53 protein-coding genes, 1 tRNA gene, 2 rRNA genes and 2 pseudogenes (2 of these 58 cut by a window edge) are annotated in these 56,054 nt (G+C 64.0%); 30 read left to right on the top strand and 28 right to left on the bottom strand.

What is annotated here, in order from left to right; all coding sequences use genetic code 11:
* The 3 genes from SPYCW_RS00615 to SPYCW_RS00625 form a co-directional block, all read left to right on the top strand.
* A 23S ribosomal RNA gene (locus tag SPYCW_RS00615) occupies positions 1-1,130 on the top strand; it begins 1,661 nt to the left of the window's first position.
* A 133-nt stretch (positions 1,131-1,263) separates the two neighbouring features.
* A 5S ribosomal RNA gene (gene rrf, locus SPYCW_RS00620) occupies positions 1,264-1,378 on the top strand.
* 115 nt (positions 1,379-1,493) lie between these two features.
* Positions 1,494-1,570 (top strand) — tRNA-Met (locus SPYCW_RS00625).
* A gap of 65 nt (positions 1,571-1,635) precedes the next feature.
* On the opposite strand, the gene SPYCW_RS00630 is transcribed toward SPYCW_RS00625, so the two are convergent.
* Complete coding sequence (locus SPYCW_RS00630; protein ID WP_120215156.1) at positions 1,636-2,394, bottom strand: SDR family oxidoreductase; 759 nt, start codon at positions 2,392-2,394, stop codon at positions 1,636-1,638.
* A gap of 204 nt (positions 2,395-2,598) precedes the next feature.
* Positions 2,599-2,778, bottom strand: a complete 180-nt coding sequence (locus tag SPYCW_RS00635) for a PspC domain-containing protein (protein WP_039580111.1) — start codon at positions 2,776-2,778, stop codon at positions 2,599-2,601.
* A gap of 510 nt (positions 2,779-3,288) precedes the next feature.
* Here SPYCW_RS00635 and recF point away from each other — a divergent pair.
* Both recF and SPYCW_RS00645 read left to right on the top strand, forming a co-directional pair.
* Entirely contained in the window at positions 3,289-4,398 is a 1,110-nt protein-coding gene (gene recF, locus SPYCW_RS00640) for a DNA replication/repair protein RecF (RefSeq protein WP_120215157.1), read from the top strand.
* 166 nt (positions 4,399-4,564) lie between these two features.
* Positions 4,565-4,789, top strand: a complete 225-nt coding sequence (locus SPYCW_RS00645; protein ID WP_120215159.1) for a hypothetical protein — start codon at positions 4,565-4,567, stop codon at positions 4,787-4,789.
* Positions 4,790-4,899: 110 nt separating this feature from the next.
* Here SPYCW_RS00645 and arsC read toward each other — a convergent pair whose 3' ends face one another.
* Positions 4,900-5,244, bottom strand: coding sequence for an arsenate reductase (glutaredoxin) (arsC, locus tag SPYCW_RS00650; protein ID WP_120215161.1), 345 nt, complete (start codon positions 5,242-5,244; stop codon positions 4,900-4,902).
* 169 nt (positions 5,245-5,413) lie between these two features.
* Between arsC and SPYCW_RS00655 the strand changes: the two genes are divergently transcribed.
* Positions 5,414-6,145 (top strand): murein L,D-transpeptidase catalytic domain family protein, encoded by a 732-nt coding sequence (locus SPYCW_RS00655; protein WP_120215162.1) that lies wholly within the window; start codon positions 5,414-5,416, stop codon positions 6,143-6,145.
* A 343-nt stretch (positions 6,146-6,488) separates the two neighbouring features.
* On the opposite strand, the gene SPYCW_RS00660 is transcribed toward SPYCW_RS00655, so the two are convergent.
* The 3 genes from SPYCW_RS00660 to SPYCW_RS00670 form a co-directional block, all read right to left on the bottom strand.
* Positions 6,489-8,963 (bottom strand): ABC transporter permease, encoded by a 2,475-nt coding sequence (locus SPYCW_RS00660; protein ID WP_120215165.1) that lies wholly within the window; start codon positions 8,961-8,963, stop codon positions 6,489-6,491.
* Positions 8,960-9,619, bottom strand: coding sequence for an ABC transporter ATP-binding protein (locus SPYCW_RS00665; protein WP_120215166.1), 660 nt, complete (start codon positions 9,617-9,619; stop codon positions 8,960-8,962). Before SPYCW_RS00665 ends, SPYCW_RS00660 begins: the two co-directional genes overlap by 4 nt.
* 188 nt (positions 9,620-9,807) lie before the next feature.
* The gene (locus SPYCW_RS00670; protein WP_120218020.1) at positions 9,808-10,230 is read right to left on the bottom strand and encodes a VOC family protein; all 423 of its coding nucleotides are present in this window, start codon (positions 10,228-10,230) and stop codon (positions 9,808-9,810) included.
* An 80-nt stretch (positions 10,231-10,310) separates the two neighbouring features.
* Between SPYCW_RS00670 and SPYCW_RS00675 the strand changes: the two genes are divergently transcribed.
* From SPYCW_RS00675 to SPYCW_RS00690, 4 genes are all read left to right on the top strand, one after another.
* Positions 10,311-12,182 (top strand): ABC-F family ATP-binding cassette domain-containing protein, encoded by a 1,872-nt coding sequence (locus SPYCW_RS00675; RefSeq protein WP_120215168.1) that lies wholly within the window; start codon positions 10,311-10,313, stop codon positions 12,180-12,182.
* Between the two features lie 58 nt (positions 12,183-12,240).
* Complete coding sequence (locus SPYCW_RS00680; protein ID WP_120215170.1) at positions 12,241-12,777, top strand: hypothetical protein; 537 nt, start codon at positions 12,241-12,243, stop codon at positions 12,775-12,777.
* 56 nt (positions 12,778-12,833) lie between these two features.
* On the top strand, positions 12,834-13,919 hold the full coding sequence (gene hppD, locus SPYCW_RS00685) for a 4-hydroxyphenylpyruvate dioxygenase (protein ID WP_120215171.1): 1,086 nt from the start codon (positions 12,834-12,836) through the stop codon (positions 13,917-13,919).
* Between the two features lie 113 nt (positions 13,920-14,032).
* A complete protein-coding gene (locus tag SPYCW_RS00690; RefSeq protein ID WP_120215172.1) occupies positions 14,033-14,584 on the top strand; it encodes a VOC family protein in 552 nt (183 codons plus the stop codon).
* Positions 14,585-14,729: 145 nt separating this feature from the next.
* Here the strand turns inward: SPYCW_RS00690 and SPYCW_RS00695 are convergent, their stop codons facing one another.
* From SPYCW_RS00695 to SPYCW_RS00710, 4 genes are all read right to left on the bottom strand, one after another.
* Positions 14,730-15,983 (bottom strand): NAD(P)/FAD-dependent oxidoreductase, encoded by a 1,254-nt coding sequence (locus SPYCW_RS00695; RefSeq protein WP_120215174.1) that lies wholly within the window; start codon positions 15,981-15,983, stop codon positions 14,730-14,732.
* Between the two features lie 75 nt (positions 15,984-16,058).
* On the bottom strand, positions 16,059-16,703 hold the full coding sequence (locus tag SPYCW_RS00700; RefSeq protein ID WP_120218021.1) for a YqaA family protein: 645 nt from the start codon (positions 16,701-16,703) through the stop codon (positions 16,059-16,061).
* A 60-nt stretch (positions 16,704-16,763) separates the two neighbouring features.
* Positions 16,764-18,356, bottom strand: a complete 1,593-nt coding sequence (purH, locus tag SPYCW_RS00705) for a bifunctional phosphoribosylaminoimidazolecarboxamide formyltransferase/IMP cyclohydrolase (RefSeq protein ID WP_120215175.1) — start codon at positions 18,354-18,356, stop codon at positions 16,764-16,766.
* Positions 18,357-18,614: 258 nt separating this feature from the next.
* On the bottom strand, positions 18,615-19,637 hold the full coding sequence (locus SPYCW_RS00710) for a phytase (protein WP_120215176.1): 1,023 nt from the start codon (positions 19,635-19,637) through the stop codon (positions 18,615-18,617).
* A 185-nt stretch (positions 19,638-19,822) separates the two neighbouring features.
* Between SPYCW_RS00710 and SPYCW_RS00715 the strand changes: the two genes are divergently transcribed.
* Positions 19,823-22,174 carry a TonB-dependent receptor plug domain-containing protein gene (locus tag SPYCW_RS00715; RefSeq protein ID WP_120215179.1) on the top strand — a complete coding sequence of 784 codons (2,352 nt, stop codon included), beginning with the start codon at positions 19,823-19,825 and terminating at the stop codon, positions 22,172-22,174.
* A gap of 198 nt (positions 22,175-22,372) precedes the next feature.
* On the opposite strand, the gene SPYCW_RS00720 is transcribed toward SPYCW_RS00715, so the two are convergent.
* The 6 genes from SPYCW_RS00720 to SPYCW_RS18760 form a co-directional block, all read right to left on the bottom strand.
* The gene (locus tag SPYCW_RS00720; RefSeq protein ID WP_172595391.1) at positions 22,373-24,151 is read right to left on the bottom strand and encodes a heparinase II/III family protein; all 1,779 of its coding nucleotides are present in this window, start codon (positions 24,149-24,151) and stop codon (positions 22,373-22,375) included.
* A 3-nt stretch (positions 24,152-24,154) separates the two neighbouring features.
* Positions 24,155-24,829, bottom strand: a complete 675-nt coding sequence (gene rpe, locus SPYCW_RS00725) for a ribulose-phosphate 3-epimerase (RefSeq protein ID WP_120218023.1) — start codon at positions 24,827-24,829, stop codon at positions 24,155-24,157.
* A 235-nt stretch (positions 24,830-25,064) separates the two neighbouring features.
* Positions 25,065-25,307 carry a hypothetical protein gene (locus tag SPYCW_RS00730; protein WP_120215180.1) on the bottom strand — a complete coding sequence of 81 codons (243 nt, stop codon included), beginning with the start codon at positions 25,305-25,307 and terminating at the stop codon, positions 25,065-25,067.
* Positions 25,304-25,513 carry a toxin-antitoxin system HicB family antitoxin gene (locus SPYCW_RS00735; protein ID WP_120215182.1) on the bottom strand — a complete coding sequence of 70 codons (210 nt, stop codon included), beginning with the start codon at positions 25,511-25,513 and terminating at the stop codon, positions 25,304-25,306. The genes SPYCW_RS00730 and SPYCW_RS00735 overlap by 4 nt, the downstream gene beginning before the upstream one ends.
* Before the next feature lie 20 nt (positions 25,514-25,533).
* On the bottom strand, positions 25,534-26,436 hold the full coding sequence (locus SPYCW_RS00740) for an SPFH domain-containing protein (protein ID WP_120215184.1): 903 nt from the start codon (positions 26,434-26,436) through the stop codon (positions 25,534-25,536).
* Positions 26,409-26,726: a hypothetical protein gene (locus SPYCW_RS18760; protein WP_145985921.1), complete on the bottom strand. Its 318-nt coding sequence runs from the start codon at positions 26,724-26,726 to the stop codon at positions 26,409-26,411. The genes SPYCW_RS00740 and SPYCW_RS18760 overlap by 28 nt, the downstream gene beginning before the upstream one ends.
* Here SPYCW_RS18760 and SPYCW_RS00745 point away from each other — a divergent pair.
* Genes SPYCW_RS00745 through SPYCW_RS00760 form a run of 4 tightly spaced genes read left to right on the top strand, consistent with a single transcriptional unit; the run spans position 26,725 to position 29,458 of the window.
* Positions 26,725-28,119: a serine hydrolase domain-containing protein gene (locus SPYCW_RS00745; protein WP_120218024.1), complete on the top strand. Its 1,395-nt coding sequence runs from the start codon at positions 26,725-26,727 to the stop codon at positions 28,117-28,119. The genes SPYCW_RS18760 and SPYCW_RS00745 overlap by 2 nt on opposite strands.
* A 52-nt stretch (positions 28,120-28,171) precedes the next feature.
* Positions 28,172-28,546, top strand: coding sequence for a DUF6249 domain-containing protein (locus tag SPYCW_RS00750; protein ID WP_120215186.1), 375 nt, complete (start codon positions 28,172-28,174; stop codon positions 28,544-28,546).
* Positions 28,539-29,114, top strand: a complete 576-nt coding sequence (locus tag SPYCW_RS00755; protein ID WP_120215188.1) for an RNA polymerase sigma factor — start codon at positions 28,539-28,541, stop codon at positions 29,112-29,114. Before SPYCW_RS00750 ends, SPYCW_RS00755 begins: the two co-directional genes overlap by 8 nt.
* Entirely contained in the window at positions 29,111-29,458 is a 348-nt protein-coding gene (locus SPYCW_RS00760) for a hypothetical protein (protein ID WP_120215190.1), read from the top strand. Before SPYCW_RS00755 ends, SPYCW_RS00760 begins: the two co-directional genes overlap by 4 nt.
* A 144-nt stretch (positions 29,459-29,602) precedes the next feature.
* Here SPYCW_RS00760 and SPYCW_RS00765 read toward each other — a convergent pair whose 3' ends face one another.
* Positions 29,603-31,804 carry a M3 family metallopeptidase gene (locus SPYCW_RS00765; protein WP_120215192.1) on the bottom strand — a complete coding sequence of 734 codons (2,202 nt, stop codon included), beginning with the start codon at positions 31,802-31,804 and terminating at the stop codon, positions 29,603-29,605.
* A 214-nt stretch (positions 31,805-32,018) separates the two neighbouring features.
* Positions 32,019-32,888: an SMP-30/gluconolactonase/LRE family protein gene (locus tag SPYCW_RS00770; RefSeq protein WP_120215194.1), complete on the bottom strand. Its 870-nt coding sequence runs from the start codon at positions 32,886-32,888 to the stop codon at positions 32,019-32,021.
* Positions 32,889-33,174: 286 nt separating this feature from the next.
* Between SPYCW_RS00770 and SPYCW_RS00775 the strand changes: the two genes are divergently transcribed.
* The 4 genes from SPYCW_RS00775 (at position 33,175) to SPYCW_RS00790 (ending at position 37,005) form a co-directional block, all read left to right on the top strand.
* Entirely contained in the window at positions 33,175-34,329 is a 1,155-nt protein-coding gene (locus SPYCW_RS00775) for an acyl-CoA dehydrogenase family protein (RefSeq protein WP_120215196.1), read from the top strand.
* A 157-nt stretch (positions 34,330-34,486) separates the two neighbouring features.
* Complete coding sequence (locus SPYCW_RS00780; protein WP_120215197.1) at positions 34,487-35,656, top strand: acetyl-CoA C-acetyltransferase; 1,170 nt, start codon at positions 34,487-34,489, stop codon at positions 35,654-35,656.
* A gap of 121 nt (positions 35,657-35,777) precedes the next feature.
* The gene (locus SPYCW_RS00785; protein WP_120215198.1) at positions 35,778-36,560 is read left to right on the top strand and encodes an SDR family NAD(P)-dependent oxidoreductase; all 783 of its coding nucleotides are present in this window, start codon (positions 35,778-35,780) and stop codon (positions 36,558-36,560) included.
* A gap of 1 nt (position 36,561) precedes the next feature.
* Positions 36,562-37,005 (top strand): acyl-CoA thioesterase, encoded by a 444-nt coding sequence (locus SPYCW_RS00790; RefSeq protein ID WP_120218025.1) that lies wholly within the window; start codon positions 36,562-36,564, stop codon positions 37,003-37,005.
* A gap of 91 nt (positions 37,006-37,096) precedes the next feature.
* Here the strand turns inward: SPYCW_RS00790 and gmk are convergent, their stop codons facing one another.
* The gene (gmk, locus tag SPYCW_RS00795) at positions 37,097-37,759 is read right to left on the bottom strand and encodes a guanylate kinase (RefSeq protein ID WP_120215199.1); all 663 of its coding nucleotides are present in this window, start codon (positions 37,757-37,759) and stop codon (positions 37,097-37,099) included.
* Between the two features lie 55 nt (positions 37,760-37,814).
* Here gmk and SPYCW_RS00800 point away from each other — a divergent pair, with 55 nt between their 5' ends.
* Entirely contained in the window at positions 37,815-38,375 is a 561-nt protein-coding gene (locus tag SPYCW_RS00800; protein ID WP_232014904.1) for a DUF2585 domain-containing protein, read from the top strand.
* Here SPYCW_RS00800 and SPYCW_RS00805 read toward each other — a convergent pair.
* From SPYCW_RS00805 to SPYCW_RS00825, 5 genes are all read right to left on the bottom strand, one after another.
* Positions 38,350-39,891: a serine hydrolase domain-containing protein gene (locus SPYCW_RS00805; RefSeq protein WP_172595392.1), complete on the bottom strand. Its 1,542-nt coding sequence runs from the start codon at positions 39,889-39,891 to the stop codon at positions 38,350-38,352. The genes SPYCW_RS00800 and SPYCW_RS00805 overlap by 26 nt on opposite strands.
* Positions 39,892-39,994: 103 nt before the next feature.
* Complete coding sequence (locus SPYCW_RS00810; protein ID WP_232014777.1) at positions 39,995-40,360, bottom strand: hypothetical protein; 366 nt, start codon at positions 40,358-40,360, stop codon at positions 39,995-39,997.
* A gap of 22 nt (positions 40,361-40,382) precedes the next feature.
* Positions 40,383-41,795 (bottom strand): class II fumarate hydratase, encoded by a 1,413-nt coding sequence (gene fumC / locus SPYCW_RS00815; RefSeq protein WP_120215202.1) that lies wholly within the window; start codon positions 41,793-41,795, stop codon positions 40,383-40,385.
* On the bottom strand, positions 41,792-42,103 hold the full coding sequence (locus tag SPYCW_RS00820) for a hypothetical protein (RefSeq protein WP_120215203.1): 312 nt from the start codon (positions 42,101-42,103) through the stop codon (positions 41,792-41,794). Before SPYCW_RS00820 ends, fumC begins: the two co-directional genes overlap by 4 nt.
* Before the next feature lie 268 nt (positions 42,104-42,371).
* A complete protein-coding gene (locus SPYCW_RS00825) occupies positions 42,372-42,854 on the bottom strand; it encodes an SspB family protein (RefSeq protein ID WP_120215204.1) in 483 nt (160 codons plus the stop codon).
* Positions 42,855-42,941: 87 nt separating this feature from the next.
* Here SPYCW_RS00825 and hisB point away from each other — a divergent pair, with 87 nt between their 5' ends.
* From hisB to SPYCW_RS00850, 5 genes are all read left to right on the top strand, one after another.
* The gene (gene hisB, locus SPYCW_RS00830) at positions 42,942-43,529 is read left to right on the top strand and encodes an imidazoleglycerol-phosphate dehydratase HisB (protein ID WP_120215205.1); all 588 of its coding nucleotides are present in this window, start codon (positions 42,942-42,944) and stop codon (positions 43,527-43,529) included.
* A 160-nt stretch (positions 43,530-43,689) separates the two neighbouring features.
* Positions 43,690-44,295 (top strand): imidazole glycerol phosphate synthase subunit HisH, encoded by a 606-nt coding sequence (gene hisH, locus SPYCW_RS00835; protein WP_120215206.1) that lies wholly within the window; start codon positions 43,690-43,692, stop codon positions 44,293-44,295.
* Positions 44,283-45,038: a 1-(5-phosphoribosyl)-5-[(5-phosphoribosylamino)methylideneamino]imidazole-4-carboxamide isomerase gene (gene hisA / locus SPYCW_RS00840; RefSeq protein WP_120215207.1), complete on the top strand. Its 756-nt coding sequence runs from the start codon at positions 44,283-44,285 to the stop codon at positions 45,036-45,038. Before hisH ends, hisA begins: the two co-directional genes overlap by 13 nt.
* Positions 45,039-45,114: 76 nt before the next feature.
* Positions 45,115-45,885, top strand: a complete 771-nt coding sequence (hisF, locus tag SPYCW_RS00845) for an imidazole glycerol phosphate synthase subunit HisF (protein WP_120218027.1) — start codon at positions 45,115-45,117, stop codon at positions 45,883-45,885.
* Between the two features lie 153 nt (positions 45,886-46,038).
* Positions 46,039-47,133, top strand: a complete 1,095-nt coding sequence (locus tag SPYCW_RS00850; RefSeq protein WP_120215208.1) for a calcium:proton antiporter — start codon at positions 46,039-46,041, stop codon at positions 47,131-47,133.
* Positions 47,134-47,228: 95 nt separating this feature from the next.
* Here the strand turns inward: SPYCW_RS00850 and SPYCW_RS00855 are convergent, their stop codons facing one another.
* On the bottom strand, positions 47,229-48,365 hold the full coding sequence (locus SPYCW_RS00855; RefSeq protein WP_120215209.1) for a beta-ketoacyl-ACP synthase III: 1,137 nt from the start codon (positions 48,363-48,365) through the stop codon (positions 47,229-47,231).
* A gap of 193 nt (positions 48,366-48,558) precedes the next feature.
* Between SPYCW_RS00855 and SPYCW_RS00860 the strand changes: the two genes are divergently transcribed.
* Positions 48,559-49,110: a hypothetical protein gene (locus SPYCW_RS00860; RefSeq protein WP_120215210.1), complete on the top strand. Its 552-nt coding sequence runs from the start codon at positions 48,559-48,561 to the stop codon at positions 49,108-49,110.
* Positions 49,111-49,304: 194 nt separating this feature from the next.
* Here SPYCW_RS00860 and SPYCW_RS00865 read toward each other — a convergent pair whose 3' ends face one another.
* Complete coding sequence (locus SPYCW_RS00865; protein ID WP_120215211.1) at positions 49,305-50,075, bottom strand: sulfite exporter TauE/SafE family protein; 771 nt, start codon at positions 50,073-50,075, stop codon at positions 49,305-49,307.
* Between the two features lie 124 nt (positions 50,076-50,199).
* Positions 50,200-51,126, bottom strand: a complete 927-nt coding sequence (locus tag SPYCW_RS00870) for a LysR family transcriptional regulator (protein ID WP_120215212.1) — start codon at positions 51,124-51,126, stop codon at positions 50,200-50,202.
* 83 nt (positions 51,127-51,209) lie between these two features.
* On the opposite strand from SPYCW_RS00870, the gene SPYCW_RS00875 reads away from it, so the two are divergent.
* Both SPYCW_RS00875 and SPYCW_RS00880 read left to right on the top strand, forming a co-directional pair.
* Positions 51,210-51,545, top strand: coding sequence for a hypothetical protein (locus tag SPYCW_RS00875; protein ID WP_120215213.1), 336 nt, complete (start codon positions 51,210-51,212; stop codon positions 51,543-51,545).
* Between the two features lie 301 nt (positions 51,546-51,846).
* Positions 51,847-52,167: pseudogene (locus tag SPYCW_RS00880) on the top strand (ATP-binding protein); the annotation flags it as partial.
* Between the two features lie 210 nt (positions 52,168-52,377).
* On the opposite strand, the pseudogene SPYCW_RS00885 reads toward SPYCW_RS00880, so the two are convergent.
* Positions 52,378-52,594: pseudogene (locus tag SPYCW_RS00885) on the bottom strand (ATP-binding protein); the annotation flags it as partial.
* Positions 52,595-53,035: 441 nt separating this feature from the next.
* Between SPYCW_RS00885 and SPYCW_RS00890 the strand changes: the two are divergent.
* Positions 53,036-55,276 carry a TonB-dependent receptor gene (locus SPYCW_RS00890; protein WP_145985922.1) on the top strand — a complete coding sequence of 747 codons (2,241 nt, stop codon included), beginning with the start codon at positions 53,036-53,038 and terminating at the stop codon, positions 55,274-55,276.
* A 67-nt stretch (positions 55,277-55,343) separates the two neighbouring features.
* Positions 55,344-56,054, top strand: partial view of a phosphotransferase family protein gene (locus tag SPYCW_RS00895; RefSeq protein ID WP_120215215.1) — the 5' portion only. 387 nt of this gene lie beyond the right edge of the window; 711 of the gene's 1,098 nt are visible here — the first part of the coding sequence; its start codon is at positions 55,344-55,346; its stop codon lies off the right edge, out of view.

Consider the following 56,054-nt stretch of genomic DNA (forward strand, 5'->3'; position numbering starts at 1 on the left):
GGGGGCACAGGCCAGGGGGTAGCGACTGTTTAGCAAAAACACAGGGCTCTGCTAAGTCGGCTTCAAGACGACGTATAGGGCCTGACGCCTGCCCGGTGCCTGAAGGTTAAGTGGAGTGGTGCAAGCTGCGAAATGAAGCCCAGGTAAACGGCGGCCGTAACTATAACGGTCCTAAGGTAGCGAAATTCCTTGTCGGGTAAGTTCCGACCTGCACGAATGGCGTAACGACTTCCCCACTGTCTCCAGGAGATGCTCAGCGAAATTGAATTCTCCGTGAAGATGCGGAGTACCCGCGGTTAGACGGAAAGACCCCGTGCACCTTTACTGCAGCTTCAGAGTGGCATTAGGAAAGAACTGTGTAGCATAGGTGGGAGGCTTTGAAGCACTGGCGCCAGCCGGTGTGGAGCCATAGGTGAAATACCACCCTGTTGTTTTCTGATGTCTAACCTCGATCCATGAAACTGGATCAGGGACCCTCTGTGGCGGGTAGTTTGACTGGGGCGGTCGCCTCCTAAAGAGTAACGGAGGCGCGCGATGGTAGGCTCAGGACGGTTGGAAACCGTCTGCGAGAGTGCAATGGCATAAGCCTGCCTGACTGCGAGACTGACGAGTCGAGCAGAGACGAAAGTCGGTCATAGTGATCCGGTGGTCCCGAGTGGAAGGGCCATCGCTCAACGGATAAAAGGTACGCCGGGGATAACAGGCTGATGATTCCCAAGAGCTCATATCGACGGAATCGTTTGGCACCTCGATGTCGGCTCATCACATCCTGGGGCTGGAGCAGGTCCCAAGGGTTTGGCTGTTCGCCAATTAAAGTGGTACGTGAGCTGGGTTCAGAACGTCGTGAGACAGTTTGGTCCCTATCTGCCGTGGGCGTCGAAATTTGAGAGGAGTTGACCCTAGTACGAGAGGACCGGGTTGAACATACCTCTGGTGTACCTGTCGTCACGCCAGTGGCGCAGCAGGGTAGCTATGTATGGACGGGATAACCGCTGAAAGCATCTAAGCGGGAAGCCTCCCTCAAGATAAGATTTCATAGAGCCGTGGAAGACCACCACGTTGATAGATCGGATGTAGAAGCGCGGTAACGTGTGGAGCTAACCGATACTAATTGCTCTATTCGCACTTAAGAGTCCCACCATCAACGACAGTCCTGAATGGCCGAAGGCCGCAAGATTGTCCGCGAAGTGGATGATTGTAACAAAGTCCAAATTGCACGGGCATTCGATTGAAACCCAAATTCGACCCACGCCGGCTTCATTGCTTGGTGACCATGGCGTCAGTGACCCACCCGATCCCATCTCGAACTCGGCCGTGAAACCTGACAGCGCCGATGGTACTATGGCTCAAGCCCTGGAAGAGTAGGACGTCGCCAGGCATTGCAGCCGACGTGAGGACGAATACGGAAAAACCCATTCACAAAGTTAGAGGCCGGCAGAAATGCCGGCCTTTTGCTGTTTTCGCGGATCGCTTCGGCATCGCGACATTGGTGGCGCGGGATGGAGCAGCCCGGTAGCTCGTCAGGCTCATAACCTGAAGGTCGTAGGTTCAAATCCTACTCCCGCAACCAACAAAAGCCCGCTTTCCCGATGGGATGGCGGGCTTTTTGCTGCGGCGATTGGCCATGCACCCCTGCTATATCAGGCGTGCCGAGATGCCGCCGTCGACAAGCATTGCTGAGCCGGTCACAAAGCTCGCGCGGTCCGACAAAAGGAAGAGCGCCGCCTCGGCGATCTCGCTGGCGACGGCCATTCGCTTCACCGGATGAAGGTTCGCCACGAAAGCCATTATTTCGGCATCCCCTTCGCCGCCCATCGGCGTAATCGTACCACCGGGCAGCAAGGCATTCACGCGGATAGCGCTCGCGGCATGATCCGAAGCCAGCGATTTCACCAGCCCGATGAGTCCGGCCTTGGATGCGGCATAGGCGCTCATCCCCGGCAGGCCGCCATTGCTGTAGCCGACAAAGGAGGAGGTAAAGACGATCGATCCTTTGCCGCGATGCATCATCGCCGGAATTTGGGCTTTTGCCGCCAAGAACGCGCTCGTTAGGTTGGTAGCGAGTGTCTTGTGCCAGTTTGCGAGCGACATCTCGGTGACTGGCACCATGTCACCCACCATACCGGCGTTGTTGAAGGCGCCGTCCAGCCCGCCGAACTCATTTTCGGCGAGCTTGACCAGTGCTTCCGCATAGCCCTCATCCTCGACGTCGCCGGGCAAAACGGCCGCGACACCGCCTTGCTGACAAATTTGTGACGCGATCTCTTTCAGTTGTTCGGTACGGCGGGCGCCCAAAACCAGTCTAGCGCCCGCCCTGCCCAATGATTTGGCTGTCGCGGCGCCGATCCCGCTGCTGGCGCCCGTGATGATGATTGTCCGATTTTTGAGGTCCATGATGATGCTCCGCTTCTTAAGTGCGCCTGTCGTCTATTCGCGACCGCGACCTGCCGCTTCCCGGTTGTTGCGTTCAAAGCGTTGGTCTTGGGATTGGACCAATGGAAAAGGGCCCACCGGGGTGGCCGGTGAGCCCTTGGTTGCTTGGGGATGTGCGGACCGGTGCGACTGCGCCTGTAAGGCGCCCGGCCCCTTGGCTGCCTCCTAGGGCGCGAGGATCGCGACGGCGAGGTACAGCAGCAGCGGCAGGCCGAAGCCCAGAAGCGTCAAGGCCACAAAGCCGACGCGCGTCCACAAGACGTCGATGCCGAACTGGTCAGACATGCCGGCGCAGACGCCGAAGATCATCCCGTCGCGACGATTCTTGCGAAAACCCTGTTTCATTTCATTCCTTTCCATCCCGGCCCCTTCGGCATGCTCAGGGCCGGCGTTTTACGCGCTGCGTTGATCAGGCAACCAGGTTGCTGGGACCGGCAGCGGCGAGAAGCATGATCGAGCAATACAGCGAAGCAACGGCAGCGATCGCATAGCTCTTGAACGAGTCGACATTGAAATGGGCCATGATGTTTTCCTTCCTTGAACCTTCCATCCGGGCCATCCCGGTGGATGCCAACACTTATGCAGGGAGCGTGCCAATTTCATTCATTGGCTGTTAAGCGTGGTTTTTTGGGCTGAGACAGATTGTTTCAGCGCGAAAATTGCACTGTGATGGCGAAAAATCCCGTAAGTCGGAAAAATATCCGCGAAAGTTCCTGATCGGACGATGCGCTGTTGTTTGGTGGCGTTTGGGCGCGAGGGCGGGATCCCGACTTTCGCCGGTATGATGGTAGGGGGTGCGGTGCGGGCGGGAGTGGGCTGGCGCGGCCCGATGAGCTGCGGTAGGCGGCATATAGGATGACGCTGACCCGCCTTTCGCTGACCGATTTTCGCAATCATGCCGCCGCGGAGCTCGTCGCGGGGCGGGGGCTGGTTGCGCTGTACGGCGACAATGGCGCGGGCAAGACCAATATATTGGAGGCGATTTCGCTGCTCGCGCCGGGACGCGGGCTACGCCGCGCGGCGCTGGGCGAGATGGTGCGCGACGGCGCGAGCGGCGGCTTTGCGATATTCGCTGAAGTGCTCGCCGGTGACGACCTGCCGCCGGTATCGCTGGGCACGGGGATCGAGCCCGCGCATCCGGGACGGCGGATCGTGCGGATCAACAGCAGCCCGGCCGCCGCGGCGTCGCTCGGCGAATGGTTGGGGGTGCTGTGGCTGACCCCGGCGATGGATCGGCTGTTCGTCGAGACGGCGAGCAACCGGCGGCGCTTCCTCGACCGGCTGGTGCTGGCGCTCGACCCGCGACATGCGCAGCATAGCAACCGCTATGAGGCGGCGCTGCGCGCGCGCGGCAAGCTGTTGGCTGATCCTGCCCGCGCCGACCCGCAATGGCTGGCGAGCCTGGAGGCGCAGCTGGCCGAACATGGTGCGGCGCTGGATGCGGCGCGGCAGGCAACGCTGGCGGCGCTGTCTGCCGAACTGGCCGACCAGCCCGATGCGCCCTTTGCCCGCCCGCTGCTGACGTTGGTCGATAGCGACGGGGCGGTGCGCGCCGCCCCGCATGAGGCGGCGGCGTTGCAGGCCTTGTTTGCGGGGCGGCGGCGGATCGACGCGGCGGCGGGCCGCGCCACCGCGGGGCCGCACCGCGACGATCTGGTTGCGCTCCACGCCGCGACGGGACGGGCCGCGGCGCGCTGTTCGACCGGCGAGCAAAAGGCGATGCTGTTGTCGTTGGTCCTGGCGCATAGCGACTGCGTCGCGCGGACGCGCGGGCAGCGACCCGTGCTGTTGCTGGATGAGGTGGCGGCGCACCTCGACCCGCGACGCCGCGCGGCGCTCTATGCCCGGCTGGCGGAGCAGGGGGGGCAGGCGTGGCTGACCGGGACCGAGTCGGCATTGTTTGCCGACATGCCCGGACCGGTGATGCGATTCGCCATTAGTGCCGGGCGGATCGCCGTGGACTAGTACATCGTGCAAGTGCAATTGCGCCGATCTGGCGGTAATTTCAGATCGATGTATTTGATAGCGCATTGCAATATGCATGTAACGCGCTATGGATCCTGATTGTGGAACAATAGCGTAGCGTTAAGCGAGGTCGATCCACACAAGCTTTCCATCCAGGGAGTATGAAATGAATCTGTTCAAGAAGGCGGCGGTTAGCCTCGCTGCAACGTCAATGATCGCGGCGCCGGTCGCTGCATCGGCGGCGCAGGGCGTTCGCGCTGCTTCGGCCGTTGAAGGCCAGAGCGAGCTGGAAGGCGAAACCAGCTGGATCGTCATCGCGCTCGCCGCTGTCGGCATCATCGTCGGCATCGTGCTGCTGACCGATGGTGACGACGAACCGACGAGCCCGTAATCGGGTTTGCAATTCGACTTACAGGAGGGGCTGCGGACATTGTCCGTGGCCCTTTTTGCTGTGCCGATGGGAGGCCGCCTATAGCGGCGTGCGCATCGGCACCGGCCGCGTCAGACAATTTCGCGCACGACGTCCTGCGGGCGGCAAAGTCGGACCCCCTTGTCGGTCTGGACGATCGGGCGTTCGACATAGGCCGGGTTAGCGGCCATCGCGGCGATGATCGCGTCTTCGCTCGCGTCTTTCAGACCGCGTTCCTCGGCATCGGTGCCGCGCAGGCGCAGCGCATCGCGCGCGGCCAGACCCGCGTTGGCGAACAGCTGGCGCAGCTGGTCGGCAGCGTAGGGCCGCTTCAGATATTCGACGACCGTCAGCTCGATACCCGGCGTTTCCTGCAGGATCGCCAGCGTCTTGCGCGAGGTGCCGCAGGCGGGGTTGTGCCAGATGGTTGCTTTCATGAGGCAGCGTCCTAACGAGGCCTTTCGGGACCGTAAACCCGCTATTCATAGCATATATGGCACATTTGCCCGCATGACAGGGAACCAGCTGCTTGCCTTTCGCGGCGAACGCACGACTTATGCAAAGTCGAGGATCGCCAAAGGCGGCCAATGCGGGGTTGGGTAGCACGTGAGTAAATCGATCGATCGCAGGGCGATGCTGGCCGGGCTGGCCGGAGCGGGGGCGATGGCCGCGGTGCCGGTACGCGCGCAGCTCCCCGAATGGGTTCGCCAGCCGAGCGCGCCGATCACGCCGCCGGTCGATTATCTGGCGGTCGCGCGCAAGCAACTGGCGATGCAAAGCCGCCATATTCCCCAGACCGACCGCATCGGCATCGTCGATTTCGGCCTGCCGTCGGCGCGCCCGCGCTTTGCGCTGGTCGATATGGTCGCGGGCAAGATCGAGATGTTTCCGGTCACGCACGGCCGCGGATCCGATCCGCAGCATGATGGCTGGCTCAAAAGCTTTTCAAACCGCGTCGGCAGTCTGGCGACCTCGCGCGGCGCCTATCGCACCAGCGATTATTATTGGGGTGCCAACGGATCGTCGATGCGGCTCGCGGGGCTCGAACCCGACAACAACAATGCCGATGTTCGTGCGATCGTCGTCCATGGCGCGTGGTACGCCGACCCGTCGCTGATCGCGACGCAGGGCAAGCTCGGACGCAGCGAAGGCTGTTTCGTATTCGGCGAGGACCTGCTCCCGATGATCCTCTACAAGCTCGGGCCGGGGCGGCTGTTGTTCGCCGACCGGCTGAGCGAAGTGCCGCCGATGCCGGTGCCGTTCCAGCTGCCACCGGTCGCCGACAATATCCGCCGCGCGGGGTCGGTCAACGGGACGTTCCCGACAACGGCGGACTGATCAGCGCGACATCGGCTTTTCGGTGCGCGCGATCGGTCACGCCGCGCTCGTCACCCCAGCGAAGGCCGGGATCTGTTCGGTGCGACGAAAACCCGGCCTTCGCTGGGATGATCACGTTATGGGTGGCAAAGCTCACCTCCTAGCGGCCATTCGCGTCGCGATGGATTCTATGGCAGCCAGCCACTGCGCGGAGCTGTCATCTTGGCAAACTCCGAAGCGGTTGTCGGCTATTCCGCCAAGTCGTGGCAATTCACTAGCTTGCGCACCGCCCCATTGCGGGCACGCCACAAAATGTCGCCCTGATGTGGACGACCAAGCGGTCGGGCGCTCGCCCAAGGCCGCTCTAAGTCGCCATCAGGTCCCGCGCCGACACCTTGAGGCTTTGACGGCATGCCAGATACCCCACGAAACATACGGCTCCGACCATCGCGAGGATGATCGCGGCGACCCAAAGCATGTCGGGGTTGTACGTCAGGTCGAACTGCTCCTGATAGATCAGCAATCCGGCGCTCCACGTACCCGCGATGGCCCCAACGGCGGCGATCAGGGCGGTGACGCTCCAGTCGTAGAGGTTGAGCCGCAGGCAATCGCGCTCGCGCAGTCCCATGCTCATCAGCAGGCCGTTCTTCTGGCGATCGTCAGCGCTGAAGCCGCTGACCGACGCGGCGAGCACGAAGAGCGCGAGCAGCAGCACCATCGCGGCATAGCCCCCCGTCACCTTCGTCACGATCCCCAGCGTCTGGTCGAACCGCTCGGTCAGCTCCTGCAGCGGCACCAGCGACAGCGTCGGGTGCTGCTGCCACAGGCCAGCCAGCGCCTTCCATGCCGGTTCGGGCAATTCCATGCTGCCCATATAGCGGGTGGGAGCGTCGATTTGCGGCCTCGCCGATAGCGGTACCTGAAACCAGAAGGTGATCGACCCGGCACCTGGTCGATAGGCGTGGCTGGCGACCAGCGTGAAATCATGGCGTTCGCCGCCGATCTGGTAGGAGAGCGTGTCGCCATAGGCGAGGCCCATGTCGGTCATGACTTCGGGTTCGGCAGAGATTTGCCGCCAGTTGTCGGTACCGGCGGACCACCATTTGCCGCCGACGAGGCGATTGTTTCCGGGTATCGCATCGGTCCAGCTCAGCCGGATCGGATCCATGAGCGTCGCCAACGTGTCGCTGGGTTTGTCCATGTCCGCCAATGCCTTGCCGTTCACCGATACCAGCTGCGCCGACACAAAGGGACGCAAGGCTCGGATGCTGCTGCCCGTCGCTGCGGCCCAGTGACGGATCGCGTCGATCTGGTCGGACTGGGCTTCGGCGATCATGAGATTGCCGTCATGGCTGCGGCCATGGCTTTCCATCATGGTCCCGAGGTCGCGCATCAGCATCAGCGAAAACAGCAGCAGCAGGCCGCATAGCCCCAGACCCATCACCTGCGCCGATTTAGCGAACAGGCGCTGGCGCATCATGAAAAAGGCAAAGGGCAAGAGCCCCGCGCGGCGGCGGCCCCACGCATCCCCCAGCCGGATGACCGTCCACGTCAGCACCGCCATCAAGGCGAGCGCCGCGCCGACCGCGGTCAGCGTCATTCCGGTCAGCAACCAGTTATCCGAATAGGCCGCGGCGAGCAGCCCGACCGCGGCAATGTTCCAGACCAGCCGCTGCCAGACATGGCGGCCTTCGCCGGGGTTGCGAATGAGCGAGAGCAAGGATGCGCGCGACAGCTGGACAAAACTCGGCACCTGAAGCGCGAGCAGCAGCAGGAAGAACAGGCCGATGGTCTTCAGCGCCGGTGCGACATGCCATGCGGCCCGCAGCCCGGGGAAATAGCCTTGCAGTTCGGCGACGATCAGCGCGTAGGCCGATAATGCCAACGCGCTGGCGAAGGCGATCGACAGCAGAAAGCCCGCGAGCCATTCGCCCAGCGCCATCAGCATCGCGGTCCGGGTGCGGGTACCAAAGCTGGCATAGATCGCCAGCCGGTATCGCATTTTGGCAAGCCACCGGCGATTGGTCATGTCGAGCGCGACCGCGCCCATGAAGAACAGGATCACCGACGCCAGACCGAGGAAATTTTCGGTGCGCTGCCAGAAGCTGGCGAGCGGGTGCTGGCCGCCGAATTTCCGGATCACGCTGGCGCCGGGCAGCGCCTGCCGCGCCCAGGTTGCAATCGCCTGTTGCTGCTTTTCGTTGGCCGTGGCCAGATAGCGCAGGCGCCCCTTGCTGCTGCTGATCGACGTGGCGGCCAGGCTTTCGGCGTGCACCATCGCGCGCATCGCCACGCTATGACCCTCCATGATGCGGTCGGGTTCGTGGAACAGGATCGCGCCGAGCCGCAGGTCGGCGCCGCCGATGGTGAGGATGTCGCCCACGTTCGCCCGCAGCTTTATGGCGAGCCGCGAATCGATCCAGATCTCGCCGACCTTCGGCCCGCGGTCGACAGCGCGCTGGGTCGCGACCGGCGTGTCGCCGATCTGCAGATCGCCCTGCATCGGGTAGGCATCGTCGACCAGCTTGAGCTGAACGCGCGCCCATTCATCCTTGTGCGTGAGGGTGATCTCGGTGAGCTGGGTGACCGACAGGCCCGTCGCGATCGATCGGAACGTCGCTTCGTCGCGCTCGGTCAGCGGCGAATGGGTTTCCACCACCAGGTCAGACCCGAGCATCTGATCGAGATTGTCCGACAGATAGCGCTGGATCGACGCGCTGGTCAGCGTTAGCGTCATCAGGAAAACCAGCAGCGCCGTCTGGGTCGCCATGCTGATGCGCCCGTCGCCGCTCCTGAGGTCGCGCCAGCTGTTTTCGAGCATCAGTTGGAGCCTGCTCATGCCGCGGACTTCAACTGGCCGCTGTCCAGCAGCAAAACGGTGTCGGCCCGTTTGGCCATCGCGTGGCTATGGGTCACGATGATCAGGCCGCACCGGGTTTCCCGGGCGCAATCGAACATCAGCGCGGCGACGCTTTCGGAGGTGTGGACGTCGAGATTGCCGGTGGGCTCATCGGCGAAGATGAACCGCGGCCCGGTCACGAAGGCGCGGGCCACCGCAATGCGTTGCTGCTCACCGCCGCTCAATTGATGCGGCCGGTGCCGGGCACGATCTTTCAGTCCCACTTTTTCCAGCCAGTTGGCGGCGATGTCGAACGCATGGCGGTTTCCCTTCAGGCGAAGGGGCAGCGCCAGATTGCCGATCGCATCGAGCTCCGGCATCAGATGGAACTGCTGGAAAATGAAACCGGAATTGGCACGCATCGTCAGCGCGTCCACTGCAACCCCGTCGATGGTGAAACGGACAGCGCCGCCCGCCGGAATTTCCAGACCCGCCGCGATCGCCAGCAGGCTGGACTTTCCAGCCCCCGAAGGGCCGATGATCGCCAGCGTTTCATCCGCACGGATCGTGTAGGAAAGGTCGCGGAAAAGCTCGATCCGTTCAATGGCGGTATCGAAATGATGGCTGATCCTGTCGAGTGCGATCGTGTCCGGCATAATCTGCTCCTGTCGCCGCGCAGACCTGCACCAAGGCAGGTCACGCGAAGCTAAAGGGGCGCTCGTAGCGCTGCGAATATCAAACGGACGTCAAACAGAAAGCAGGCAAGCCTTCGCCAAGGGAACAGCGCCTGCGGCGCTCCCGATTTTCAGGGTGACGAGACTGCGACCGGCCCAATCGCTCGCGCTCAGGTGGCGAAGAGTTGCCCCATATCCGCAAACGCCTTGAATTCGAGCGCGTTGCCCGCGGGGTCGAGAAAGAACATCGTCGACTGCTCGCCCGGCTGCCCGGCAAAGCGGGTGTGCGGTTCGATGACAAAGGTCACGTCATGCGCGATCAGCCGGTCGGCGAGCGCCTGCCATTTTGCGGGGGGCAGGACGACGCCGAAATGCGGCACCGGCACCGCATGGCCGTCGACCGGATTATGCCCCGCGACCGCCTCGCGCCGATCGACGCGGTGCGCGACGATCTGGTGACCATACAGGTTGAAGTCGATCCAGTCGGCGTCGCTGCGGCCTTCGGGGCAACCGAGGACGGTGCCGTAAAAATGGCGCGCGGCGTCCAGATCGTCGACGGGAAAGGCGATGTGAAAGGGGGCGAGGTCGGTCATAAACCCCATGTGCCGCAGCCGCGCGCAATTTGCCAGCGCGGGACTTGGGCCGACGCCCCGAACATGCTAGGCGCGCGGCCATGCTGACAATCAACGGAATCACTGTACGCCTTGGCGGGCGCGCCATCCTCGAACGCGCCACCGCAAGCCTGCCGGCGAAAAGCCGCGTCGGGCTGATCGGGCGCAATGGCGCCGGCAAATCGACGCTGATGAAGGTGATGATCGGTCAGCTCGAAGCCGACGAGGGTAGCATCGACATGCCGCGCAAGACGCGCGTCGGCTATATTGCGCAGGAAGCGCCGAGCGGTACCGCGACGCCGTTCGACACCGTGCTCGCCGCGGATATCGAACGCGCCGAACTGCTCGCGGCATCGGAGACCGAGCAGGATCCAGACAAGCTCGGCGACATCCATGAACGATTGATCGCGATCGATGCCTATACGGCGCCCGCGCGCGCCGCGCGCATCCTGATCGGGCTGGGGTTCGACGAGGCGATGCAGGCGCAGCCGCTCGACAGCTTCTCGGGCGGGTGGAAGATGCGCGTCGCGCTTGCCGCGCTACTCTTCTCCGAACCCGATCTGCTGCTGCTCGACGAACCGTCGAACCACCTCGATCTCGAAGCGACGCTGTGGCTTGAAAATTTCCTCCGGGCCTATCCGGGGCAGCTGGTGGTGATCAGCCACGAACGCGACCTGCTCAACAATGTCGTCGACAATATCCTGCATCTCGAGGGCGGCAAGGTCACGCTCTATGCGGGCGGTTATGACGCATTCGAGCGCCAGCGCGCCGAACGCGCCGCGCAGCTGGCGGCGGCGAAGGCGTCGCAGGATGCCCAGCGCGCGAAGCTGCAGGATTATGTCGCGCGCAACAGTGCCCGCGCCTCGACCGCCAAACAGGCGCAGTCGCGCGCGAAGCTGCTGGCCAAGATGCAGCCGATCGCTGCGCTCGCCGAGGATCAGACGCTGGCCTTCGATTTCCCGAGCCCCGACGAGCTGAAACCGCCGCTGATCACGCTCGACCTCGCCAGCGTCGGTTATGCCGACAAGCCGGTGCTTCAGCGGCTTAATCTGCGCATCGATCCCGACGACCGCATTGCCCTGCTCGGCCGCAACGGCAACGGCAAGACGACGCTCGCACGCCTGCTCGCGGCACAGCTCACCCCGATGGCGGGCGCGATGGCGGCGTCGGGCAAGATGCGCGTCGGTTACTTCACCCAATATCAGGTCGAAGAACTCGACGGCAGCGACACCCCGCTCGCGCATATGACGCGGGTGATGGAGGGCAAGACGCAGGCGGCGATCCGCGCCCAGCTCGGCCGCTTCGGTTTTTCGGGCAACAAGGCGACGACCGAGGTCAAGAAGCTGTCGGGCGGCGAACGCGCGCGGCTCGCGCTGGCGCTGATCACCCGCGACGCGCCGCACCTATTGATCCTCGACGAACCGACCAACCACCTCGACGTCGATGCGCGCGAGGCGCTGGTCCAGGCCTTGAACGGCTTTGACGGCGCGGTGGTGCTGGTCAGCCACGACCGGCATATGCTCGAACTCACCGCCGACCGGCTGGTCCTGGTCGACGACGGCACCGCGCGGGAATATTCGGGCAGCATGGACGATTATGTCGACCTGATCCTGGGCAAGGGGCCGTCCAAGGACAAGGTGTCGAAAACCGACAAGAAGGAAGACCGCAAGGCCGCCGCTGCGGCGCGCGAAGCGGCGGCGAAAATCCGCAAGCAGGTATCCGATGCCGAGGCTGATCTCGCGAAATATCAGGTCATCCTCTCCGCCATCGACCGCGCGATGTTCGACCCGGCGGGCGCCGCGAACGAATATAAAGGCCTGACGATGAGCGAGTTGTCGCAGCGCCGCGGCAAGATCGTCGCCGCGCAGGAAGCCGCCGAGGCACGCTGGATCGCGGCGGGCGAAGCGCTGGAGGCGTTTGAGGGGGCGGCCTAGGCTTGCGGCAAGTCGACGAACCCGCGAGGATGCCGCTCGAATCGCGTGAGGGAACAGAATGATGTTGCTTTCGGCCACGCTGCTGCTGCTGAACAATCCGGTCGCCACCGCGACGTCTCCGGTGGCGGCTCGGCCGCGCCCTATCCAGTGCAGCGACGATTGTATTTCGCCCGTCGAGGCGGTCACCTTTGCGTCCTATCTGGCCCCAAAGGCGGGGATCGCCGGGACGTTCCGGATGGAGGTAAAGGCGGTCGGTGAGCAGAAGGGCTTCTACTACCTCAATTCCGAAGCCGATTATCGCGACCGCAATTGCCTGACCATCGCCATGCCGGCGGCGGTAATGGCCGAATTGGCCGGTGGCCAAGGGCTGGCAGCGGCGGAAAAGCGCTTCACGGGCCAAACCGTGCTGGTCCGCGGCGTCGCGCAGCGCGTGAAGATCGGCTTCTTCGGCGACGACGGAAAGCCGACCGACAAATATTACTATCAGGTCCAGGTACGGATCGGGCAGGCCGAGCAGCTTTCAGTAACGCGGGCTGGCCTGTCGGATGACCGGTCCTTGGCGCAGCCTTCCGGAGCCGTTCGCAGCGGACCTTGACTCATCGCGTGGGGTCAGCGACATTAGTTTCAGTTGAAACTAGATGGGAATCGATCATGGCCGACCTGTTTGACAATCCACTGGGTCTCGACGGTTTTGAATTCGTCGAATTCTCCGCACCCGAAAAAGGCGTCCTCGAACCCGTTTTCCAGGCGATGGGCTTTACCCAGATCGCGCATCACCGCTCAAAGGATGTCCAGCTGTGGCGCCAGGGCGGCATCAACCTGATCGCCAATTACGAACCCAAATCGCCCGCCGCCTATTTCGCCGCCGAACATGGCCCGTCGGCGTGCGGCATGGGCTGGCGTGTCCGCGACGCCGCCAAAGCCTATGCCGAAGCGATCGAACGCGGCGCCGAGCCGGTCGAAACAACCCCGGGCCCGATGGAACTGCGCCTCCCCGCGATCCGCGGCATCGGCGGCTCGATCATCTATCTGATCGACCGTTATGGCGACGACCTCAGCATCTACGACATCGACTTCGTTTATGAGGAGGGGGTTGATCGCCACCCCGTCGGCGCGGGCATGCAGCTGATCGATCACCTGACCCACAATGTCTACGGCGGCCGCATGGCGCATTGGGCGGCATTCTATGAACGCATCGCGGGCTTCCGCGAGATCCGCTATTTCGACATCAAGGGCGAATATACCGGGCTGACGTCGAAAGCGATGACCGCCCCCGACGGCAAGATCCGCATCCCGCTGAATGAAGAAGGCGCCGGCGGCGGTGGCCAGATCGAGGAATATCTGCGCGCCTACAACGGCGAGGGCATCCAGCATATCGCGTTCAGCTGCGACGATCTTTATGCCGCGTGGGACAAGCTGAAAGCGCTCGGCAACCCTTTCGCCCCGGCGCCGCCCGCAACCTATTACGAGATGCTCGCCGATCGCCTGCCCGGCCATGGCGAGCCGGTCGAAGAACTCCAGGCGCGCGGTATCCTGCTCGATGGCTCGACCGAAGACGGCGACCCGCGCCTGCTGCTCCAGATTTTCGGTCAGACGGTGATCGGCCCGGTGTTCTTCGAATTCATCCAGCGCAAGAAGGATGAAGGGTTCGGCGAGGGCAATTTCACCGCCTTGTTCAAATCGATGGAAATGGACCAGATCCGCCGCGGCGCGCTGGAAATCAAAGAACCCGCTTGATTTATTTGCCGTAGCCCTGAGCCTGTCGAAGGGTGCCTATCGTCGATAAGCGCCCTTCGACAGGCTCAGGGCTACGGTGAAAGGCGAGCGCAGCACAAATGGAGTTGGGTAAAATGATCAGTCAGTCTCCGATCAAACTGGGCGGCGTCCACCACGCCGCCTATCGCTGCAAGGATGCGAAAGAGACGGTCGAGTGGTACGAATGCATGCTCGGCATGACCTACACCACTGCCTTTGCCGAGGATCATGTCCCGTCGACCGGCGAATATGATCCGTACATGCACGTCTTCCTCGACGCGGGGAACGGCAACATCCTCGCTTTCTTCGAGCTGCCCAACCAGCCCGACATGGGCCGCGACGAGAATACCCCGGCGTGGGTCCAGCATCTGGCGTTCAAGGTCGGCAGCTATGACGAATTGGTGGCGGCCAAGGCGCATCTGGAAAGCGAAGGCGTCGACGTGCTCGGCCCGACGCACCACGGCATCTTCAAGTCGATCTATTTCTTCGATCCCAACGGTCACCGCGTGGAACTGGCGTGCGATATCGGCACCGACGAACAATATGCCGAACTCAAGCGCGTCGCGCCGCTGATGCTCGAGGAATGGAGTCAGACCAAGAAAGCGCCGCGACACGCCGACTGGCTGCACACCGCCGCGAACGAATAAGTCGACCTCCCTCACCGTTCGTGTCGAGCGAAGTCGAGATACGTGAAGGCGCACACAAACGCGGCGTGTCTCGACTTCGCTCGACACGAACGGAGTATTTGAGCGCCGCGCTAGCTGCGCTAGCCGTGGCTCGTTCACCCCGCGCTCAAAACGTCCGCGAAAAGCTGACCAGATCGGCGTCGGGGTCGCCGTCGCCGCAGATCAGCCCGCGTAGCATCTGTGCGGCCATCATCGAAAAGGTGATGCCGTTGCCGCCATAGCCCATCGCGGCATAGCAGTTCGGCATCCGCGGGATGCGACCAATTGTCGGCGTCCCGGTCTCGCTGTCGCCAAAACTGCCCGCCCAGGCATGCACCGGCGTCGGATCGATCATCGGCAGCAGCGCGCCAAGTTTACGCGACAAGGTCGCGGTCTTCGCGGCAATCTTGGCGTCGCGTTCGTCCGCATCGCTGATCTCCTCGTCCTCACCGCCGCAGATGACTTCGCCTGCCGGGGTGGTGCGGATATAGAGATAGGGGTCGGCCGCCTCCCAGATCATCGCCGCGGTCGGCCAGATCGCGCGCGGCTGCGCTTTGGTCGCGATCGACCAGCTCGAGATGATCTTGTTCCCCTTGCGCGGGATGCCCTTCATCATCTCATAGCCCGTCGCGACGATCATCGTGTCGGCGCGGATTTTGCGACCGTCGACGCTATGGAGCGTCACACCGCTCTCGCTTGGCGCAATCTCGCTTATGTCCACCGGGCTATAGATCCGCGCGCCGCGACCGATCGCCACATTCAGATAGCCTGCTGCCAGCCGGCGCGGATCCGCCGAATAATTGCCGAAGCCGATGATCGCATGACGCCCCTTGATGCCGTACCGATCGAACACCGCGGCGGCTTTCAGCAGCTCGATTTCGAACCCCGCGCGCCGCCGCGCCTCGGCTTCGCGCGCTAGACCATCGGCGTCGAGGACATTGCCGTGCAGATAGATCGACCCGCGCGTCGCGGCATCGACCTTCAGCCCCAGCCGCTCGGTCCGCTCGCGCAGCGCGTCGACCGACTGGCGCGATCGGCGCCAAAGCCGCTCGGCGCGATCGCGCCCGATCTGCTGGGACAGCAGCGACAGCGGGGTATCGATTTCATATTGCAGCATCGCGGTGGAAGCTGCGGTCGATCCGTCCAGCGGCGCGCGACGATCGACGACGACAACCTGCAAGCCCGCCTCCGACAGCGTTTCGGCGATCAGCGCGCCCGAAATCCCGGCGCCGATGATCACGGCGTCGCAGCCGATGTCGCGGGTGAGGGGCTGGATCGGAACGGTCGGGCGCCGCCGCGCCGACCAGATCGACTGGCCGGTGCGCAGATCGCGATGGTGGGTGACCGAGGCCTGTTTCGCGCGCGGGGGAGGCTTTGTCATGGAATGCTCCGTGCCGCGACCGAGGCGACACGCCCCTAATTCCCGACGCGCGGTTGAGTTGCACGGCGCGTTGCCTTAACGGCGCTGGATGCTTTCCCACGTCGCGCCGCTGCACGCGTCAGCGCTCTTGTCGCCGTCGCCCGAAAGCAACCCGACCACGACAAAGCCGCCGATGACCAGCGCGACGAATGCGGTCGTCACCATGCCGAGATATTTCTCGATGAATGCCTTGATCGGCGCGCCGAAGATGCGGAACAGGATGCCGACGGCCATGAAGATCATGCCGCGCCCGACGATGCTCGCCCCGATGAAGGTCGCGAGGTCCATGGCAGTAAAGCCCGCGGTCAGCGTCATCAGCTTGAACGGGATCGGCGTGGCGCCCGCGATGATGATCGCCTCCGCGTCATATTGGTTGAGGAAGCACAACGCGACGGGGAATTTCTCGGTCAGTCCCAGCGCGCCGAGCAACCACAAGCCGATGCTTTCATAGAGGAAATAGCCGATGGCGTAGCCGAACAGCCCGCCGAGTACCGATCCGATGGTGCAGATTGCGGCATAGCGCACCGCGCGCTTGGGATCGGCGAGGCACATCAGCCCCAGCACCGGATGCGGCGGGATGGGGAAGAAGCTCGATTCGACGAAGGCGATGGCGAACAGCCACCATTGGGCATGGCTGTGCGACGCCTTGGCGATCGTCCAGTTGTAGAGATGGGCGAGCAGGCTGCGCGCAGTGGGGCGCGCCGTCGGGTCGATCTGAATAGCCATTTATGCGCCTCTCGATCAGTGCCGGAAGTGGCGCATGCCGGTGAAAACCATCGCGAGCCCCGCTGCGTTCGCCGCGGCGATCACCTCATCATCGCGGATCGACCCGCCCGGCTGGATCACGCATGTCGCGCCGGCCTCGACCGCTGCCAGCAAGCCGTCGGCAAAGGGGAAAAAGGCGTCGCTTGCGACCGCGCTGCCGACGGTACGCGGCTCGGCCCAGCCATGGCTTTCCGCCGCCTCGCGCGCCTTCACTGCGGCGATGCGCGCGCTGTCGCGGCGGTTCATCTGTCCCGCACCGATGCCCGCGGTCGACCCGCCCTTGGCATAGACGATCGCGTTCGATTTCACATGCTTGGCGATCGTCCAAGCGAACAGCGCGTCGGTGAGTTCCTCGTCGGTCGGCGCGCGGTCGGTGACGACCTTCAATTCGTCGCGACTGATCCGGCCATTGTCGCGGCTCTGCGCCAGCCAGCCGCCGGTGATCCCCTTCAGCATCAGCCCGCCGCGCGATGGATCGGGCAACTCGCCGGTGAGCAGCAGGCGGAGGTTCTTCTTCTTTGCGAACACCGCGCGCGCGTCGGCATCGGCGTCGGGCGCGCAGACTACTTCGGTGAAAATGCCGCTGATCAGTTCGGCCGTCGCACCGTCAAGCGGCCGGTTGACCGCGATGATCCCGCCGAACGCCGACACATCGTCGCATTTCAGCGCCGCATCATAGGCTTCGGCGATCGTCGCTGCGCTCGCGACCCCGCACGGGTTGGCGTGCTTGACGATGACGCAGGTCGGATCGGCGTCGCGGAATTCGGCGACGAGTTCGAGCGCCGCGTCGGCGTCGTTGATATTATTGTACGAAAGCTCCTTGCCCTGCACCTGTTCGGCGCCGGCAATCCCGCGCGGCCCGGGCACCGCCGGAATATAGAGCGCCGCCTTCTGGTGCGGATTTTCGCCGTAGCGCAATTCGCTGGCGAGCTTCGCGGTCAGCGGCAGCGTGTCGGGGAAAGTCTTGCCCTGATCGACGATCGCGAACCAGCGCGCGATGGCGCTGTCGTAGCTTGCGGTGTGGGCAAAGGCGGTCGCGGCAAGGCGCTTGCGCAGCGCGAGCGTGGTCGCACCGCCATTGGCGTCCAACTCTTTGATCACCGCGGCATAATCTTCAGGCTCGGTGACGATGCCGACGAATGCGTGGTTCTTCGCCGATGAGCGCACCATCGCGGGGCCGCCGATGTCGATATTCTCGATGACGGTGTCGCGATCGGCGCCCGACGCGACCGTCTGAAGGAAGGGGTAAAGGTTGACGACCACCAGATCGATCGCACCGATGCCATGTTCCTCCATCGACGCGACATGCGCGGCGTCGTCGCGCACCGCGAGGATGCCGCCGTGCACGGTCGGGTGCAGCGTCTTGACCCGGCCGTCCATCATCTCGGGGAAACCGGTGAGCTCCGCCACGTCGAGCACATTATGCCCGGCCTCGCGCAGCGCCTTCGCGGTGCCGCCGGTCGATACCAGCTCGACGCCATGCTTGACGAGCGCGGCGGCAAGCTCGGCGAGCCCCGCCTTGTCGCTGACGGACAAGAGGGCGCGGCGGACGGGAATCAGGTCGGTCATGGAAAGGGCGGCCTTTGCAGGAAGGGAAAGACGCGGCTCCCCTAGGCGCGAAGGGCGGTCAGGGCAAGTGCGACCACCGGTTAACGGGCCGTGTGCTCCCGCGAAGGCGGGAGCACATCATCTGTGCGTGCGACCTTGAACCGGCCGGAGATGGGTCAGTATCGGGTTGAACATGCCCCGCATGTTCAAGGATCGTCCGGGGGACGACCCGACCCGATGCTCCTTCGCGGGGACACTGAATTTTTCAAGCAGCGAAGGCTACAGCCCCAGCGCCGCCGCGATCTGGTCCCAGCGTACCAGCTTGAAATTCTGGGCACGCGGCTCGTTGTGCCCGTCCTGTGCGAGGAAAAGCCCGTCCGGGAAAGCGGCGCCAAAATTGCCCGCGGCTGCCTCGATCCCGTCGGTCTCGCTCACGGCGCCGAAGGGGCCTGCGGCGACCGCGAAACGCCCGGCATAGTCCATCGACGGCAGCTTGAAGACCGCAAAGGCGTTGTCGCCCTGGCTCGACACGAGCAGGTAGCGCTGCCCCTTGTGGTCGATCGTCGCCAGTCCCTCGACATCGGCGACGAGGCGCTGGTTGTCGACCGGCGCGACCATCGTCGCAGTCGCCGCCTTGCCGTTCGGCTCGAGCCGCCACACACCGGCATCTTCCTCCCCGACATAGAGCGTGTCGCCGTCGAAAACACAGCCTTCGGACTGGGTCGGGATCTTGTGCTCCCACTCGACCGTGAAGGTCGGCGTGCCGTTCACCGCCAGCGTGCCGACGCGCACCGTGCCATCCTTGACGATCAGCGCGGCGGTGATCGGCGCGCCCGGCGCGGTCCGTTTCAGGCAGAGGCCATAGGCTTCGCCGCTGCCCGCCGCGGCGCGGCCCAGCGGGGTGATCGCGGGCTTGTCGGCGTCGAGGCGGAATAGCGCGAGATGCGCGCTCACCCCGTCGTTGCGGTCGCTCGCGACGATGATGTCGCCGACGACATCGACATTGTTGACGAGACCCGCCTGCGTGAAGGCGATGTCCTTGCCGCTGAGGTCATAGATGTGCAGCCCCGCCTTCTTGTCGGTCGCGACGATCAGCGCGCGGTTCGGGTTGGCGGGGTCGACCCACACCGCCGGGTCGTCGGCGGCGTCGGCGCGGCCGGTTCCGACCGGCGCGGTCTCGGCGCTCGCGGCCACCTGCACTGGCGGCAGACCCATGATCGCGGGCTGGTTCGCCGCGCATCCGGCGAGCGCGATCGCAAAAGCGAACGAAGACAAAAGCTTCGCATGATGGATGGCCGACATCGTCTTTCCCCTGATTGCGGACGCGCCGTAGCGCGGTTGGCCGCGCCCCGTTCCAGCAAAGTCACGCTGCGTCAATCCCACAATATTTCCGTCACTTAACGGTCATGCAAACGTCATGATGCTCGTCGCAAACTGTCACAGGACCACCCTAGAGGCCCGGCAACCACAAAGGGGGCTCGACCAACATGATTCGTATTTTCAGCCTGCATTCCGCCGCAGCGCTTGCGCTCGCAACCGCCATGATCGCTGCGCCCGCCGCCGCGCAGGACGCGCAGGATATGGCGCCGATCCAGAATGCCGACGGCACGATCACCACGTCGCAGGACATCGTCGTGCTGGGCAGCATCGGGTACCGCAACCGCAGCGAGGATCAGGCCGAACCCGTGCTGTCCTATGACAGCGAATTTTTCCAGCGGTTCGAACCGCTGACCGCGGGCGACGCGCTGAAGCGCGTGCCGTCGGTGACCTTCCTGTCCGACGTGATCGAAAGCGACGGGGCGCGGCTGCGCGGCCTGCCACCCGGCTACACCCAGATATTGATCAACGGCGAAAAAGTGCCGGGATCGAACGCCGACCGCAGCTTTTTCCTCGATCGCATCCCCGCCGAGCTGATCGACCGTGTCGAAATCGTCCGCTCGTCGTCGGCGCGCCGCACCGGCGACGCGGTTGCGGGGACGCTCAACATCAAGCTGCGCGACGGCTATGAACTCGACGGCGGGTACCTGCGCGCCGGCGGGCTCTATTATGACGACAAGGAACTCGAACCCAGCATCGGCGGCGTGTTTGGCGGTGCGCTCGGGCCGGGACGCTTCCTGATCGGCGCCAATTTCCAGGGGCGGCACAACCCCAAGAAGAAATTCTCGCTGCGCTACGACGACTCGCCCGAGAATAATCCGAACTTCGCGGTCGACGACTTCAACAACCGCGAAGACCAGGTCGATACGCGCGACGGCAAGGATTATTCGTTCAACGCGACCTACGACATCAAGGGCGATACGACCGATTTCTCGCTGAACGGCTTTTACGTCCACACCGATCGCACCGAAACCGAGCGCAGCTTTGAATATAATCACCCGACCAACATCAACGGCCCGATCCGCGCGACGCCGCCGGGCAATCTGACCGTCGACAATGCCAATGTCGCGACGATCGACCAGGACAATTACAGCATCAACGGCAAGCTCGCGCACCGCTGGTCGGCGGGCGAAACGAGCCTGAAGGTCGGTTACGCCTATTTCGACGAAGATCGGTTCGAAACCGAATATGAGGTCGAATTCGACCGCGCGCTGCCGCGCTTTACCGGCGACCAGACGCTGACCGGCATCACCGACAAGGAATTTTCGGTGCGGCTGGAACATGAAATTGCGCTCGGCGAGGGTACCAAGCTGCTCGTCGGCGGCCTGTGGCAGGACAAGGATCGCGCGACCGCGATCACCGAAGCGCCGCGCGATCGCTACAATCTGACCGCCGCCAACCGGCAGGGTTATGACCAGTTCGCCCGCAACCCGACCGAATTTGTTCGTCCGTTCGGCGCTTTCATCCCGGCGGTCGGCGGGATCAACATGATCGAGGAAAAACGGCTCGACGGTTTCGTTCTGATCGAAGGCGACATGCCCGGCGTGAAGTGGGAGGCGGGCGTTCGCTACGAAACCACCGACCTCACCATCGTCGATCTGACTCCGCCCGCGACCCGTATCGACAATGACTATGAAAAGCTGCTCCCCTCGGCATCGGTCAAGATCGACGTCGGCGCCCGCGGCCGCGTCACCGCATCGATCGCGCGCACCAGCCGCCGTCCCGAATTCAACTTCATTTCGCCGGCGCGGCTTGATGCCGAGCTCGGCGACAATGACCTGCTCGGTAATCCCTTGCTCGATCCCGAAACCGCATGGGGCGCCGACCTGGGCTTCGAACAGCGCCTTGGCCGCGCCGGCATCGCCGGGGTCAACGTCTTTTATCGCAAGGTGAACGACCTCATCGAGCTGACCAACACCGGCGTCACCGGGTCGGAAGGTGCGGGCACCTTTGTGTACCAGCCGCGGAATATCGGTGACGGCAAGGTGTGGGGGATCGAATTTGACCTGTCGACCGATCTTGGCTTCGTCGGCCTGCCCGACACCGGGGTGTTCGGCAATATCTCGTGGCTCGACAGCAAGATCATCGACGAATTCGGCAAGCGCCGCTTCAACGGCCAGAGCGAATATGTTTATAATTTCGGGGTGATCCAGGACATTCCGTCGGTCGGCGCGGCGTTCGGCGCCACCTATCGCAAACAGGGCGCAGCGTTCGACCGCACCGTCGGTGAAGAGGTCTTCACCAGCTATGGCGCCGATCTCGAGATCTTCGTTGAAAAGCGCTTCGGCAAGAGCTTCACGATCCGCGCGGTGGGATCGAACCTGCTCAACGGCGCCAAGCGCGAGCGGTTCAACAAGTTCACCACGATCGAGGATCAGAACGATCGCAGTTTCGACGAATATGAGCTCGAAAGCGAAAAGGCCGGTCCGGTGTTCCAGCTGATGGCGCGCTACGCTTTCTAACGCTTCGGTGACCGGCGCTCAGTCCCTGGGGCGCCGGTTGCTGGTCAATCCTCCCTGTCGCGAAGCGATGGGGAGGTGGCAGCGGCGAAGCCGCTGACGGAGGGGCAAGGACGCGAGGTCGCTGCCCCTCCACCATCCTTCGGATGGTCCCCCTCCTCACCGCTTCGCGGCAGGGAGGATCTGTCGTAAGCTCGTAGCCTACCCAATATGCTTGAAAATCCACCCGATGCTGACGCCGCCCGCGGGCGCGGTGCCGGTAACGACCAGCTGTTCGGTGGGGTGCGGGCGGCCTTCGCCGTCGACCCACAGGCTCTGCTCGACGTCGAGCGCACCCTCGGAGGTGCGGAATTGCCACAGTGGGCCGCCGTTGATCCGCAGCAGCGCGCCCAATTTGTCGGCTGTCAGGCTGGCCGAGATATTGCGACCGAGGTGAAAGCGCAGTGCGAACCCCTTGTCGCCCTTGCGCCGGGTGCGCGGGGCGGGAAGCAGCATGTCCTCGCCGCGCAGCTCGCGGCCATTGGGTGACAGGATCAGCAGGCGGCGGTGGATCAGCCCGTGGCGCCGGGCATAGCCGTCGTGGCTCATTTCGACGCGGCTGCCCTGCGGCGTCTCGCGCCGGTCGAGCTCGACCTCGGTCACGCCCTTGCCGAGCGTGCCGTTCGCCAGGATCGCGGTCGAATTGCTGTCGGCCAGGATCAGCGTCGAATGCGCCGCAGTGGTGCGCAGACCGCGCGCCAGATCGGCGGGGATCGTCGCGCCGGTCAGCGCTGCGCCGCCGCAGTTGACGACGATGCGTTCGTCGCCATCGCTGAGTTCAAACGCCAGCGTCGATGCGCAGCCCGCCTCTGTGACGCGCGCGATCGGCGGCGGCGCTGCATCGGCGAGCAGCACAACTTTGTTCGCGACCAGCCGCTGATACCCCCAGTCGCGCGCCTGTTTCAGCGGCCGGGTGCGCACGCCGCTCGCGGTGACGATCGCCTGGACGGTAGCCGCCGACGTCGCGCCGCTGCCCTGCCAGCTACCCATGCCGCCGTCGCTGTGGAGCAATCCGAGCAGCGCCGGGACGGCGCGCGCCAGCACTTCCTGCACGAATGGCGGGACTTCCATGCGGCGCATGTCATAAACCTTGGCGAGCATCGCCAGCGCCATCACCGCGTCGAGCTGCGCCTGCGGCGAGCGCGAAATATTGCCGCCGTCGGCGTAGAAGCTCGTCTCCAGCACCTTGCGCAGCCCCGCCTCGCCGAACACCTGCCGCGGCTCGCCGCCGGGCATCAGCAGCGATGCGGCGACGATCCCGACCCACGCAACCATCTGCCCCGTACCCGGGCGCGTCTTGTCGGCGACGCGGTCGAGGTGCCGCGCCGCGCGCGCGAGGTGGTTCAGCACCGCGGAACGATAGACGAGGTCGCTCGACGACAGGGTCAGCGGCGCATGGCACGCCCAGAACAGGATGCGCCACGCGGTGTTGTCGGCCTTCCATGCTGGTTCGCTGACCGTCTCGCCGTGCGTGCCCAGCCAGTGGCGCACGACCGCCTCGGCGATCGGCACTCCGTCGGCGCGCGTGCCGGTGGCGGCGAGATCGCGCAGCCAGGCAAAGCTGTGCAGATAGTCGGCAAAGGTCGGCGCGACGTCGAGCGCGGCAAAATCAAGTTCGCCGAGCGGCAGCTTCAGCCCGCGGTGCAGGAAGTGGCCGGCGCGGATCGCCGTCCCGGCGCGGGTGTCGCCCGGGACCGGGTCGACGGGAACGCCCAGCAGTTTGAGCGGAAAGCGGCCCTTCAGGCGAAAGGCGTGCAAGGGCGTGCGCCAGGTCAGCCGGGTGATCGCATTGGCGACGCGGTCGCCGAGCGACAGCCCCTTGTCGGCGGGCAGGCGGATCAGCCGCTTGCCGGGCTCGATCGAATCGTCGATCGGCGGCGCGTCGTCAGCCTGATCGAGCGGCGGGTCGGCAGGGGCCGAATTTAACGGTCTCCCCTCCATCGCTCAGTCCTCGCCGCGCAGCCGCCGGATGTTGCCCGCATAGGCATCGGGCCCGCCCTTGAAGGTCGCGGTGCCCGCGACCAGCACGTCGGCGCCCGCCGCGATCGCCAAAGGTGCGGTGCCCGCGTCGATCCCGCCATCGACCTCCAGCCGGATGTCCCGGCCGCTCTTGTCGATCATCTTGCGCACCGCCTCGATCTTGCGCAGCTGGCTGGTGATAAAGCTCTGCCCGCCAAAGCCGGGGTTGACGCTCATGATCAGCACCAGGTCGATATCGTCGATCAGATAGTCGAGCATCTTGGCCGGGGTTGCCGGGTTCAGCGACACGCCTGCCTGCTTGCCGAGCGATTTGATGTGCTGGATACTGCGGTGAATGTGCGGCCCTGCCTCGGGGTGGACTGTGATGATGTCGGCGCCCGCCGCGGCAAAGGCGTCGAGGAAATGATCGACCGGGCTGATCATCAGATGGACGTCGAAGGGCAGGGTCGAATGGGGGCGCAGCGCCTTCACCACCGCCGGGCCGATCGTCAGATTGGGGACAAAATGGCCGTCCATGACATCGATATGCACCCAGTCGGCACCCGCCGCCTCGATCGCGCGCACTTCCTGTCCCAGCGCGGCGAAATCGGCGCTCAGGATCGACGGGGCGATGCGGACGGGGGCGGGCGTACTAGTCATGACCATCGGCCTTAACCATCAACCCCTTGGGGGGCAAGCGGGGTCGCGGCGCTAGCGGTGGAAAAGGTCAGAACCCACGATACTCCCCGCTTGCGGGAGGGGGACCACCGAAGGTGGTGGAGGGGGGCAGCGGCCAGACGCGACGTTGCGCGAGGACGCGGCCCCCCCCTCCGTCAGCGCTTCGCGCTGCCACCTCCCCACAAGTGGGGAGGATAGGTCTCGGCAGTGATTGACCTCACCGCCAGCGCCAGCCGCCTTCGGTCCTGGCGCGATAGATCGGCATCGGCGCCAGCCCCGCGAGGATGACCGCGATGGTCATCGCCACAGGTCGGCCCTGTAGCGCGACCGCTACCCCCATGATCAACGCGATATGCAGCGCCAGCAAAAACCAGCCCTGCCAGACGATCGGCATCCCGGTGCCATAGCCGCGGCGTTTGGCGCGGAACCACGGCCCTTCGCGCAGGAACATATGCATCATGATCCGCTCTCCTCTTTCGGCGGTCGTCCGCGCCGTGGCGGCGCAGCGACCTTGGGGCTGACCCCGCGACGCGCCAGCGCCTCGCGCAGCAGCACCTCAATCTCGGCATTGGCGCTGCGCAGCTCGTCCGCCGCCAGCCGCTCGATCGCCGCGTAAAGCGCGGGATCGAGGCGGAGGGCAAAGGCCTTTTTGGCGGACGCGGGCATCGACTAAAGCACCGGCAGGCTCAGTAGAGCGATCCGGCGTTCACCACCGGCTGGGTGTCGCGTTCGCCGCACAGCACGACCATCAGGTTCGATACCATCACCGCCTTGCGTTCGTCGTCCAGGTCGACAACCTGCTTTTCGGACAATTGGGTCAGCGCCATCTCGACCATCGTCACCGCGCCCTCGACCAGTTTCTTGCGCGCCGCGATCACCGCTTCGGCCTGCTGTCGGCGCAGCATCGCGCCGGCGATTTCCTGAGCGTAGGCGAGGTGCGTCAGGCCGCATTCGTCGACGGTAATCCCGGCGACTTCCAGCCGCTCGATCAGCGCCTTGCGCAGCTCGACCCCAACCTCGTCATGGTTGCCGCGCAGCGTGATTTCCTGATGTTCGATGTCGTCATAGGGATAGCGCGAGCCGATCGAGCGCACCGCAGCCTCGATTTGCGCCATCACGAACTCCTTGTAATCGTCGACGTCGAACAGCGCCTGCGCGGTGTCGGTGACGCGCCACACGACCTGCGCCGCCATCTCGATCGGGTTGCCGCGCAGATCGTTGACCTTGATCTTGTCCGAGATGACGTTGTTCGCGCGCACCGCAATCTTCTTGCGCGTCAGCCACGGCAGCACCCAGCGCAGCCCTTCCTCGCGGTCGGTGCCCTTGTAGGCGCCGAACAGCTGGATCGCCGCGGCTTCATTGGGATTGATCAGGTAAAAGCCGCACAGGATCAGGAAACCGACGACCGCGGACACCGCCACGATCACCCATTTCCAAGCGAGCTGAAATTCGGCGGTCGCATTGCTGATCCCCGCCCACAGGGCCAGGCCGAGCAACAGCACCCAGACCAGCAGCATCAGATAACCGCTCTGCGTCAGCGCGCGCGTCTCGCGGCTGCGGTTCAGCGCCGGTGTCCCTCCATCAACCATCTATTTGCCCTCCGACTCGATATAAAGATGATATCATATTTATGTCGAAATTGACGACGGTCAACGGGATTCGGACGGCCACGAAAATTTCTTGCATCCAAATGGGCGCGAAGCGGCATCCAACCGGTCGAAATCAAAATCAATCGCCACAGGGCTTCCACAGGGGTTTCGACAATGAAGCTATTCATCCGGCCAACGCAATTCCTATCATCGTTTTTGGCCCCCATTCTCGCCTTCACCGCCGCTATCGCCAGCGCGTCGGCGAGCGCCAGTCCGATCAGCACAACCATGCCCGATACGGCCGCGGGTGCGATCGGCGAGCAAGTGATCGCGCATATCAATTCCGATACCCCTGAAGGCATCCAGCAATGGGCGCCGACAATCCTGGCGCCGTCGATCGACGCCGATGCGCGCGCTGCCATCGCCAAGCAGCTGGCCGTCGCGGTGCGCGACAGCGGCGGGGTCGACTTCGTCGATGCGCGAACCCAGGGACCGCCCGGGATGCTCGTCGTGACGATCAAGGGGCGGCGGACCGGGCAAAGGGCCGCGCTCGTGCTCCTTCCCGACCCGGCCCAGCCCGGCAAGCTGGCGATGGTCGATCTGGTTCCGGTCGACGATCCCGCCCTCTACGCGGCCTGGCCCGAAACCGCCGCATCGCAGGCAGAGATCGTCCGGCTCGCCGGCGCCGCGCTCGATCAACTTGCGCGCACGACCGATTTTTCGGGATGCCTGAGCATTTCGGACGGCGCGACCATGGTCTTCGATGAATGTCGCGGTCTCGCCGACCGCAGCTTTGGCGCGAAGGCCGATCGGCAGACCAAATTTCACATCGGATCGATGAACAAGATGTTCACCGCAGTGGCGATCGCCCAGCTTGTCGAGTCGGGCAAGCTGCGGTGGGACACAACGCTCGCCGAAGTGATGCCCGAATATCCCGATCAGGCGGCGGCGGCGAAGATCACCGTTTGGCAACTGCTGCACCACACGGCGGGGCTGGGCGATATCTTCGTGCCGGAATTTTTTCAGAACCGCGAAAAATTCGTCAATCCGGGCGACTATCTCGATCTTGTTGCGCGCCAGCCGACATCATTCGAGCCGGGCAAGGACTGGAATTACAGCAACGCCGGTTATGTCCTGCTGGGGCGGATCGTCGAAAATGTCTCGGGCGAGAACTATTTCGCCTATATCCAGCGCCACATCTTTGCGCCCGCTGCCATGACCTCCAGCGGCTGGGATAGTCAGGAAGACGTTACAGAGAAACTGGCGACCGGCTATTTCAAGGAGGGTGCGTTTGCGGCCGAGTGGAAGGCAAACTGGATGACCCTGCCTTTCAAGGGGAGCCCGGCCGGCGGCGGCTATTCGACCAATGCCGATCTCCTGAAATTTGCCAGTGCGCTGCGCGGCGGAAAGCTGGTCGGCGCCGCGACCCTGCAAAAGATGTTCGAAGATGGCGTGCCGATGGGGCCGGGCAAATATGCCGCCGGCTTCGGTGATCGCCTGTCGCACGGCCGCCAGATCCGCGGCCATGCTGGGGGTGCGGAAGGGATGAGCGCCAATCTCGCCATGGTCTGGGAAACCGGGGCAGCGGTCGCGGTGACCAGCAATCAAGGAGATACGCCGACCGCGATGCTGCTGAGCGAGCGCATCGCCGATCTGCTCGCCGCGCAGGGGCAAAAGCCTTGATGCCGGGAGATACGCATTTGATATCCACGCAATTATTTCGGGAGCGATACTGATGGACTTTGTCATGTTCTTCATTCCGGCGGTGGTGATGCTGACCCCCGTCGCGATCCTGGTGATTTTCCTGCGCTACCGCGCCGAATTGACCAAGGAACGCTATCGCACGCTGCTGCAGCTCGCGGAAAAAGGGGTGGAATTGCCCCATCACCTGCTGGTGGAGCCGTCCGCTTCCGACTCCGACCGGCGCCGGGCGCTGGTGCTCGTCAGCGGCGGGCTTGGCTTGATCGCCACGTTCCTTGCACTGCCGTTCGAGTTTCACAGCGGCCAGCGTATCGCGAGCCTGTGGGGACTTGGCTTGTTGCCGTTGATGACGGGCCTCGGCTATTTCGCGAGCTGGTGGCTCAACCGGCGAGACGACATGCGTGGCTGACCCGACCGGCGCAGAGCAAGTCGATCAGGTGTTGGTGGCCCGGGTGCTGCTGACGGAGGATCGACGCGCGTTCGAACAGCTTATGCGGCGCCATCAGGGCATGGTCCGCGCGCAGCTGCGCCGCCTGCTGTATGGCGACCAGGCCCGGGCCGACGATCTGGCGCAGGAAACATTCCTGTTGGCATGGCGCAAACTGGATCAGTTTCGCGGCGAAGCCCGCTTTTCCACCTGGCTCTACCGCATTGCCTATAGCTGTTTTCTTCAGGCCCGTCGCAAACGGTCGGCGGCGGCGGACGACGTGGGCGATGATACGCCCGACCCACCAATATCGCTGCGTGATGCGGCCGACTTGCGGCTCGATGTCGAGCGCGCGATGCGTCGTTTGTCCGCGACCGAGCAAGCGGTGCTGTTGCACGTCGTGCAACTCGGGTTGAGCCATGAAGAAGCCGCCTATGTGCTGGCGATGCCGCTCGGCACCGTGAAATCGCATATGAACCGCGGCAAGGCCAGGTTGCGCGCGCTGCTCGCGGACTGGCAAATCACATCTCAGGAAGGACGTGGGACATGAACGACGAGACCGAATACGCTATCGACGCCTTGCTGCGCGAACAGTTCGAAGGGCCGGTGGCCGACCATGGCTTTTGCGAGTCCGTGATGGATCGCCTCCCTGCCAGACGCCGCTGGGATCAATGGCCGATGGTGACCGGGATCTTCGCCGGTGTGGCAGCGTGCTGGTTCAGCCTGTGGTCTGCCCCGATCGCATTCGATGGGTGGCACGACTGGCTCTCCAGAGCGCCCTCGGCAGCGACCCTCGCGCTGTTCATCGTCATGATGAGCATGGCGGTTCTGGCCTTGGTCTGGACCATCGCCGAAGCCGATGATCAATACCGCCCCAGCCGGATGGTCCGATGAAACCACGGTACCGAGCGATGGTAAAAGCAGCGCCGTTGCAGTGATCGACGCCGGTCGAGCACGCGCACTATTGGACGGCGCCTCGCATCCGAACAAACAAAGGGGGCCATAAAGACCCCCTTTGCCTCCCCGGTTTTGTCCAGATCAGTCGGTCGGAAAGCCGCGCTTTTTCAGCAGCGCCGACACGTCCGGATCACGTCCGCGGAAAGCGCGGTACGCTTCGGCGCGGTCGGTTTCGTTGCCGGTCATCAGCAATATCGTGCGGAACTTGTCGGCGACGGTGCGATCCCACGGGCCGCCCGCTTCCATGAACGCCGCCCAGGTGTCGGCGTCCATCGTTTCCGACCAGAGATAGCTGTAATAGCCCGCCGAATAGGCGTCGCTCGAGAACAGGTGCCCGAATTGCGGCAGGCGGTGGCGCATCACGATTTCGCGCGGCATGCCGATTTCGGCCAGCGTCTCGCGTTCGAACTTGTCGATGTCGGTCGGCGGCACCTTGCGGTCGTGCAGCTTCATGTCGACGATCGCGCTCGCCAGATATTCGACCGTTTCAAAGCCTTGGTTGAACTTGCCCGATGCGTCGATCTTGTCGAGCAACGCCTGCGGCATCGGCGCCCCCGTCTTATAGTGCGTCGCGAATTTCGACAGCACTTCCGGGGTCATCAGCCAATTCTCGTTCACCTGGCTTGGATATTCGACAAAGTCGCGCGGCACCCCGGCGAGCGCGGGATAGTTGATGTCATAGAGCAGGAAATGAATGCCGTGACCAAATTCGTGGAACAGCGTCGACGCATCGTCGAGGCTGATCAGCGTCGGTTCGCCCTTCGCCGCTTCGGTGAAATTATTGTTGTTCGACGCCAGCACGTTGCGCGCGCCGCCCAGCTTTTGCTGGCTGCGATAGGTGGTCATCCACGCGCCCGACCGTTTGCCGTCGCGCGCAAAATTGTCGAGGTAGAAGACGCCGATATTCTTGCCTGACTTGAGGTTGTACACCTCGAACGTCCGCACCTTGGGGTCGAACACGGGGATCGTGCCGGTATTTTCGCGGAAGCCCATGTCATAGAGCTGCCCCGCCGACCAGAACATGCCGTCGACCAGCTTGTCGAGCTGGAGATAGGGTTTCACCTCGCTTTCATCGAGGTCGTATTTCGCCTTGCGGACCTTTTCCGAATAGAAGCGATAATCCCAGGGTTCGATGGTGATTTTCGGGCCCTTGCCAGCCTTGGCGTCGGCGTCGGCGATCGCCTGCATGTCGGCGACCTCTTCCTTCACCCGCGCCACCGCGGCGGGCCATACCTTCATCATCAACGCCATCGCATTTTCGGGCGTCTTGGCCATCGTGTCGGCCATCCGGTAATGGGCGTGGGTCGGGAACCCTAGCAGCTCGGCGCGTTGCTGGCGGAGTGCCAGGATTTCGGCGATCGTCTGATTGGTGTCGTTGGCATCGCCATTGTCGCCGCGGCTCACGAACGCCTTATAGACTTTTTCGCGCAGCGCACGGTTGGTGGCATTTTGCAGCACCGGCTGCGCCGACGACCGCGTGTTCTTGATCGCCCACTGACCGGGCTTGCCATTGGCCTCGGCGGCGGCGGCAAGCGAGGCGATAAAGCCTGCGTCGAGTCCGGCGAGGTCGGCCTTGTCGGTGACAAAAGTGTACAGCTTCTCGTCGCCCAGCAGCTTCGACGAAAAGGCCGAGAACAGGCTTTCCAGCTTCGAATTGATCGCGACCAGCTTGCCTTTGTCGGCCGCCGACAGGTTGGCGCCGTCGCGAACCATCTCGTCATAGGCGCGCTCGACGATCCGGATCTGCTGGGCATTGAGTCCGCTCGTCTGGCGCGCGTCGTACACGGCCTTGTAACGGGCGAACAGCTTGGGATCGAGGAACAGCTCGGTGTAGAAAGTGGTGAGCTTGGGGCTCCATTCGGCGTCGATGTTCTCGACGCGGTCGTTCGACTTGTTCGACGTCTGCACGCCCCACAGCGCCGACACGCGCTCCATCGTCTCACCCGCCAGCATCATCGGGACGTGGGTGTTCTCGAACGTCGGCGCTGCCGGATTGTCGATCACCGCCTGCACCTCGGCCTTCACCTCGGCCATCGCCCTGGTGAAGGCGTCGGGGAACAGTTCGGGGTCCATCTTGTCCCACGGCGGCACCCCTTCATAGGGGCCGGTCCATTCAGCCAGCATCGGGTTGGTGCTGACGGTGGTCGGGGCGGGCGCCGGGGCGCCGACGGGTTCGGCGGATGCGGTCATCGGTCGGTCCATATTGGTGCAACCCGCGAGCAGCGCGCTGGATGCGAGCAACAGCGACAGCGGGCGGCGGAAAGGAAGCGCGTGGCGCGGCATAGGTGAATCTCCCCGGGGAAACGGTTTCGGCGGAAACCATGTTGCGGACGTCTTAACCTTATGTGACGACGATGTGCAAGCTTGGCGGGCGGGGGCTGGTCGCACGTTTGCGTCGGCATTCGTTCACCGTAGCCCTGAGCTTGTCGAAGGGCGCTTATCAGAGAAGCGCCCTTCGACAAGCTCAGGGCTACGGTTCGGTAAGCCCCCCTGATCATCACCCCCCAAACAGCGTCGGCACCAACCCCGGCACCGCGACCCGAAACGCAAACACCCCGCCCGCATGCGGCTGGCCCAAGCGCTCCCCGTCGGACAAATTCTTGCCTGCGCTGGTGATGAAGGCGGTCTGCATGTCCGCGCCGCCGAACGCGATCATCGTCGGGCGCTGCACCGGCAATTCGACGGTCTGGAGCAACTCGCCCGCGGGCGACAGGCGGACGACGCGCCACCCGTCCCAAAGTACCGACCAGTAACAGCCTTCGGCATCGACCGTCGCGCCATCGGGGCGACCGTTGCCGAACGGAAACTGGTGGAAGACGCGGCCATTGCCGAGCGTTCCCGTCACGGGGTCGACGTCAAAGGCACGGATCGCATGGGTCGGCGTGTCGGCATGATAGAATATGCGACCGTCGGGACTGAACGCCGCGCCGTTGCTGGTGGTGAGGCCGCCAAAGATTTCGGTCAGCGAACCGTCGGGATCGAGCCGATACAGCGTCGCGGTGGGATGCGCCTTGTCGCTGGTGAGGCTGCCGATCCACAGCCGCCCCGCGGCATCGACACAGCCATCGTTGAAACGCTGCTCGGGTTTGCCCGCCAGCACCGCCGGACCAAAGGGACGCGGCGCCGCACCCCACGCGTCGATCAGCGCGCAGCCATCCTCCAGCGCCGCGACCAGCCCGCCACCCGCGCGCGGGGCGACGCAGCCGACCTGCTGGTCCAGCTGCATCACCTCGTTCGCGCCGGTTGCGGGGTCGGTGCGGTGGATCGTCCGCCCCTCGATATCGACCCAGTACAGCCGTTGTTCGGCCACGCTCCAGCGCGGCGATTCGCCGAGCAGCGCCCGGGCGTCGAGAAGAAGTTCAACCATGGTGGATGTCGTAGCGCGCCGCGCCGCCGGTGCCCAGCGACTGCAAACCTATTCGTCCGCGCACACACCCGTTCGTCACCCCCGCGAAGGCGGGGGCCGCTGCAAGCCTTATGCGGCGCTGCCGCGTTAACCGACAGCGGCCCCCGCCTTCGCGGGGGTGACGAAAGAGTTTCCCGCCGTAACGTCTTTCTACTTGACGTGCACGTAAACGTAAGGTCTTTTGGAGCGCGAAAAGTTGCGGCCGACTCCCCGCTTGCGTTCGGCCGCCGCAAGGGAAAGGAAAGCCATGTCGCTCGATACGCTGTCGCGCTCTGCCTACACCGACGATCATGAGGCGTTTCGCGCCACCGTCCGCCAGTTCCTGGAAAAGGAGGTCGCGCCCAACGCCGCGCAATGGGCCGAGGACGGCATCGTCCCCAAATCGATCTGGCCGAAAGCGGGCGAGCTGGGCATGCTCTGTCCGACGGTCCCCGAGGAATATGGCGGGCTGGGCCTCGATTTCGGCTACAACGCGATCGTCGATGAAGAGAGCGCCTATTATGGCCGCGCCACCACCGGCTTCTCGCTCCAGTCGGACATCGTCACCAACTATATCGTCAAATATGGCAGCGAGGAGCAGAAGCGGCACTGGCTGCCCAAGATGGTCGCGGGCGAGGTGATCACCGCGATCGCGATGACCGAACCCGGCACCGGCAGCGACCTTCAGGGGATGCGCACGACCGCGAAAAAGGATGGCAATCATTATGTCATCAACGGGTCGAAAACCTACATCACCAACGGCCAGAACGCCGACCTGATCCTGGTCTGCGTCAAGACCGACACCGAGATCCAGCCGGCGTGGAAAGGCGTCTCGATCGTCCTCGTCGAGGCCGACCGCGAAGGCTATGAGCGCGGCCGCAACCTCGACAAGATCGGGCAGGACGAGGCCGATACGTCGGAAATGTTCTTCAACGACGTCCGCGTCCCGATCACCAACTGCCTCGGCGAAGAGGGGCAGGGGTTCATCTATCTGATGAGCGAGCTGCCGCAGGAACGCCTGTCGATCGCGGTCAGCGCGCAGGCCTCGGCACAGCGCGCCTTTGACGACACCGTCGAGTTTACCCGCGAGCGCAAGGCGTTCGGCAAGCCGATCCTCGATTTCCAGAACAGCCGCTTCGTCCTCGCCGATCTGAAGGCGAAATTGCAGGTCGGCTGGGCGCACCTCGACTGGGCGCTGGCGCGGCACCTGAAAAAGGAACTGACCCCGGAGGAAGGCGCCGCGGCGAAGCTGTGGCACACCGACCTGCAGTGGGAGGTCATGGACAAATGCCTCCAGCTCCACGGCGGCGCGGGCTATATGAACGAATATCCGATCGCCCGCGCGTGGCGCGCCGCGCGCGTGACGCGGATCTTCGGCGGCACGAACGAGATTATGAAGGAACTGATCGGGCGGAAACTGTAATTTCCCCGCCCGCAAGCGGGAGGGGCAGCGAGACTTGGGAGCTTGCTCCCTAGTCGCAGCGGGGTGGGCTTCCTCACCCCCGGATGCTCGCTCCGCTCGCGCCCACCCCCAACCCCTCCCGCCTGCGGGAGGGGAGTGAAGTGAAAGGAACTCTCCAATGGCCACAGCCTATATTGTCGACGCCGTCCGCACCGCCGGCGGCAAGCGCGGCGGCAAGCTTGCCGGCGTTCACCCCGTCGATCTTGGCGCCGCGGTGTTCGACGCGATTGCCGACCGTAATGATTTCGACACGTCGAAGATCGACGACGTCATCACCGGCTGCGTTAGCCAGGGCGGCCAGCAGACGATGGACGTCGGCCGCAACGCCGTGCTCGCCTCGAAGCTGCCCGACTCGATCCCCGCGGTCACCATCGACCGCCAGTGCGGCTCGTCGCAGCAGGCGATCCAGTTCGCCGCGCAGGCGGTGATGTCGGGCACGCAGGACATCGTGCTTGCCAGCGGCATCGAAAGCATGACCCGCGTGCCGATGGGCAGCGTCGCGACGCTGTTCATGAAGGAAGGGCTCGGCCACTATAAATCGGAGCGGCTCGAGGAAAAATATCCCGGCATCATGTTCAGCCAGTTCATGGGCGCCGAAATGATCGTCAAGAAGCACGGGCTGACCAAGGCCGACCTCGACGCCTATGCGCTCGAAAGCCACCGCCGCGCGAAGGCGGCTACCGAAGCCGACCATTTCAAACGCGAGATTGTCGGCGTCGAAATCGAAACCCCCGAAGGCCGCGAAATGCACCTCGTCGATGAAGGCATCCGTTTCGACGCGACGCTCGAGGGTATCGCGGGCGTCAAGCTGCTTCAGGAAGGCGGCGCGATCACCGCGGCGTCGGCCAGCCAGATCTGCGACGGCGCGAGCGCCGCGCTGGTCGTGTCCGAACAGGCGCTGAAGGACCACGGTCTGACCCCGCGCGCGCGCATCCACCACGTCTCGGTGACCGCGGGCGACCCGGTGATCATGCTCGAGGAGCCGCTGTTCGCGACCGAGCGCGCGCTCAAGAAGGCTGGCATGAAGATCGAGGATATCGACGCTTACGAAGTCAACGAAGCGTTCGCGCCGGTGCCGCTCGCCTGGCTCAAATATCTTGGCGCCGACCCGGCGCGGATCAACCAGCACGGCGGCGCGATCGCGCTCGGCCACCCGCTCGGCGCCAGCGGTACCAAGCTGATGGCGACGCTGCTCGGCGTGCTCGATGCCACCGGCGGCAAATATGGTCTGCAAACGATGTGCGAAGGCGGCGGTCAGGCCAACGTCACGATCATCGAACGGCTTTAAACTCGCTTCGTGCTCCTGCGAATGCAGGAGCCCAGGGCGATGTGGCGCCGACGTTGCGTGCTGACGCCCTGGGTTCCGGCTTTCGCCGGAACGCACATCTATTTTTGGAAAGGATGTCTCAATGAAACTCGATTCCACCGTATCCGCCGTCGTCACCGGCGGCGCCTCCGGCCTCGGCGCGGCCACCGCGCGCGCACTCGCCGCCAAGGGCGTCAAAGTCGCGATCTTCGACCTGCAGGAAGAAAAGGGCAAAGCCCTCGCCGATGAACTCGGCGGCGTGTTCTGCGAATGCAATGTCACCGACGACGCATCGGTCGACGCCGCCTTCGCCAAATCGCGCGAAGCGATCGGGCAGGAGCGTATCCTCGTCAATTGCGCCGGCACGGGCAATGCGATCAAGACCGCGAGCCGCAGCAAGGAAGACGGCAGCATCAAGCATTTCCCGCTCGATGCGTTCAACTGGATCATCCAGATCAACCTCGTCGGCACCTTCCGCTGCATCGCCAAGTCGGCGGCGGGCATGATGACGCTCGACCCGATGGAAGACGGCGAGCGCGGCGCGATCGTCAACACCGCGTCGGTCGCTGCGGAAGACGGCCAGATCGGCCAGGCGGCCTATTCGGCGTCGAAGGGCGGCGTCGTCGGCATGACGCTCCCCGTCGCGCGCGACCTCGCCAGCGAGAATATCCGCGTCAACACCATCCTGCCCGGCATCTTCGACACCCCGCTGCTCGCCGGCGCGCCGCAGAATGTCCGCGATGCACTCGGCGCCTCGGTGCTTAATCCGAAGCGGCTCGGCAACCCGCCCGAATATGCAGCGCTGGCGCTGTGCATGATCGAAAACGGCTATTTCAACGGCGAAGATGTCCGCCTCGACGGCGGCATCCGCATGGGTCCGCGCTGATATGCCCAAACCGGAGAGCTGGCGGCTCGATGCCGCCAGCTACCCCGTCTGCACCGAATTCCAGACGCGTTTTCAGGACATGGACATCAACGGCCACCTCAACAATGTGGCCTTTGCAGCCTTGTTCGAAAGTGGCCGGGTGCTGCTCAACCGCCAGGTTCGTCCGCTCGGCGAGCGTCCGGCGAACGAACGCACGATGGTCGCGGCGGTCGAGATCAATTATCTGGCCGAGGGCAATTTCCCCGATCCGGTCGAGATCGCGACCGGCATCGGGCGCCTCGGCACCTCCAGCTGGACGATCGTCCAGGCGATGTTCCAGCGCGGCCGCTGCATCGCGACCTGCGACACCGTGGTCGTGTGCCGCACCGACGATCAGGCGAAGCCGCTGCGCGCGGAGATGGTTGCCGAGCTGACCGCCAATCTGGTGACGCCGGCCGGAACATGACACCGTAGCCCTGAGCCTGTCGAAGGGCGCTTCTCGGTGAGGCGCCCTTCGACAGGCTCAGGGCTACGGTTAAACCTCAACCAAACGAACGCTAAATCGTCGTATCGCCCTCAGGCACCGACCGGATCAAATCGCGCGCAAAGCCGATCAGCCCGATCTGCCGCCGCCGTTTCAGCCGCTCGGCGCGCAAAATCGCCATCACTTCGCCGTAACATTCGTCGACATTGTCGTTGATCAGCACATAGTCATAGCCGTCCCAGTGACTGATCTCGTTCGCGGCGCGCGCCATCCGTGCGGCGATCACTTCGTCGCTGTCGGTCTTGCGCGCGCGCAGCCGCCGTTCGAGTTCCTCCATCGTCGGCGGCAGCACGAACACGCGAACCACGTCGGGGCCGGCCTCCTGATACAACTGCTGCGCGCCCTGCCAGTCGATGTCGAACAGCACGTCCTTGCCTGCCGCCAGCAGCTCCTCGACCCGCGCCCGCGGGGTGCCATAACGGTGGCCGAACACATGCGCCCATTCCAGGAATTCGCCATCGGCCGCCATCTGCTTGAACGTCTCGGTGTCGACGAAATGATAATCCTTGCCGTCGACCTCGCCGGGCCGCGGTGGCCGCGTCGTCGCCGAAATCGACAGCGCGATGTCGGGGTCGACCCCCAGCATCTTTTTCGAAATGGTGGTCTTGCCCGCGCCCGACGGCGAGGAGAGGACGAACAACACGCCGCGGCGGTCGAGATGGACGCTTTCAGCCATGCGCGCTATTCGCCTGACGGACGGCAACGGTCAAGCGCGAAGGGCGGGGCATATGATGGGGATTCCACGCACCGGCTGGCTGGTCGCCGCGGGCCTGCTCGCGGTCTTCACCGCGATCCTGTTCGCGATGGGCCGCCCGCCGCTCTGCCCGTGCGGCACGATCAGCCTGTGGCACGGCGTCGTGCAATCCGATCAGAACAGCCAGCAGATTTCGGACTGGTACAGCTTCAGCCACATCATTCACGGCTTCATCTTCTTCGGGCTCGGTCGCTGGCTGCTGCCGCGCCAGCCGCTCTGGATCCTGCTCGCGCTCGCGATCGGGATCGAGGCCGCATGGGAAATCCTCGAAAACTCGCCGGTCATCATCGACCGCTACCGCGAGGTGACGATGGCGTTCGGCTACAGCGGCGATTCGATCCTCAATTCGGTCAGCGACGCGCTGTTCATGATCGCGGGCTTCCTCGCCGCCAGCCGGATGCGCTGGTGGGTCACGCTGATCATCGCGATCGCCTTCGAACTCTTCACCCTGTGGACGATCCGCGACAATCTGACCCTCAACGTCCTCATGCTCGTCTCGCCGGTCGAGGCGATCAAGGAATGGCAGGCGGCGGCATAGCCTTTCCGCCACTATCGATGCAGGGGTCGAACCGGCTGCCGAACGCTTCGATTGCGGTTGCCACGCCGCCTGTGACGACAAAGCGAAATTCCTCGCCCTGGCCGGGGATCAGTTCGGCGCGAATCGTGTCGGGCGCCTCGCCGGGTTCGGCGGACGCGTGCAGGCGGCCCATCGTCAGGTCGAGCCGCGCGCCCTGCGGCGTGACGCCGATCGTACCGTAATCGGCGTTGCAATAATCGCCGGCATAAGCGGCGGCGGGCAGGGTCAGCTGCGACGCGCGCGCGGCGCGTTCGGCGCGCTGCGCCGCGACCTTTTCGACCTGCCGCGCCCATTGTCCGGCAAGGCTTTCGATTTGCTCCGCTGCTTTGGCGTCGGCGTGCGCGGCGCCGTGGAGGTACCAGTCATAGGTGTAGAGCGCGGCAAGGTCGACGATCCGGAACGCCGCGCCCTCGTCATTGGTCGCCGCCGCAACCCCCAAACCCGCGGCGGGCAGCACCGACACATGCGCGCGCGCGCCGACGAACGAACCAAAGGCGTGGTACAGCGTCTGTTCGGCATAGGGTCCCGCGTACCAGCCGAGCCCATAGCCTGTCCGGCGAAACGGCCCGAAAGCGCCATCAAGCGTCGCCACCGGCGCCCGCGCCGTCGCCGCCGCCTGCGCCAATTCGCCCTTGTCCTGAAGTTGGAGCGTCAGCCAGCGCGCCATGTCGCTGGCACTCGCATACATGCCGCCCGCGGCATGCATCGTGCGATCGTCCTTGACCAAATAGAGGCGCTCGGCGCCGCGATAGGGTGCCGCAACGCGCGGTCCGCGGCGCGCGGCGAGCCCTTCGGTCAGGGTTTCGGTCATCGCCAGCGGCGCGAGCAGTTCATCCTGCACGATGTCCTGCCACCGCCGCCCGATGCGCCGCTCGACCAGCATCGCGGCGATATTGTAGCCGATATTGCCATAGCGGAAGCTGCCCGGCGGGATGTCGGGGTCGGGCCTGATCTGCGCCAGCAAGCGTAGCAGCGTCGCGTCATCATATTCGCCGCTATAGGCGAGCCGGAACGCCATCGCGTCGCCCGCGAGGCCATGGCGATGCGCCAGCAGGTCGCGCAAGCTGATCTTGTCGGCGGGAACGTCGGGGGCGAAGGTGACATCGGGCGCCAGCTCGCGCATCGTCCAGTCGAGGTTGATCGTCCCGCGCGCATCGAGCAACGCCAAGGCGGTGCCGACAAAGCTTTTGGTCGACGACGCGATATAGAATGGCGCGTCGGGCGTTGCGGCAATACCCGTTTCCACGTCGGCGCGCCCCTTTGCGTCGACGAACACGGGCACGCCGCGATGGACGATCGCGACCGATATCGCGGGCATCGACGGAAAGCGCGCCATCGCCCGATCCAGAAAACGCTCGAAATCGGCGGCAAACGCTTGGTCCTCTGCCGACGGGGTGGCGGTGGCCAAAGGCGGATCGGCGTCTGGCGCTTGTGCGTTCGCCGAACCCGCGCTGCCGGCGGCGACGCTTGCCAGCATCACTAAAACCCATCGATTCCGTACCATTTGCCACCCCGTTTCGCCTGTGTATTGCCTATGCAATACAGCTCGTGGCGGCGATGGCAAGGTACCGGTTCACCCGTCAGTGGATGGCGGTCGGCCGCTCATTGTCGATCGGAATCGCGGGCGGCAATGCGTCACCCATTGTCTGGCCATCGGGCGCCGGACCCGCGGTGCCGGCATAGCTGTCGACCACGCCCGCCTGTGCCAGCTGCGGATCGGCGGCGTGCGCCTTTTCCGAGGCCTGCCGCGCTTCGGCGCGCTCGGCCCATTTCTTGGTGAGGTATCCCGCGGCAACCGTCGCCGCAATCGCGGCATAGCGTTGCGGGAACAATCGCCGCGCCGCGAACAACGCACCCGCGCCGATCACGGCGCCCGCGACCGGGTGATTGCCTTTTTGCCTGCCGATGGCGCTGCCCAGCACGCCGCCTACGATCCTGCCGATCATGCCCATATCTCCTTCTCCCCTCTCAATCCGCGGACAGGGGGTTGGGTTCCGGCCCCAGCATCGTTCGCGGATCGACCAGCCGGTCGAACGTCGCGGCATCGACGTAGCCGAGGTCGAGGGCGGCCTCCTTCAAGGTACCGCCGCTCTCATGCGCGTGCTTTGCGATCTTCGCCGCCTTGTCATAACCGATTTCGGGCGCCAGCGCCGTGACCAGCATCAGCGATCGGCTCATCAGTTCGTCGATGCGCGCCCGATTGGGCTCGATCCCGACAACGCAATGCTCGGTGAAGCCTGCCATGCCGATGGTGAGCAGGTCGATCGATCGCAGCACATTGGCGCCGATCAGCGGCTTGAACACATTGAGTTCAAGATGCCCCTGCATCCCGCCGACTGTGACCGCCTGATGGTTGCCGATCACTTGGGCTGCGACCATCGTCAGCATCTCGCACTGGGTCGGGTTGACCTTGCCGGGCATGATCGAGCTGCCGGGCTCGTTCGCGGGCAGCTCGAGCTCGCCGAGGCCCGCGCGCGGGCCTGAGCCGAGCAGGCGGATGTCGTTGGCGATCTTGGTCAGTGCGACGGCGAGCGTGCTGAGCGCGCCCGAGAAAAAGACGAGGCCATCGTTCGACGCCAGCGCCTCGAACTTGTTGCGCGCCGGTTCGAACGCGATCCCGGTCGCGCGGCTGAGTTCCGCCGTCATCGCGGCATCAAAGCCGATGGGTGCATTGAGCCCGGTGCCGACCGCGGTCCCGCCCTGCGCAAGTTTGCAGACATTGTGCGCGAGCGCGCCCTCGATGCGCGCGCGGCACGCGATCAGCTGCGCGACATAGCCCGAAAACTCCTGCCCCAGCGTCAGCGGTGTCGCATCCTGCAAATGGGTGCGGCCGATCTTGACGATGTCGCGCCAGGCGTCGGCCTTGGCGGCTAGCGCGTCGGTCAGTCGGGTCAGCGCGGGTAGCAGCCGCGCGGTCGTCTCCACCGCCACCGCAACATGGATGGCAGTCGGGAAGCTGTCGTTCGACGACTGGCCCATGTTGACATGGTCGTTGGGGTGGACGGGCGCCTTGCCGCCGCGCGTGCCTGCCAGCCTTTCGTTCGCGATCCCTGCGATCACCTCGTTGGCGTTCATGTTCGACTGGGTGCCGCTGCCCGTCTGCCAGATGGCGAGCGGAAATTGATCGTCATATTGCCCTGCCGCGACCGCATCGCCCGCATCGGCGATTGCGTCGGCCAGCCCCGCATCCAGCCCGTGCGCGCGGTTGACCCGCGCTGCCGCGGCCTTGATCCGCGCGAGCGCATGGACGATCGGCAACGGCATGCGTTCATGGGCGGGGAAAGCGAAATTGTGGCGGCTGCGTTCGGTCTGCGCACCCCAATAGGCTTCGGCTGGAACCTCGATCGCGCCGATGCTGTCGCTTTCCGTTCGCGTGCTCATCCGACCAGCAACTGCGTCACCAGAACGGACCCGGCCCAGATCATCGCGACCAGGCCCAGCATCTTCCAATATCCCGTTTCACCGACGCGGTGCCGCATCCACGCCGCGAGCAGCCAGACGATCACCAGCATCGGGGTCAGGATCAACAGGCTGAAGCGCAGCAATCCATCGGCGATCTGACCGCGCGACGTCGCTTCTTCGAACAGGGTAAAGCCCTCCACGCTCCACCAGAAGGCAGCAGTCAGGACCAGCATTCCCGCAAGCGCCCAATATTGCCAGAACCGGCTGGGGGGCCATCGCGGGGCCATCAGGGCCAGATTCCGCCCGTAACGCCTTCGAGGCGTCGAAATGGCGAAGATATCGGGTTTGGGTGGCCGCAGCGGTTAGTGGTTCTAACCGTCAGGCCACGCAAACTCGAGATCGAAGCCATTTCGTCGTCCCTTCGGGATTTGACCGATTTTGTCCATGGCCGCGTCAGCGAGCCTTGGAATATAACCATATGCCTACGCCTCGCTTCCTCGCCCTGAACAAAATCGCCTCAAACCTCGAAGGCGTTACGGGCGGAGCCTGGCCCCACTATTTCCTTTTGCCGAAATCCACCGTCACGACGTTCGACCCGTCCTCACTCGCCATGTCGGGGCGGTCGTTATCGGCTTCGTCATGCGGTTCGGGTGCGCTGATTTCGTCGTCGCTGACCTGGAATTGCAGCCCGAAATCGACCGACGGATCGACGAAGGCGGTGATTGCGGCATAGGGAATCGTCAGGATCGACGGCGTCTGGTTGAACGACAGGCCGACGCTGAAATGATCGGCGGCGACCTTCAGATCCCAAAAGCGGTTCTGCAGTACGATCGTCATTTCGTCGGGAAATTTCGCGATCAGATGCGCCGGAATCGACACCCCGGTCGCCTGCGTCTTGAAGGTGATATAGAAATGATGCTCGCCGGGCAGGCTGTCATAACCCTCGATCTGGCGCAGCACGCGGCCGACTACAGCGCGCAGCGCGTCCTGCACGATTTCGTCATAGGGAATCAGGCTGTCGCGAACGTCATCGGTCATGGGGCAGGGGGATGAACGGGCGGAACCGATGGGTCAAGGGGGGAGAGTCGCCTTGCATGGTGAAAAGTGGCTGCTATGGGGCAGTCCATGCGAACCGCCACCGTCCAGCGCACGACCAAGGAAACCGACATCGCCATAACCGTCAATCTTGACGGCACCGGCGATTATGCCGTGTCGACCGGCATCGGTTTCCTCGACCATATGGTCGAACAATTGTCGCGCCACTCGCTGATCGACATCTCGATGCAGGTGAAGGGCGATCTCCACATCGACCAGCATCACACGGTCGAGGACAGCGCACTCGCACTCGGCGAGGCGGTCGCGAAGGCGCTCGGCGACAAGCGCGGCATCGCCCGCTATGGCGAGGCGCATGCACCGATGGACGAAACGCTGACGCGCTGCGTCCTCGACATTTCGGGGCGCCCGCACTGCGTCTATAAATCCAGCTTCTCGCAGCCGCGGCTCGGCGAGATGGACACCGAGATGTTCCCGCACTGGTTCCACAGCTTCGCGCAGACCGCGGGGATCACGCTGCACATCGAGACGCTCTACGGCGAGAACAACCATCACATTGCCGAAAGCATGTACAAGGCGCTCGCGCGCGCGCTGCGCCAGGCGGTCGAAATCGACCCGCGCAAGGGCGATGCGATCCCCAGCACGAAGGGTGTGCTGTGACACCCCCCCTCCCGCAGGCGGGAGGGGCAGCGAGACTTGCGAACTTGTTCGCTAGTCGCAGCGGGGTGGGCAATGCTTCCGCTTCCGCTGCCCACCCCACTGCGCTAGCCAGCAAGCTGGCAAGCTCCGTTACCCCTCCCGCAAGCGGGAGGGGAATTCAGTGACCATTGCCCTGATCGACTATGGCGCGGGCAATCTTCGCTCGGTGCATAATGCGCTCGTCGCGGCGGGTGCTGCCGATGTGGCGGTGACCGCTGATCCCGATACCGTCGCCAGGGCCGACCGCATCGTGCTGCCTGGCGTTGGCGCGTTTGCTGCCTGCATGAACGGGCTGACCGCAATCCCTGGCCTCGTCGAAGCGATCGACCGCCGCGTCCGGACCGACGGCGCGCCGTTCCTCGGCATCTGTGTGGGCATGCAATTGCTCGCCGACGCGGGCGAGGAGCATGGGCAGCACGCGGGGCTTGGCTGGATCGGCGGTACCGTGCGCGCCTTTGACCCCGCGCCGGGTCTCCGCATCCCGCACATGGGCTGGAACGACGTCGTGCCGGTGGCGCCGCATCCGGTGATCGCGGCGGGCGAGGCCTATTTCCTCCACGGCTATCATTTCGCTGACACCACCGACGTTGCCGCCGTCAGCAGCCACGGCACGACGTTCACCGCCGCGGTGGCAAAGGGCAATATCGTCGGCGTCCAATATCATCCCGAAAAAAGCCAGGCCTACGGCCTCGCAACGCTTGAAAGGTTCATCCAGTGGCGGCCCTGACCATCTTCCCCGCGATCGACCTCAAGGGCGGGCAGGTGGTGCGGCTCGCCGAGGGCGATATGGCGCGCGCGACCGTCTATGGTGACGACCCCGCCGCGCAGGCGCGCCTGTTCGCCGACGCGGGTTCGGATCATCTCCACGTCGTCGACCTCGACGGCGCCTTCGCGGGCGCCAGCGTCAACGGCGCCGCGGTCGAAAGCATCATCGCCGCCTTTCCGGGCAAGGTGCAGGTCGGCGGCGGTATTCGTGACCGTGCCGGCGTCGATCGCTGGCTCGCGCTCGGCGTCGATCGCGTGATCATCGGCACCGCGGCGCTGAAAGACCCCGCACTCGTCAAAACCGCCGCGCGCGACTTGCCCGGCCGGATCGTCGTCGGCGTCGACGCCCGCGACGGCATGGTCGCGACCGAGGGCTGGGCCGATGTGTCGGACGTTCGCGTCGAAGATCTCGCGCGCCGCTTCGAGGATGCGGGGGTCGCGGCTTTGCTCTTCACCGACGTCGGCCGCGACGGGCTTCTCAAGGGCTGCAATGTCGCGGCGACGGTGGCACTCGCGCAGGCGGTCGATATTCCGGTGATCGCCAGCGGCGGCGTAGCCGACATTGGCGACATTCATGCGCTCCGCCCGCATGTCGCCGACGGCATCGAAGGCGTGATCACCGGGCGGGCGCTCTACGACGGGCGGCTGGATCTCGCCGAAGCGATCGCGGTGGGAAATTGCCCTCCCGCTGGCGGGAGGGTTTAGGGGAGGGCATGTTTTATAAGCCCACCTTCACCAACATGCCCTCCCCCAACCCCTCCCATAAATGGGAGGGGGGCCGGTGACCGTCCGCGTCCGCGTCATCCCCTGCCTTGACGTCGCCGACGGGCGCGTCGTCAAGGGCGTCAATTTTGTCGACCTCCGCGATGCCGGCGACCCGGTCGAGGCCGCGCGCGCCTATGACGCCGCCGGCGCCGACGAGCTTTGCTTTCTCGACATCTCGGCAAGCCATCAGGGCCGCGGCACCCTGCTCGACATGGTCAGCCGCACCGCCGAGGTGTGCTTCATGCCGCTCACCGTCGGCGGCGGCGTGCGCAGCGCCGATGATGCCCGCGCGCTGCTGCTCGCGGGCGCCGACAAGGTTGCCGTCAATAGCGCCGCGGTCGCGCGCCCCGAGCTCGTTGCCGACATCGCCGACCGCTTCGGCAGCCAGTGCGCGGTCGGCAGCATCGACGCGCGCCGCGTTGCCGACGGTCGGTGGGAAATTTTCACCCATGGCGGGCGCCAGCCGACCGGGATCGACGCGCTGGGGCATGCGGTGCGCCTCGCCGAACTCGGCGCGGGCGAACTGCTCGTTACCAGCATGGAACGCGATGGCACGAAGGACGGCTATGACCTTGCGCTGACCCGCGCGATTGCCGATGCGGTCAGCGTTCCCGTCATCGCGTCGGGCGGCGTCGGCAATCTCGATCATCTGGTCGCCGGCGTCATCGAGGGCGGCGCGAGCGCGGTGCTCGCCGCGAGCATCTTCCACTTCGGCGAAGCGACGATTGCCGATGCCCATGCGCGGCTCGCCGCCGCCGGACTGCCGGTGCGGTCGCATCGGGCCTGACGTCTGTACATTTCGTCATCCCGGCGAACGCCGGGCTCTCGCCGTCGCTTTCATCTGCACCGAAGAGATCCCGGCCTTCGCCGGGATGACGAGGTTGGGAGGGATCACAAGCTAGGGGGTGGCGCCCGCCGAGCCGGGCTGCAATAGAAGCCCATGACCTCCAAACTCCGCCTCGCCGACCGCACCAACGATCTCTTCCCGATCCTCGGCTTCATCGCCGCGATGGCAAGCCTAGCGATGCCGCTCAACGCGTGGATGGTGGCGATCATCCTGATGGGCGCCGTCGTCGCGGCGGTCCATCATGCTGAGGTTATCGCGCACCGCGTCGGCGAACCCTTCGGCACCCTCATCCTCGCGCTCGCGGTGACGGTGATCGAAGTCGGACTGATCCTGACGCTCATGCAGGCCGAACCCGAAAAGGCGCAGACGCTGGCGCGCGACACGGTATTCGCGGCGGTGATGGTGATCATCAACCTGCTGATGGGGCTCTGCCTTCTGAGCGGTGCTATCCGTCATCACGAGCAGCGGTTCCAGCGTACCGGTATCGGTGCCGCGCTCGCGACGCTCACCGTGCTCACCGTCGTCACGCTGGTGCTGCCGAACTTCACCTCCAGCATTCCCGGCCCGTTTTACTCCGCGACCCAGCTCGGCTTCGTCGCGGTGGTGTCCTTGATCCTCTACGGCACCTTTGCGCTGGTCCAGACCGTCCGCCACCGCGACTATTTCCTGCCCGATGCCGATATCGACATCGACGGCGACGGCGTGCCCGACACGCATGCCGAACCGCCGAGTTTGCAGCGCACGGCCATTTCGGGCGCGCTGTTGCTTGCCAGCCTCGTCGCGGTGGTGCTGCTCGCCAAGAATTTGTCGCCGGTGATGGGCGCGCTGCTCGCCGATTGGGGCGCGCCGCCCGCGGTGCTCGGCGTGCTGATCGCGGCGCTGATCCTCGCGCCCGAAGGGCTCGCCGCGGTACGCGCCGCCAAGGCCGATCGGCTCCAGACGAGCCTCAACCTTGCATTGGGGTCGGCGCTTGCGACGATCGGGCTCACCATCCCCGCGGTCGCGGTGCTGTCGATCATCACCGACCTGCCGATCAGCCTCGGCCTTGACGCCAAATCGACCGTGCTGTTGTTCCTGTCGCTGATCGTCGCGTCACAGACGCTGGCGAACGGTCGCACCACCGTGCTGCAGGGGGTGATCCACCTGATGCTGTTCGCGATCTATTTGTTCACGACATTTGTGCCGTAACGGGGATCGTCGCCCCCGCGAAGGCGGGGGCCGCCAGCAACCATAGGCTACGCCGACAGCGGCCCCCGCCTTCGCGGGGGCGACGATTTTCCACTTCAGGTCTTCCGCACAAACACCGTCCCCGCCGAATAGCCCGCCCCGAACGAGCAGATCAGCCCGGTATCGCCGGGGGCCATGTCTTCATGGTTCAGGTGAAAGGCGATGATCGACCCCGCGCTCGATGTATTGCCATAGGTGTCGAGCACCGTCGGGCTTTCGTCCTCGCTCGCCTCGTGACCCAGCACGCGCTGCGCGATCAGCCGGTTCATGTTGGTGTTTGCCTGATGCAGCCACAGGCGGCGCATGTCGCTGCCCTCCAGCCCGAGCACCTCCATCTGCTCGACGATCATGTTCGCCACCATCGGCACCACCTCCTTGAACACCTTGCGGCCTTCCTGGACGAACAATTTGTCGGTCTTCGGCCCGTCCTGGTCGATCCCGCCGTGGGCGCGGTTGAGGAAGCCGAAATTGTTGCGGATATTGTTCGAAAAGACGGTTTTCAGTTTCGTCCCGAGAATGTCCCAATGCCCCGCGGGCGCAATCGCCTTGTCTTCGACCAGGATCGCGGTGGCGACATCGCCAAAGATGAAATGGCTGTCGCGGTCGCGCCAGTTCAAATGCCCCGAACAGATTTCGGGGTTCACGACGAGAACGCTACGGGCATGGCCCGCGCGAATATAATCGGCGGCGGTCTGGATCCCGAAGGTCGCCGACGAGCAGGCGACATTCATGTCGAAACCGAAACCGTCGATGCCCAGCGCATCCTGGATCTCGACCGCCATGGCGGGATAGGCGCGCTGCATGTTCGACGCCGCGCACAGCACCGCGTCGACGTCAGCCGCGTTGCGCCCGGCGCGCGCCAGCGCGTCCTTGGCTGCCGCAACGCCGATTTCGGCCATCATCGACAGCTCGTCGTTGCTGCGTTCGGGCAGCCGCGGCGCCATATGCTCGGGGTCCAATATGCCCGCTTTGTCGACGACGAAGCGCGATCCGATACCGCTCGCCTTTTCGATAAATTCCACGCTCGATTCAGCCAGTTCGACGATTTCGCCGGTCGCGATTGCGGCGGCATTTTCCCTATTGTGCAACGCAACATAGGCGTTAAAACTTGCGACAAGTTCTTCGTTGGCGATACGCTCGGCGGGGGTGAAAAGGCCGGTGGTGGAAATGACCGGCTGCGGTGTGTGCGACATGATGGACCTGCAAGTGTCTTATGGTTTCAAGGCACGCTGATTAGGCCCGCTCGCGCCGCCGCGCAACGCCCCTCGACTGGCTGAACGATCGCCGACACCATGGTTAACCCGCCGCTAACTGTTTTAGTGGCACATTGCAGAGTTGCAGGCCTCCGGGGGGATGGCTCCCCGGGCGCCGTGCAGGAGCACGACCATGGCGACGCGTTCGGGACCGGCAGCCGGTGATCTGTCGATTGCGGAAATCAAGGAATTTGCAGGCTTCCCTGCGGCGACGCAGCGGTATATCCGCCGCTCGCTCGACATTGGGCTGGAACGCGAAGATGCGATCGCCCGCTGGTCGCGCGACATGGTCGAGGAAACCGCGATCCGCGTCCAAGCGCGCGTCTATCAGCGGATCACCGACATTCGCGCCCATATTCCCGACGACAGCGGCCTTGACGCGCTCGAAGGCTTCATGGCGCCGCTCGTCGCGGTGTCGGCGTTTGACCTCGGGCAGGACCGGTTGCCGGGCTTTGCCTCCTACCGTTTCCTCTACGAACGCCTGCTCGGCGCGCATGCGCGGCCGTGGCTGCCCGGTGCTTTCTGTGCCGCCGCGTCGCTGCCGCACCTGCATCCCGACAAGCGCCGCCTGCTGCTTCAGTCGATCAGCGAAGCCGCCGCGACCGCACCGGGCTGGTCGGCACGCGAGCCGAGCTTTTACCCGGAATGGGTCGAAAAGATCGACGAGACGAAGCCGGCGAATTGAGTGGTTGGCGGGCCAACGGGTAGCGAATCTTAAATCCTCCCTGTCGCGCAGCGATGGGGAGGGGGACCGTCGCCGCAGGCGACGGTGGAGGGGCGACGACGGTAGCGCAACAGCCCCTCCGTCAGCGCTTCGCGCCGCCACCTCCCAATGGCTTCGCCACAGGGAGGATCAGGGTTCCGTAACCGACGGCTCTATCAAATCAACGCCCGATACAGCCCGAACGCGCTCGTCGCGGTCAGCACCACACCGACCATGACCAGCATCACCTTGGGCGAAAAGCGCTTGGCCATATAGGCTCCCAGCGGCGCCGCGGCGACACCGCCGATGATCAAGCCCAATGTCGGGCCCAGGATTTCCTCGAACCCCAGATTGGCGATAAACGCGACCGATACCGCGACGGCCAGGAAAAATTCGACGCTGTTGACGGTGCCGACGATCTTGCGCGGTTCGCCGCCCTGGACCAGCAGGTTCGACGTCACGACCGGTCCCCAGCCGCCACCGCCCGCGGCGTCGAGAAAGCCGCCGACGACCGCCAGCGGGGCAACGACCTTCGGCTTCGAGATTTTCGGCGGGTAAAGCAGGCCGCGCACCAGCAGCCACACGCCGATCAGCACCAGATACCCAAGGACGAACGGCTTCACGACATCGGCGTGCAGCGAGGTCAGGACATAGGCGCCCAGCACCCCGCCGATCACGCCCGGAATCAACAACCGCCAGAACAGCGGCCAGTCGATGTTGCGGTGGAACAAATGGCTCAGCCCCGACGCGCCGGTCGTGAAAATCTCGACGACATGGATGCGCGCCGACGCGGTCGCCGGGGGTACACCAAGGACTGCGACGAGTAGCGTGTTACAGATCACGCCGAACGCCATGCCCAGCGCGCCATCGACCAGCTGCGCGGCAAAGCCAATCAGGATGAAGGGCAGCAGGGCGGTAAAGTCGATCGTCGCAAAAAATTCGCTCATCAAATCATCCCAACCCTTTTAGTTGACAACCTGCTGCCGGGATTCGGCGCGCGATGCGAGTCCAATTTTTCTGCTGCCGATGAAGGGATTTGTTTGCGCGCCCAATGGAGCGGTCGGCGGCGGGTCAGCGGCTCAGGTCGTCGGGCAGATGGTCGCGCGCGTAGTCGATGAACGCGCGCAGTTTCGGCATGACCTGTTTGCGGCTCGGGTAATAAAGAAACAGCCCCGCGGTCGACACGGCACGTTCACCCAAGACGACTTCCAGCTCGCCGCGCTCGATATGTTCCTTGAGCACCGGTTCGGCAGTTATGCCCAGCGCGACGCCGCTGCGCACCGCCATGATCATCGCCGATTGTTCGTTGACGATCACCGGGCCGGTTACCGGCACTTCGGCTTCGCGATTGCCCTCCATGAACGACCAGGGCAGCAATCCCCCGCTCGCGAGCCGCAACCGGACGCAGCGGTGATGGCGCAGGTCAGCCGGATCGCGCGGACGGCCATGCCGCTCGAAATAGCTTGGGGCGCCAAAGACGGTGAAACGGAACGGCGACGTCAGCCGCACCGCGATCACATCCGCGTCGAGCGATTCGCCCATCCGCACTCCGGCATCGAAGCCCCCGGCGCTGAGGTCGCTCAGGCCGTCATCGCCAAAAATCTCCAGCTCGATTTCGGGGTACGCGTCGCAAAAACCCGCCAGGATCGGCTCGAACATTGGCTGGATCGCGCCGCGCATCAGGTTGATGCGCAGCCGTCCGGCGGGCCGGTTGCCCAGGTTGCGGGCGGCTTCATAGGCCTCGGCTAGTCCCGAATAGGCAGGGGCGGCGCGCTCGAAGAACATCTCGCCCGCCTGGGTCAGCCCGACGCTGCGCGTCGTGCGCATGAACAAGGGCGCCCCGACGCGCGCCTCCAGCCCCTTGATTGTCTGGCTGATCGCCGAGGGGGATACCCCGAGGTCGGATGCGGCGGCGGAAAAGCTGCGCCTTTCCGCGACGCGCAGGAAAGCTTCGATCCCGTCGAGCGCCCCATGGGGGATTGTTAAATCCTGCTTCAAAGCACTTGCAGATTATAGAGGATTATCTATCTGCGCAACCGCGCCTAAAAAGGTTGCACAACAAAACGAAAGGAATCTCTCCCATGGCCTATCAGATCTCCTCTTTCCGCCGCTTTCCTGCCGCTTTCGCCATTGTCGCCGCCTCGGCGCTGGCGTTCACCGGCCTGATGGCAACCGCAACCCCCGCTTACGCCCAGTCGGGCGGCGACTATCGTTGCGCTGGCTTGGCCGAACAGGCCCATGTCGCCGCGACCGGCGTCGAAGGCGGCAAGCAGGCGAGCGCCAAGCGCTTCGTTTCGACCGGCAAGAAGCTGTGCGAAGCGGGCAATGAACGCGCCGCCGCCAAGCAGTTCCGCGCCGCGCTCAAGATTGCCGGCGTCGCCGAAGTCGAAACCGAAAGCCGCATGGCTTCGCGCTAAGACATACTGACACCAATCTCCGGACCGTCCTCTCCCTCTCCCCGACGGTTCCACTAAACTGGGGCGGCACTCATAACGAGGCCGCCCCATTTGTATGTGCGTCGCGAATTTGGTGATTAGCGGCGCCGGTAGCGGAAATACCAGATTTCATGCCCCTATTCAATTAAAATATTGTAAAATATAGATTTTATGGGGAATAATCCCAGTGGTAATCCAACCAGCAATCACCCAGCAATCACCCAGCAATCACCGGATTCTAGGGCGTAAAAACCTCGTGCCCACGGCACAAAGGCTCGCGTCGATGGTGACACGCCTCGAAGAGGAGACCCGGATCGGCAAGGGGGGGACCCTGGCGGCGCAGCTGTCGCGGCTCGACCTGATCGTGCTCGACGAGCTCGGTTATCTGCCGTTCGCCCGCTCCGGAGGGCAGTTGCTGTTCCACCTCAACAGCAAGCTTTATGAGCGCACCAGCGTCATCATCACCACCAACCTCGCCTTCGGCGAGTGGCCCACCGTCTTCGGTGATCCCAAGATGACTACGGCGCTGCTCGACCGCGTCACCCACCACTGCGATATCATCGAGACGGGCAACGACAGCTGGCGCTTCAAAAACCGCAGCTGACCGCCACCTTCGGCGCCTTCAAAAATCTATCTTGCGCTGCGCGCGCCTCCGGTCGGGCTACGCCCGCCCTCCGCCGCACGCAGCGCAAGGCGACCCTCAACTAACCAGCATCATATCCGAAAAAGGGGTCCCTCTTCGACGCCGATCGGGGGTCCCTTTTGAACGCCGTTTGACATCGCTGGCTTTCCTCCCCGGTCCTGACGAGATCGCGCGGTCGAGCAGCGCCGTAGTCATCTTGGGATCACCGAAGATGATGGGCCAGTCTGCTAACGCGGGGTTTGTAGTGATGTGCACACTGAAGCGCTCATAGGCCTTGCTGATCAGAGGGAGCAGCGCCCTCCCTTCGTCTGAAGGGCGGATATCCAAGCTTATCGAGCAGCATCAGGTCGAGCCGTAACAACTGCTTTGCCAAGGTCCCGATCTTGCCGGCCCAGGTCCCTCTTAGCGGCGTGTTGCCATTTCTGATGTGGCGGATGCTGCGTTTCCGGCGCGGACAAGTCTGCCGGCAAATCAGGATCGAGCGCTTTGCGGGGTGCGATCAAACTTCATTTTCCGATCAATCAGCCCAACTCAAGGGGCGAATTGAAAAGCAAACTGGGCGAAAACGTTATTATATTGACAATTATGACCACTTGGGGGATTTATGCCTGAATGCTGGCGCAGACCAGTTGAAACTATGCGGGTTTCGGGGCTGGCTTGAGCTAGTCGACGGGAGGATGGAAAATCATATATTTTTGAAGATTTTAGCCGGGTGTGCGGCGCCTACCGCTTAGCCGCTGGGCACGCTGCATGTCTGCGCCTCAAAGATCACAGCCCGCAAAAATAAGGATGCGCGCCGAGACGCGCGAATGGGAAGGGAGAGACTGAAGTGATTAATCGATCAAACCAGCTTGCCACAGTGTCCGCGTTGGCAATGGCGGGCATCATGCTCGGTGTATCGACGTCTGCCAGCGCGGCTGACACTATCGAGGGAAGCGAGGCGCCAGCAAGCCGTGATGCCTCGGCCAACACCGATGGAAGTTCGACGGGGCTAAACGAAATTATTGTGACAGCTCAGAAGCGGTCCCAGAATCTCCAAGATGTTCCTGCAGTAATTAACGCGCTCGACGCGGGCATGATCGAGGATCGCCAGATTGGCGGTCTTGAAGAGCTTCAGGGGGCGGTTGCGGGCCTCAAGTTCGACCCTGTTTCCGGCAACTCCAACATTTCCATTCGCGGCGTCGGCACCACCTTCACGACCGGCGCGGGCGAAAATTCGGTCTCCTTGCATCTCGACGGCGTCTATCTTTCGAGCCCTCAGGGCGCTGGCCTCGGCCAGTTCGACCTTGGCGGGATCGAAGTGCTGCGTGGCCCGCAAGGGACACTTTACGGCAAGAATTCCACGGCGGGTATCGTCAACTTCATATCGGCGGCGCCTACCCGCGAGTTCGAAGCGGGCGTTACGGCGGGCTACGGGAATTATGACGACCTCAAAGGCTCGGCTTATGTCAGCGGCCCGCTTAGCGACGGAGTGCGCGCGCGGCTCTACATCGAAGGTGGCCAACGCGATGGCTATGTCAAGAATCTCCAGACCGGCCAGGATCTCGACGATCTGCGCTACATCGGTGGCCGTTTCGGTATCGACGCCGACGTGTCGCCCGGGTGGGATATGGAAGCGCGCCTGACCTACCGGCGCGAAGCCAGCAACGGCCCGGTGCGTCAGCCCTATGACCTCAACCGCCTGTCCTTGCCGATCCAGGATACGATCGTCACCCCTCGCCGGTTGAACTCACCGCTCATTTTTGACGGCAATCGGTCCATCGCGCTGGCATCGCTGAAAAACACGTTCGATCTCGGCGGCAACGTAAATCTTGTCTCGATCACCGGCGCTTCTCGCCTGCGCGTCAATTACAATTCGCTGGACTCGTTGGCGCAAGGAAATCCGAATGACCCGATCTTTGCAAATCTGACCATTCCGATCGCCCAGGGTGTCCGGGTTTCGACCTTCTCACAGGAATTCAACCTCAAGGGCGACAGTGGGCCGGTGGACTGGCTGGTGGGGGCCTTTTACTATAATGAAATCAACCGAACGACCGGCTCAGTTACCCTCGACGGACGGCTGCTTGGCAGCCCGTCCGCACTCATCCGTGTGTCCAACGGCCGCTCGAAGCGCGAAAGCGCCTCCATATTCGCAGATGCCACGATCAGCGTGAGCGACGCTACCCGGCTGTTTGGTGGCGTCCGGGGTCTTTACGAGCGGTCGCAAAATGATCTGTTGGTGACGTTCCAGCTTCCCGGCGGCACGGTCGTTCAGACCGATTGCAGTCCGGGCGCACCGCTTCAGCGCGTGACCGACTGGTCGGCTACGGGACGCATAGGCCTGCAGCATGATCTGTCGGACGATGTCATGGCCTATGGGCAGTTGTCGCGTGGGTACAAGTCCGGCGGCTTTTCCAACAGTACCTGCGGCAATCAGTATAAACCGGAAACGGTCAACGCCATCGAGACGGGACTCAAGACGCGGTTTCTTGACAGGCGTGCGACGCTTAACCTCTCGGCCTTCTACTATGATTACAAGAATATCTCGGTCGAGCAGTCGACGATATTCGGGACCAATGTCGTAGGCGCTCCGAAAAGCGAGATCTACGGGCTGGACATCGACGGGCGGCTGCAGGTCAATGATATGCTGAGCTTCGATGGCAACGCGAGCTTCGTACACAGCGAATATAAGCGCTTCCTGTCGACGGGTGGCGCGATCTTTGGCGAGCCCGATGGTACCGATTTGGCGGGACGGGCTCTCAACAAGGCTCCGGGTGCGTCCGGTACGATCGGCACGCAACTCGAATTTCCCGTCGGTTCGGGCAAGATCACGCTTCGCGGCGAGGCCTATTTTACAAGCGGATACCGCCTCCGCGAATATAATGATCCCTCGCTGCGGCAGAAGGCATATGAACTGTATAATGCATTCGTGACGTACGAACCCAATGATTTGGTCACCGTGCGTGGCTTTGTCCGGAACATCACCAAGACAAATTATATCCAGGGGACTGTGGTGCAGCTCAATGGGGTCACGGGGGTCTATAATCCGCCACGCACCTATGGTGTGGAACTGGCACTGAAAATCCGCTGAGGCACCAGGGCCGGCCTGCGGGCCGGCCCGTCGCCGAAGAATATTGAACACGGAAAGTTGATTTGAAATGAGTGCGGAAACTGAAGAATTGCAGGGGTTCTACGACAAGTCGGTCGCGGCTGCGAAGTCGGGCTACCCGGAAATTGACGCAGATCGGCTGGCAGCCTTCATTGCTGCGCAGCCCGGCATCGAACCCCCCGTCACGCTCAGCAATTTCATTGTCCCGCAATCATCCGGTGCCAGTAACGGCATCCTGTTGTTCACGGCCGAGTTCGGGCGGAGCGGCGAGCGTCGCCGGGAAGGCATGGTCGCGCGTTACGCACCTGGCACGACCATGATCAAGCAGAAGAGCTTTTCTGACGAGTTCCTGACTCTCGTCGCGGCATACAAGCGCGGTCTGCCCGTGCCCGAGCCGCTATGGCTTGACGCGGACGGTTCCGCTGTCGGCTATCCGTCTTTCGTCATGGCGCGGATCGAGGGCACGCCTCCCGCGTCCGCAATGTACTCCAAGGGGCCGCTCGCCGACGTCAGTCCGGAAGCGCGCAAGGCGATGATGCTCGAGGCCGCTGGCTTTCATGGTCGCCTGCGCCGCGAGGCGATCGGACGCGACGAACTGCCGCATCTGCTCGCGCGCGGAAGCGGTGAAACCGATATCGAACGCGAACTCAACTGGTTCCTCGCGGAAGCAAGGCTAAGCTCCGAGCCGGACGATCCGAAGCTCGAGCCCATCGTCGAGGCTCACCGCTGGATGGTCGCGCACCAGCCAGCCGTTCGCGAG

Source organism: Sphingopyxis sp. EG6 (genome assembly GCF_003609815.1).
GTDB lineage: Bacteria > Pseudomonadota > Alphaproteobacteria > Sphingomonadales > Sphingomonadaceae > Sphingopyxis.

Bases quoted from the DNA above. Each gene is read 5' to 3' on its own strand.
- SPYCW_RS00630 (WP_120215156.1), bottom strand. From the start codon at position 2,394: ATGGACCTCAAAAATCGGACAATCATCATCACGGGCGCCAGCAGCGGG.
- SPYCW_RS00635 (WP_039580111.1), bottom strand. From the start codon at position 2,778: ATGAAACAGGGTTTTCGCAAGAATCGTCGCGACGGGATGATCTTCGGC.
- recF (WP_120215157.1), top strand. From the start codon at position 3,289: ATGACGCTGACCCGCCTTTCGCTGACCGATTTTCGCAATCATGCCGCC.
- SPYCW_RS00645 (WP_120215159.1), top strand. From the start codon at position 4,565: ATGAATCTGTTCAAGAAGGCGGCGGTTAGCCTCGCTGCAACGTCAATG.
- arsC (WP_120215161.1), bottom strand. From the start codon at position 5,244: ATGAAAGCAACCATCTGGCACAACCCCGCCTGCGGCACCTCGCGCAAG.
- SPYCW_RS00660 (WP_120215165.1), bottom strand. From the start codon at position 8,963: ATGAGCAGGCTCCAACTGATGCTCGAAAACAGCTGGCGCGACCTCAGG.
- SPYCW_RS00665 (WP_120215166.1), bottom strand. From the start codon at position 9,619: ATGCCGGACACGATCGCACTCGACAGGATCAGCCATCATTTCGATACC.
- SPYCW_RS00670 (WP_120218020.1), bottom strand. From the start codon at position 10,230: ATGACCGACCTCGCCCCCTTTCACATCGCCTTTCCCGTCGACGATCTG.
- SPYCW_RS00675 (WP_120215168.1), top strand. From the start codon at position 10,311: ATGCTGACAATCAACGGAATCACTGTACGCCTTGGCGGGCGCGCCATC.
- SPYCW_RS00680 (WP_120215170.1), top strand. From the start codon at position 12,241: ATGATGTTGCTTTCGGCCACGCTGCTGCTGCTGAACAATCCGGTCGCC.
- hppD (WP_120215171.1), top strand. From the start codon at position 12,834: ATGGCCGACCTGTTTGACAATCCACTGGGTCTCGACGGTTTTGAATTC.
- SPYCW_RS00690 (WP_120215172.1), top strand. From the start codon at position 14,033: ATGATCAGTCAGTCTCCGATCAAACTGGGCGGCGTCCACCACGCCGCC.
- SPYCW_RS00695 (WP_120215174.1), bottom strand. From the start codon at position 15,983: ATGACAAAGCCTCCCCCGCGCGCGAAACAGGCCTCGGTCACCCACCAT.
- purH (WP_120215175.1), bottom strand. From the start codon at position 18,356: ATGACCGACCTGATTCCCGTCCGCCGCGCCCTCTTGTCCGTCAGCGAC.
- SPYCW_RS00710 (WP_120215176.1), bottom strand. From the start codon at position 19,637: ATGTCGGCCATCCATCATGCGAAGCTTTTGTCTTCGTTCGCTTTTGCG.
- SPYCW_RS00715 (WP_120215179.1), top strand. From the start codon at position 19,823: ATGATTCGTATTTTCAGCCTGCATTCCGCCGCAGCGCTTGCGCTCGCA.
- SPYCW_RS00720 (WP_172595391.1), bottom strand. From the start codon at position 24,151: ATGGAGGGGAGACCGTTAAATTCGGCCCCTGCCGACCCGCCGCTCGAT.
- rpe (WP_120218023.1), bottom strand. From the start codon at position 24,829: ATGACTAGTACGCCCGCCCCCGTCCGCATCGCCCCGTCGATCCTGAGC.
- SPYCW_RS00730 (WP_120215180.1), bottom strand. From the start codon at position 25,307: ATGATGCATATGTTCCTGCGCGAAGGGCCGTGGTTCCGCGCCAAACGC.
- SPYCW_RS00735 (WP_120215182.1), bottom strand. From the start codon at position 25,513: ATGCCCGCGTCCGCCAAAAAGGCCTTTGCCCTCCGCCTCGATCCCGCG.
- SPYCW_RS00740 (WP_120215184.1), bottom strand. From the start codon at position 26,436: ATGGTTGATGGAGGGACACCGGCGCTGAACCGCAGCCGCGAGACGCGC.
- SPYCW_RS00745 (WP_120218024.1), top strand. From the start codon at position 26,725: ATGCCCGATACGGCCGCGGGTGCGATCGGCGAGCAAGTGATCGCGCAT.
- SPYCW_RS18760 (WP_145985921.1), bottom strand. From the start codon at position 26,726: ATGGTTGTGCTGATCGGACTGGCGCTCGCCGACGCGCTGGCGATAGCG.
- SPYCW_RS00750 (WP_120215186.1), top strand. From the start codon at position 28,172: ATGGACTTTGTCATGTTCTTCATTCCGGCGGTGGTGATGCTGACCCCC.
- SPYCW_RS00760 (WP_120215190.1), top strand. From the start codon at position 29,111: ATGAACGACGAGACCGAATACGCTATCGACGCCTTGCTGCGCGAACAG.
- SPYCW_RS00765 (WP_120215192.1), bottom strand. From the start codon at position 31,804: ATGCCGCGCCACGCGCTTCCTTTCCGCCGCCCGCTGTCGCTGTTGCTC.
- SPYCW_RS00770 (WP_120215194.1), bottom strand. From the start codon at position 32,888: ATGGTTGAACTTCTTCTCGACGCCCGGGCGCTGCTCGGCGAATCGCCG.
- SPYCW_RS00775 (WP_120215196.1), top strand. From the start codon at position 33,175: ATGTCGCTCGATACGCTGTCGCGCTCTGCCTACACCGACGATCATGAG.
- SPYCW_RS00780 (WP_120215197.1), top strand. From the start codon at position 34,487: ATGGCCACAGCCTATATTGTCGACGCCGTCCGCACCGCCGGCGGCAAG.
- SPYCW_RS00785 (WP_120215198.1), top strand. From the start codon at position 35,778: ATGAAACTCGATTCCACCGTATCCGCCGTCGTCACCGGCGGCGCCTCC.
- SPYCW_RS00790 (WP_120218025.1), top strand. From the start codon at position 36,562: ATGCCCAAACCGGAGAGCTGGCGGCTCGATGCCGCCAGCTACCCCGTC.
- gmk (WP_120215199.1), bottom strand. From the start codon at position 37,759: ATGGCTGAAAGCGTCCATCTCGACCGCCGCGGCGTGTTGTTCGTCCTC.
- SPYCW_RS00800 (WP_232014904.1), top strand. From the start codon at position 37,815: ATGGGGATTCCACGCACCGGCTGGCTGGTCGCCGCGGGCCTGCTCGCG.
- SPYCW_RS00805 (WP_172595392.1), bottom strand. From the start codon at position 39,891: ATGCTGGCAAGCGTCGCCGCCGGCAGCGCGGGTTCGGCGAACGCACAA.
- SPYCW_RS00810 (WP_232014777.1), bottom strand. From the start codon at position 40,360: ATGATCGGCAGGATCGTAGGCGGCGTGCTGGGCAGCGCCATCGGCAGG.
- fumC (WP_120215202.1), bottom strand. From the start codon at position 41,795: ATGAGCACGCGAACGGAAAGCGACAGCATCGGCGCGATCGAGGTTCCA.
- SPYCW_RS00820 (WP_120215203.1), bottom strand. From the start codon at position 42,103: ATGGCCCCGCGATGGCCCCCCAGCCGGTTCTGGCAATATTGGGCGCTT.
- SPYCW_RS00825 (WP_120215204.1), bottom strand. From the start codon at position 42,854: ATGACCGATGACGTTCGCGACAGCCTGATTCCCTATGACGAAATCGTG.
- hisB (WP_120215205.1), top strand. From the start codon at position 42,942: ATGCGAACCGCCACCGTCCAGCGCACGACCAAGGAAACCGACATCGCC.
- SPYCW_RS00850 (WP_120215208.1), top strand. From the start codon at position 46,039: ATGACCTCCAAACTCCGCCTCGCCGACCGCACCAACGATCTCTTCCCG.
- SPYCW_RS00855 (WP_120215209.1), bottom strand. From the start codon at position 48,365: ATGTCGCACACACCGCAGCCGGTCATTTCCACCACCGGCCTTTTCACC.
- SPYCW_RS00860 (WP_120215210.1), top strand. From the start codon at position 48,559: ATGGCGACGCGTTCGGGACCGGCAGCCGGTGATCTGTCGATTGCGGAA.
- SPYCW_RS00865 (WP_120215211.1), bottom strand. From the start codon at position 50,075: ATGAGCGAATTTTTTGCGACGATCGACTTTACCGCCCTGCTGCCCTTC.
- SPYCW_RS00875 (WP_120215213.1), top strand. From the start codon at position 51,210: ATGGCCTATCAGATCTCCTCTTTCCGCCGCTTTCCTGCCGCTTTCGCC.